Genomic DNA, 55057 nt, shown 5'->3' with positions numbered 1-55057 from the left:
ACGGCCGCGTGCACCACCCTCCGGAGCCGGTGGCGCCCATCGCAGCGCAGCGCCAGCTCGACGACCAGCGGGTGCTGAAGGAGTCCATCAGCGACGAATTCGACGCCTCCACGCTGCTGGAGGTGGACGAGGCCATGAGCTTCCGCCGGCCCGGCATCGGCATCGATGTCGCCCGCAAGCTGCGCCGCGGCGAGTGGAGCATCCAGTCGGAGATCGACCTGCACGGCCTGCGCACGGACGACGCGCGCGAGGCCCTGGCGAGCTTCCTGCGCGAAGCCGTGCGCGGGGGCCTGCGCTGCGTGCGCGTGGTGCACGGCAAAGGGCTGGGCTCACCGGGCAAGACGCCGGTGCTCAAGGGCAAGGTGCACAGCTGGCTGGTGCAGAAGAACGAGGTGCTCGCCTTCGTGCAGGCGCGGGGGGACGAAGGCGGGGCGGGGGCGGTGGTGGTGCTGCTGAAGCCAGCCTCGTAGCCTGGAGGCGACCGACGGGAACCCCGGCGTCAGCCGGCCGTGTTTCTCATCCAGTCGGCGGTCTGGAAGAAGGACTCCCGCAGCCGCGCCCGCAGGGTCTCGTCCACCCCCACGTCACCCATCGCTTCGTCCATGCACGCCAGCCACTCGTCCCGCTCCTGGATGCCGATCCTGAACGGTAGGTGCCGCGCCCGCAGGCGCGGGTGGCCGAAGCGGTCGGTGTAGTGCTGCGGCCCGCCGAGCCAGCCGCACAGGAACCAGAACAGGTTCTGGCGCGCGCGCTCCAGGTCGACGCCATGGGTGGCGCGCACGGCGCCATAGCCCGTCTCCAGTTCCATCAGGTCGTAGAAGCGTTCGACCAGGGCCTTCACTTTCTCTTCGCCGCCGATCCACTCGAAAGGGGTCTCGAAGGGCGGCTTGTCTTGGATCTCCATCCGCCGATTGTCCCAAGAACCCTATTCGGCCGCCTTGCGCAAGGTTTCCACCACCGGGCGGTTCAGCACTTCGCGCAGCCCCCACCAGCCCGCCGCCAGCGCCAGCAGGGCGCCCGCCACCGAGCCGGCCACGGGCACCAGCGGCGAGGCGGTCCACGTGAAATCGAAGGCGTACTTCGCCAGCGCCCAGCCGACGATCGACGCCACCACGCTGGCCAGGAAGCCCGCGAGCAGCCCGATGCCCGCCAGCTCCGCCCGCTGCACCTGCCTCAGCAGCGCCCCGCGCGCGCCGACCGCGCGCATGATCGCGAACTCGCGCGCCCGCTCCTCGCGCGTGGCGGTGACTGCGGCGAACAGCACCACCACGCCGGCGGCGAGCGTGAACCCGAACAGGAACTCCACCGCGCGGATCACCTTGTCCAGGACGCCCTGCACCTGGTTCAGGGTGGCCGTCATGTCGACGTCCGTGATGTTCGGGAATTCGCGCACCAGCGCGTTGTCGAAGCCCTTGCGCTCGGGCGCGCGGAACGCGCCCATGTAGGTGACCGGCATGCCGGGCAGCGTGCTCACCGGATACATCACGAAGAAGTTGGCGCGCATCGACTGCCAGTCCAGCTTGCGCAGCGACGTGATGCGGGCCTCGCTCGTGACGCCGGCCACGTCGAACCGCAGCGTGTCGCCCAGGCGCAGCCCCAGCGTCGCGGCCAGGCCCTGCTCCACGCTCACGGCGCCCTGCTCCCCCGGCGTCCAGCGGCCGGCGACGACCTGGTTGTGCGGCGGCTGCTGCGCCGAGAACGAGAGGTTGAATTCGCGATCGAGCAGGCGGCGCGCGCGGTCCTCGCTGAAATCGTCGGGCGCGACGGTGCGCCCGTTCACCGCCACCAGCCGGCCGCGGAACATCGGATACCAGTCCAGGCGCTGCACGCCCGCGCCCCGCAGCCGCGCGAGGAAGGCCTCCGACTGCTCCGGCATCACGTTGATCACGAAGCGGTTGGGCGCATCGGCCGGGGTGGCCTGGCGCCAGCTCGCGATCAGGTCGGTGCGCAGCAGCACCAGCAGCATCAGCGCGAGCAGGCCCACCGCCAGCGCGCTGCTCTGGACCACCGCGTAGGCCGGACGCGCGCCGATCTGCCGCGTGGCGAGCACCAGCCAGCGCGGCGCGGTGGCCTCGTGCACGACCCGCCGCAGCAGCTGCACGGCAAGCCAGCTGAGCCCCGCGAACACCAGGACCGCGCCGGCGAAGCCGCCGACCGCGATCGCCCCGAGCCAGAGGTCGCTGCTGGCGGCCAGCAGCAACGCCGCGAAGCCGGCGACGCCGATGCCCAGCACCAGCAGGGAAGCAGGCCGGAGGTTGCCGACGTCGCGCCGGATCACGCGCAGCGCCGGCACCTGCGCCAGCTGCAGCACCGGCGGCAGCCCGAAGGCGAACAGCAGGGTGAGGCCCATGCCCAGGCCGAACACCACCGGCCAGGGGCCGGGCGGGGGCAGGCTCGCTTCGACCAGCCCGCCCAGCATGGCGACGAACACGAAGTGCACGGCGAAGCCCAGCGCCACGCCCGTGACGCTGGCGAACAAGCCCACCATGCCGAATTCGAAGGCATAGCTGCCGGCGATGGTGCGCTGGCTCTGCCCCAGCACGCGCAACATGGCGCAGTCGTCCAGGTGCCGGGTGGCGAAGCCGCGCGCGGCCAGCGCCACGGCCACGGCGCTCAGGAGCGCGGCGAGCAGCGCCACCAGGTTGAGGAACTTCTCGGCCCGATCGAGCGTCTGCCGCATCTCCGGCCGGCCCCCTTCGAGCGACTCGACGCGCACGCCGCGGACCTCCGGCTTCTTCGCCTCGGCCACCGCCCAGTCGGAGAAGCGGGCGACTGCGGCGTCCTCGCCGGCCACCGCGAAGCGGTACCCGATCCGGCTCGCCGGCTGCACCAGCCGCGTGGCCGGGAGTTCGTCCACGTGGATCATGACGCGCGGCGCGAAGCTCAGGAAGCCGGCGCCGCGATCGGGCTCCAGCGTGATCACGCGCGTGATGCGCAGCTGCGAGTCCCCCAGCAGCAGCGGGTCGCCGACCTGCACGCCCAGCGCCTCGAGCAGCGCGGGATCGACCCAGGCTTCGCCGCGACCGGGCACTCCGCTGGCAGGACGCCCCGGCCCCTCCGCGTCTTGCGCCACCTGCAGCCGGCCGCGCAGGGGGTAGCCGTCGGCGACGGCCTTGAGCGCCACCAGCCGGCTCGTGCCGCCCCGCGCCTCGGGCGCGCGCGCCATGGAGGGGAACAGCAGGGTGGTCACGCTGCGCAGCCCGAGGCTGCGCGCCTGCCGATCGAACTGCGGGGGCGTGGGCTGGTCGCTCACCACCACCGCGTCGCCGCCCAGGAGCTGGCGCGCGTCGCGTTCCAGCCCGGACTGGAGGCGGTCGGCGAAGAAGCCCACCGCGGTGAGCGCCGCCACCGCCAGGGTGACGGCCACGATCAGGAGGCGCAGCTCGCCGCCGCGCAGGTCGCGCCACAGGGTGCGCCAGCCGAGCGCCCCGGCTCGAATCATCGTCATGCCGGACTTCCTGCGCGGGAGCGGCTCAGGGTCGCGTCGAAGGCGGGATCGCGTCGAGCCGCGACTCCAGCGCCTTCAGCAGCGGCCTGATGCCTTCGCCCACGCTGATCTGGGGATTGGAGAAACCATCGGCCTTGCCGGCCTCCTCCTCGCGCTGGCGGATCACCGGCACGGCGGAGGCGAAGGCCTGCTCGAAGGAGTGGGTGCGGCGCAGCTGCTCGTCGAAGACGGCGCGGCCGAAGTAGGTCAGGTCGGACAGGCGCCCGCAGCCATAGGAGGTGTGGTCGGCGTCGGCGGCGGTCATCACCAGGGTCGTGTCGCTCGCCAGCGGGCCGACCCAGCCGCCGGAATAGCAGGCGGAGATCGCGATCACGCGGTTGCGGATGCCGGCCTCGTCCAGCGCCACGCGCAGCTCGCCCGGGCTCACCGACTCCACGGTGAGCGGCGGATGCGCGGCCGCGAGCTGGAAGTCGCGCGCGGCATGCGAGGTCAGGTAGATCACGAGCACGTCGTGGTCGCGGTCCATGCGCTCCGCGACCGCGTCGATGGCACGCTTCAGGTTCAGCGGCGTGGCCCAGGGCAGCGACTCCACCGTGTCGACGTGGTTCACCAGCTGCAGCACGCGGCCCTTGGCATCGAAGCGCTGCGCCAGCACCTCGGCCACCATCGTGCTTTCCTTCAGGAACACGTCTTCGGCGGCGAAGGGCGCGAAGACGATCCCGTACACGTCGGGCACGCCGGGGCGCTCGGGCGCCAGCTCCGAGCGGGCGCGCTCGAACAGCGCCTGCTGCGTCTCGAAGTTCTCCTGCGTGAGGACCAGCGACGCGGCCTCTTCGGGGGCGGCGGCGGTCGGCGACTCCCAGGCCCGCTCCGGGAACTGCCATGCGGTGAGCCCGAAGATCAGGACCAGGCCGGCCGCCAGGGCCGCGAGCCGCCGCCGCCGCAGGCCGAAGGCGCGCCCCAGCGCCACCGCGATGGCGATGCTCCAGATCCACAGCAGCAGGTAGCTGCCCCAGGCGAACGAGGCCGATTCGGACAGCTGCGGCGGCAGCATGCCGCGCGCATGCGCGATGCCCAGGAGCTGCGACACGACGCCGGGCGGCAGCGCCGCGACCAGCCACAGCGCGATCCAGTTCGCCGCGCCGGGGCGAGGGACGTCGCCCTCCGCGGCGCCGGCCCCGAGCAGCGTCCAGAGCAGCACCAGGATGGCGCCCAGCGACCACCACGGTGCCAGCCAGGCGCGCAGGACGAAGTCGGCGGGGCCGTCGATCTCCAGCCGGCCGAGCGCGATCTCCACCAGGATCGCAACGAGGGCCAGTTGCAGCAGTTCTCGCGGCCGCACCCGGGCGTTGCCGATGCGCGGCGGCCGCAGGAAGGCGGCCCGCAGCCCTTCGCGCAGCCAGGCGCGCGTGCCCAGCGCGGCCGGCGGTGCGCCGGCGCCCGGGCCGGCGGCGGTCTCGTTCATCATCGCATCATGCCAAAGGGAGCGCCGGAGATCACGCGCCGGCGCGCAGACGGTTGCCTGCCAGCTCCGGCTGCAGCGCGAGGCGCCCGGGCGCGGTGTAGCAGAGGAAGTGCCGGTTGGTCGCACGGCCGATGGTGCACAGGCCGATGCGCTCGGCGATCTCGTATCCCATCTGCGTGGTCCCGCTGCGCGACACGACGATGGCCACGCCCATCTGGGCGGACTTGATCACCATCTCGCTGGTCAGCCGGCCCGTGGTGTAGAAGACCAGCGGCTGCTCGCGCGTGGGCGCCAGCGGCGCCTCCAGCTCGCGCAGCCACATCCAGCCGGCGATGGTGTCGATCGCGTTGTGACGGCCCACGTCTTCCACGAAGAGCAGCATCTCCTCGCCCCGGAACAGTGCGCAGCCGTGCACCGAGCCGGCGGACTTGTACGTGGTCTCCTGCAACCGGATCGCATTGACGATTCCGTAGAGCTGCTTCTGTGTGATGCGCGCTTCGGGCAGCGGCGAGGCGTCGATCTCCTCCATCATGTGCCCGAACACGCTGCCCTGCCCGCAGCCCGTGGTGACCACGCGGTGGGCGGTGCGCTCCTCGATGCGATCGATGCCGTCACGGGTCTTCACCGCGGCGGCGTTGACCTCCCAGTCGACCGTGACCGACTCGATGGCGGCGGGCGAGTCGACCAGGCGCTGGTTGCGCAGGTAGCCGAGCACCAGCCATTCCGGATGCGCGCCCAGGGTCATGAGGGTCACCAACTCGCGCCTGTCCACATAGAGCGTCAGGTCGCGCTCGGCCGGGATGGAGATGGTTTCCGTCTCGCCGAATTCGTTGAGGATCTCCACGCTGCGCGTGAGGGGCGCGCGGGCATCGGTGAGCACGGGGCGGGTCATTGGCGAGAGGCTACCGCAAATGAAAAGGCCAGCCCGAGGGGCTGGCCTTCGCCGGCGTGGGGGCGCTTACTGCTTGGGCGCCTGGCCGGTCTTGCCGGAGGTCATGGTGCCCGACTCGGCGCGCACGCTGGGCGGGCTGGTCGCGTTGGCCGCGGGCGAATGGGCGCCCGACGCTTCCAGCGGCTTCTGCTCCGGCGGGGCGTAGGCGAACGGGCCCGGATCGGCGCAGGGCGGGTTGGTCACCGCGCCCGGGGCGGCGACCACGGCCACGGGGGTGCTGCCGCCCTGGGACGCCGTCGCGGACGTCGGGGTCGGCGGCTTGGCGGCTGCGGCCGCGGGCGTCGCAGTTGCCGCAGCCGGGGCGGCAGCAGCGGCCGGCGTCGGGGTTGCCGCAGCGGGGGCGGCGGCAGCGGCGGGCGCGGGGCTTGCCGCAGCCGGAGCGCCCGACGCCGCGGCGGCCGGCGCCTTCGGCGGGTGGCTGGCCTTGTACTTCGCGGCCACGCGGTCCTGCACCTGGCACAGCTTGAAGGCGTCCACCTTGCCCTGCCAGGCCGTCTTCGCGGCTGCTTCCGCGGCCTTGGCCTTGGCGGCCTCGTCCGGCGGCGGGAGCTTGGCCACGGCGGTCCCCGCCACGGCCAGCGCGAGGGCGGTCATCGTCAGACGGATCATCGTCGTTCTCTCCTTAGACGGTGTGCACGGCCTGCGTGCCGCCTGCCACCTCGGCCGGCTTGCTCCGCTGGGCCGGAACCTTGCCGGCCCTGATGTCCTCGTACCAGTAGGCGTGGTGTTCCTTCGCCCACGGCTCGTTGACGTAGCCGTGCCGCATCCCCGTATAGGCGCCGCGGAAGCCGACGGTGCCGACGTAGATGTGCAGGAACATGATCGCCAGCATCAGGGCCGCGGCCGTCGCGTGGATCATGTTGGTGACCTGCATGGTCTGGCGGTCGTAGAGCAGGCTGGGGATCAGCTTGTCCATCACCAGGCCGGAACCGACCACGATCACGCCCAGCAGCAGGGTGCCGACCCAGAAGATCACCTTCTCCATGGCGTTGAAGCGATGCGAGGGCATTTCGTTGCCGCCCAGCATGCCGCCCAGGCGCAGCAGCCACCGCAGGTCGCCCTTCTGCGGGAAGTTGTCGCGGATGAAGGCGACGATCACGATCACCAGCGACACGGCGAACAGGGGCCCGAAGAAGTTGTGCAGGTTCTTCAGCAGGTAGGTGAAGTAGCCGAACAGCGTCAGGCCCATCACCGGCAGCAGGAAGAACTTGCCGAAGGCCATGACGATGCCGGAGAGGCCCAGCACGACGAAGGCGATCGCATTGACCCAATGGGCGGCGCGTTCGAAGGGCGTGAAGCGCTCGATGCGCATCGGGCCGCTGTCGACGGTCGCATGGCCCAGGGGACCCTTGACGAAGTAGAAGATCCCGAGCCCCAGCACCGCGATCAGCAGCAGCGCGCCGCCGTAGGGGATGATCCAGTTGTTGCGCACCTCGCGCCAGGCCTGGCCGGCTGTGGTCATGCGCGAACCGGGGTACTGCACCGGTTCCTGGATCAGGACGCCGGCCTCCGGCGCCTGCGACTTGGGCAGGCTGCTGTAGCCTTCGCGCCCCGCCTGCACCCCGCGCCACATCGGCGCGTTGTTGCCCGGCTGGACCGCGTTGCGCTGGCCGTTGTTCTGCTGCAGGTAGCCCGGCTCGGACGAGGCATCGCGCTTCACCTCCGGCTTGACCTCGAAGATGTTCTGGCCCTGGATGCCCGGCACGCCCTGCTGCTGGCCGGGGGGCAGGTCCTCGGGCGCCAGCTTCGCGCCGGGTGCGGCGCCCGTGGGCGTGGCGGTGGAGCCGCCGCCCGCGGGCGTGGAGCTTTGCGACTGCGCGAGCGCGCTGCCGGCCAGGGTCGCCGCCAGCACGCCCGCGGCGAGGAGATCAAGGAACCTTGACATAGTCGTTCTGCCCGTTGACCGTGCGGGTTTTCAGCTGCTGTTCCCAGTTGGCGCGGTCGCCGGGCTTCCAGCCCACCGCCGTGTAGGGCGGCTGCTTGTTGGTGCCGTTGAACGGGGCGGCGTCGCTCTTGATGCCGCTGGCGGTCTGCTCGCGTTCGGCGCAGGCCGCCAGGGCCAGGGCCGCGAGCGCAAGGACGAGGACGGTTCTCACGACTTGGCACCTCCCGGTTGGCCGGCCTGCTTGGAGCCGTAGGCGGTGCCCCAGCCCCACACTTCCGCGCCCTTGCCGCGCTTGAGCACGCGGTTGCGGAAGATGTCGGCGATGACATCGCCGTCGCCGCCCAGCAGCGCCTTGGTCGAGCACATCTCGGCGCAGGCGGGCAGCTTGCCCTCGGCCAGGCGGTTGCGGCCGTACTTCTCGAACTCGGCCTGCGAGCCGTTGGCCTCGGGGCCGCCGGCGCAGAAGGTGCACTTGTCCATCTTGCCGCGCACCCCGAAGGTGCCGGCGGCGGGGAACTGCGGCGCGCCGAACGGGCAGGCATAGCTGCAGTAGCCGCAGCCGATGCAGGTGTCCTTGTCGTGCAGCACCACGCCCTCTTCGGTGCGGTAGAAGCAGTTGACCGGGCACACCGCCATGCACGGCGCGTCGGAGCAGTGCATGCAGGCGACCGAGACCGAGCGCTCGCCCGGCACGCCGTCGTTCAGGGTCACCACGCGGCGGCGGTTCACGCCCCAAGGGACCTCGTGCTCGTTCTTGCAGGCCGTGACGCAACTGTTGCATTCGATGCAACGCTCGGAGTCACAGATGAATTTCATTCTTGCCATCGTGGTCTCCTCACGCGCGCTCGATATTGCAGATCGTCGTCTTGGTCTCTTGCATCATGGTGACGCTGTCGTAGCCGTAGGTCGTGGCGGTGTTGACCGCCTCGCCGCGGACCACGGGCGCTGCCCCGTTCGGGTAGTACGCCAGCATGTCGTTGCCCTGCCAGCGGCCCGAGAAGTGGAACGGCATCCAGCACGTGTCGGGGCCGACGCGCTCCGTCACCAGCGCCTGCACGTTCAGCTGCGCGCCGGTCGGCGTGCGCAGCCAGACGCGGTCGCCCTGCTTGATGCCCTTGGCGGCGGCCGTCTGCGGATTGATCTCGACGAACGCTTCCTGCTGCAGTTCGGCCAGCCACGGGTTGGACCGGGTCTCCTCGCCACCGCCTTCGTACTCCGTCAGGCGGCCCGAGGTCAGGATCAGCGGGAACTTCTCGGCGACCTTGTCCGTCAGGTTCTTCTGCTGCAGCGTCTTGTAGAGCGTCGGCGTGCGCCAGAAAGCCTTCTTGTCGTCGTGCGTCGGGTACTTGGCGACCAGGTCCGGACGCGTGCTGTAGATCGGTTCGCGGTGCTGCGGGATCGGGTCGGGGAAGTTCCAGACCACCGCGCGCGCCTTGGCGTTGCCGAAGCAGTGCACGCCGTGGTTCTTCATCGCCACGCGGATCAGGCCGCCGGACAGGTCGGTCTTCCAGTTCTTGCCTTCGGCCGCGGAGCGTTCCTCCGGCGTGAGCTCTTCCCACCAGCCCAGCTTCTTGACCAGGACGTGGTCGACCTCGGGGTAGCCGGTCTGGATCTCGCAGCCCACCGGGAAGGAGCCGTCCTCGGCCAGCAGGTTGACGCCGTCCTTCTCCACGCCGAAGTTGGCGCGGAAGCAGCCGCCGCCATCCATCACGTGCTTGGTCGTGTCGTACAGGTTCGGCGAGCCCGGATGCTTCAGTTCGGGCGTGCCGTAGCAGGGCCACGGCAGGCCGAAGTAGTCTCCGGTCAGGTCGTAGCCGGTGTCCTTGTCCTTGACGTTGCCCTTGCACTTGAGCGTCTTGACGTCGAAGGCCGCCATGTTCTTCATGTGGGCCTTCAGGCGCTCGGGGCTCTGGCCCGTGTAGCCGATCGTCCAGTTGGACTTGTTGATTTCACGCAGGATGTCCTCGGGCACGGGTTCGTCCATGCCCTTGACCTTCTGCATCTTGTAGTTCTTGGTCAGTTCGGCGCCGAAGCCGAGCTTCTGCGCCAGTTGGTACATGATCATGTGGTCGCTGCGGCTTTCCCACAGCGGCTCGATCACCTTCTCGCGCCACTGCAGCGAGCGGTTGGACGCCGTGCAGGAGCCGCTGGTCTCGAACTGGGTGGCCGCCGGCAGCAGGTACACCGCGCGGTTCGGGTTGAGGTCGCCCTCCTGCCCGGGCATGGCCGCCATCGCGGCGGTGGCGGACGGATACGGGTCGACGACGACCAGCAGGTCCAGCTTGTCCATCGCGCGCTTCATCTCGAGGCCGCGGGTCTGGGAGTTCGGCGCGTGGCCCCAGTAGAAGACGCCGCGCAGGTTCGGGTCCTGGTCGAGGAGCTCGTTCTTCTCCAGCACGCCGTCGATCCAGCGCGAGACCGTCATGCCCGGCTTGGTCATCATCGTGGCGTTCTGGAAGCGGCCCTTGATCCAGTCGTAGTCGACGTTCCAGACCTTGGCGTAGTGGCGCCATGCGCCTTCGGCGATGCCGTAGTAGCCGGGCAGCGAGTCGGGGTTGGGGCCGACGTCGGTGGCGCCCTGCACGTTGTCGTGGCCGCGGAAGATGTTGGCGCCGCCGCCGGCGACGCCGATGTTGCCCAGCGCCAGTTGCAGGATGCAGGACGCACGCACCATCGCGTTGCCGATCGAGTGCTGCGTCTGGCCCATGCACCACACGATGGTGGAGGGCCGGTTCATCGCCATCGTCTGGGCGACCTTGAACACTTCCGCCTCGGGCACGCCGCAGGCCTCCTGCACCTTGTCGGGGGTCCACTTGGCCAGCACGTCCTCGCGGACCTTGTCCATGCCGTACACGCGGTCATTGAGGTACTTCTTGTCTTCCCAGCCGTTCTTGAAGACGTGGTACAGCACGCCGAACAGGAAGGGGATGTCGGAGCCGGAGCGGAAGCGGATGTACTGGTCCGCCTTTGCTGCCGTGCGCGTGAAGCGCGGGTCCGCCACCATCAGCTTGGTGCCGTTCTCCTTGGCGTGCAGCATGTGCAGCATGGAGACCGGGTGCGCCTCCGCGGCGTTGGAGCCGATGTACAACGCCGCCTTGCTGTTCTGCAGGTCGTTGTACGAGTTGGTCATCGCGCCGTAGCCCCAGGTGTTGGCCACGCCGGCCACCGTGGTGGAGTGGCAGATGCGCGCCTGGTGGTCGCAGTTGTTGCTGCCCCAGAGGCTCACGAACTTGCGCATCAGGTACGACTGCTCGTTCGAGTGCTTGGACGAACCGATCCAGAACACCGATTCCGGGCCGCTGGCCTTGCGCAGGTCCTGCAGCCTGGCGGTGATTTCATCGAGCGCCTGGTCCCAGGAGATGCGCTGGTACTTGCCGTTCACCAGCTTCATGGGATAGCGCAGGCGGAACTCGCCGTGGCCGTGCTCGCGGATCGCGGCGCCCTTGCAGCAGTGCGCGCCGAGGTTGATCGGCGAATCGAACACCGGCTCCTGGCGCACCCACAGTCCGTTCTCCACCACCGCGTCGATGGCGCAGCCCACCGAGCAGTGCGTGCAGACGGTGCGCTTGACTTCGACGCGGCCGTCTCCGACCGCGGGGCCCTTGCCATCCGCCGCCTTTGCCTTCTTCACCAGCGTCAACGACGAGGCGGCGATGCCCACGCCCACCCCGAGGCCGGACCGGCGCAGGAATGCGCGGCGGTCCATGGTGGGCAGAGCCGCGGCCAACCCGCGCTGCAGGCTGTGCACGAACGGCGAGCGCGCGGCAACCTGGGTGCCACCCGTCTTCTTGGTCAGCAACATGGAACTCTCCAGCGAGTTAGACGAGCGTGCTCTTGTAGTAACGCTTCACGTGTTCGGTCACGCGGTAGCCGCCGCCGTTCTCGGGCTTGGGCGGCGTTTCTTCCGAGACGGTTGTCTCGGGCGCGGGTGACTTGGGCAGCGTGACGACGGCGGCAGTGGCCGCGCCCGCGACGGCGGCACCGAGCATGAAGCCCCGGCGCGATGGCTTGGCCTGCGAATCGGACATGGACGTCTCCTTCAAGCTCTTATGAACTTCTGCACATAACTGTAGTGGAGCAAGTAAACCGCGGCAATTCGAAATCAAGCTCGATGCTCAGGGAAAACGCGAACGCACGGAGTCCCGACAGGAGCCCGACAGGTTCCGGCGCGCGCGAGCGACGCGCAGAGCGGCGTTCCATCCGACCAGTGGATGGAACAAACGGGACTCCGAGGGAAAGCCCTTAGGCCAAGAGCGTTACGCGAGCATGTCGAAGCCTTGCGCTTCGATGTTCACGAAAGCTCGCGTGAAGTCAGCCAGCACCGCATAGAAGCGCGCCTTCGGATGCGAACTTATTGCATCGCACAAGGAATGAATCCAGGGCTGCAGGTGCTCCGCGAAGAACTCGCGCTGCCGCGTGAGGTTGGCCACGGCCATATCGTCGCCGGCGATGAGGTAGCGCATCACCTCGAGCTCGTAGGCCACGTGGTCCTCCGTTTCCGGCATCGCTTCGTCGCGCGACAGGCCCAGCGCGGCGAGCGTGTTGCGCAGGCGCACGAGCGGCTTCTCGTTCAGATAGCCGCTGATGTAGTGGGAGCCGAAGAGGTAGACCTCGGGCTTGCCCACTCCGCCGAAGAGGGCGTCGTACTCCTCGCCGATCTCCGCGCCGTCCTGCGCGCGCGCGGCGCCGACCAGCGCGCGCCAGGGCTCCTCCAGGAACGCCCCCTGGGCCGGCGCCTCGGTGGGTGCGACCCGCAGGGCCTCCAGCAGGGGCGCGGCCGGCGGCGCGTAGAACAGCTGGGAGAGCAGGCCGTAGATCTCGGCGCGCGCGGTCTCCTCGTCGAGCGCGCTGGTGGTGGGCAGGGGCTCGCTCATAGATCCGAAACTCATAGATCCGAAATGCGGTCTTCGTCGCTGGCGGAATAGATGTCGATCACGCGGCAGTCGCTGCACATCTTCAGGCGGTCCAGCGCGGCGCCCTGGAACATCGAATGGCCGGCCAGCTTGCCGATCATGGATTCGATACCGCGCAGGGTGCCGAAGGCCTTGCCGCAGCGGATGCAGGCATAGGGCTGCGCCTCGTTGAGCACGCGCGGCTGCTTGCGCTCGGGCGCGAGCGACAGCCGGGGCTGCAGCGTGATCGCCTTCTCCGGGCAGGTCTTCGCGCAGAGCCCGCACTGCACGCAGTTGCTTTCGACCATGCGCAGTTGCGGCGCCTGCGGGTTGTCCTGCAGCGCGCTGGCGGGGCAGGCTCCGACGCAACTCATGCACATCGTGCATTTGTCCTTGTCGACGACGATGGCCCCGAAGGGCGCGCCGGGCGGCAGGGCGATGGCTTCCGGCTTCGCGGGCGCGTGCTCGATGAGATGGTCCAGCGCGAGCTCCAGCGTCGTGCGCTTCTCGGCGGCGACGGCGAAGCGGGCGCGCGCCTTCGGCGTGGCGCCGCGGCGCTGGGCGAGCAACTGCAGGTCCTGGTCGAGATCGCCGGCGCCGCGGCTGCGCAGCAGGCTGAAGTGGCGACCCTGGTAGCCGAGGCCTTCGACGATGGCCTGCGCGACCTGCATCTGCTGCTCGAGCGCGTCCAGGTACTGCGGCGCTTCTTCGTGGGTCGCGAGCAGCGCGACGTGCGCCGCGCCCTGCGCCACCGCGGTCAGCCACAGGTCGATGCCGGTGCTGGCCACGTGCCAGAGCGCCAGCGGGATCACGTTGGCCGGCACGCCCGCGGCGGCGCCGACGCGGGCCGCGCGACCGAGCTCCTCGACCAGCGCCTGGCCGCGCTCCTGGCTGTGCAGCAGCAGGATGGGCGCGACGCCGCCGGCCCGCTCGTACGTCGACAGCAAGGTGCGGATCTTCGTGCCCTGCTCGCCGGCGCGCGGGTAGACGTAGCTCAGCGCGCCGGTCGGACAGACGGTGGTGCACGCGCCGCAGCCGACGCACAGGTTGGCATCGACCTTGATCTGCTGGCGGGACTTCTCGCTGGAGATCGCCTCCGCCGAGCAGATGTCCACGCAGGCATTGCAGCCGACCTTCTCGTTGCGGCTGTGGGCGCACAGTTTCTGCCGGTAGGCGAAGAACTTCGGCTTCTCGAATTCGCCGACCAGTTCGCGCAGCTTGAGCGCGACGTCCAGCGCCTTCGGACCGTTCGCCTCGCCCGCGGGCAGGTGGAAATAGCCTTGCGGCGGCGCGTGCTGGAGGAACGCGGGCTGCTGCCGCAGGTCCAGCACCAGGTCGTAGGTGTCTTCGTGCGCCACCGGCGCGCGCGTGAAGTCGATGGCGCCGGCGACCTCGCAGGCCTTCACGCAGTCACGGTGGCTCTTGCAGGCCCCCAGGTCGACCTGGTAGTCGAGCCCGATGGCCTGCTCGGGGCAGGCCGCCACGCAGGCGTTGCAGCGGGTGCACAGGTCGAGGTCGATCGGGTTGTCCTGCGACCAGGACAGCCGGAACGCGCCGAGCCAGCCGGTGAGGCGGTCGATGCGGCCGGCCACGACGGGGAAGCGGCGCTCCTGCGCGCCGCTTCCGCCGCGCGAGAAGAGGGTCACGTCCAGCGTGTCGCCCAGGAGGGCGGCGAAGCGCTCGGCCTGCTCCAGCGGGCCGATCACGAGCAGCCGGCCTTCGCTCTTGTAGGTGACGGTGGGCACCGGCTCCGGTTCGGGCAGCTTCGCCGCGGCGAGCAGCGCGGCCAGCTTGGGGCCCGCGCTCTTCGCGTCGCGGCTCCAGCCGCCAGTCTCTCGGATGTTGACGAAGCGGACCGGGGAGACCGCGCCCTCGGTTTGCTGCCCCAGTTCGCCGAACAGGCGCCTTTCCTGGGTGCACGCCACCACCACCTCGGAGCCGCTCTTCACGGCCTGCTGGAACGCGCCGGCTTCGCGGCGGCACAGCGTGGAATGCAGCGTCAGGTTTTCATCCAGCGCCCGCCCCAGGGCCTGTGCGTCCAGGGGCATCGTCTTGTTGCAGTCGCAGATCAGGGTCGGCATGGTCGTCGGCCGGGGGTAATGCTGGTCCGGTCGGGGTGCCCGACTGTGCCACGTTTTCGGGCACCGGGTCCTGCGCGCTTTCCCTCGTCGGCGCCTCGGCCGCGGCGGCATCCTTCTCCTCCTCCTCGTCGTCGAAGAGCTTGAGGAACTTCGCGCTGGAGAGCTTCCTGAGCATCTCGGGCGGCAGGGGATCGGGCTTGGAGTAGTCGTCGATGTAGACGTCGAGCCCGTCCATCACGTTGAAGTGCGGGTCGGCGAAGAGCTTCTTGAGGGCGGCGGTCCGGACCTCGGGGGCGACGTCGGGTTTGGTGAAGCGGGTGAAGTCGGAGTCCTTGGTGAGGGACTGCGCGTCTTCCAACGTGGGGGGTGGCTCGGCGGCGGCCGTCCCCTCACCCCCGCCCTCTCCCGGCTGGGGAGAGGGAATCACTTCTCCGGTCCCGCCTGCGGGGGCGGGTTGGGGTGCAGGTTGCGGTACTGGGACCTTCAGCTCCGCTTCCGCCGCAACCTCCTCCCCCTTGCGCACGGCGTCCTTCCTTCGCGACCACCGGCCCAGGAACCCGTCGCCCACTTCAGTTCTCCCGCCCGTACTTCTTGTGCGTGCTGACCGAGGCCGGCTGCCCGAAGCGGTCTTCCAGGCGGCGGAAGCTCTCCGGGCGCTTGCGCCGGCGCGGCTCGGGCACGTAGTGCTCCTCGGCGAAGACGCGCATCCACTCGATCACGTCCGGCGGCGCGGGCACCTGCTCCACCGTCTCCTGCGCGTCCAGCCAGCGGCCGGCGTCGTGGTAGCTCAGGCTCACGATCACCGGCCGGGCGATCGGTTCGTCGGCCAGCGTCGGCTCTTCGTCCATGCGCCACAGCACGAAGAAGCAGGGCGCGGGCGAGCTCAGGTTCAGGTAGTAGCCTTCGGCGTCGTCGCGGTACAGCTCCACGCGGAAGGCGGGGTGCAGCCAGCGTTCGCCATCGGGGTCGCTGTGCAGCAGCCGGGGCTCCGTCCCGAACGCCTCCTCGTTCTCGACGACGTCGTCGAGCTCCCACTTCCATTCCTGCCAGCGGCTGTGCGTGCGCACCTTGCGCATGATCACCGCGACATCGGTGGCGGGGCGCACGATCACGGCCGTGTCCTCAGGTGTTCTTCGACACCGTGATGGTGGGGAACTTCGAGGAGAAGTCCTTGCCCCTGGCGGCGATCTTGATCGCCACCTGGCGCGCCACGCTCTTGTAGATGCCGGCGGCCTCGCCGTCGGGGTCGGCCACGACCGTGGGCTTGCCGCTGTCGGCCTGCTCGCGGATCTGCATCGACAGCGGCAGCGCGCCCAGGAAGTCGATGCCCTTCTCCTGCGCGTAGCGCTTGCCGCCGCCATCGCCGAAGATGTGCTCGGCGTGGCCGCAGTTGCTGCAGACGTGCACCGCCATGTTCTCCACCACGCCGAGGATCGGCACGCCGACCTTGTCGAACATGGTGACGGCCTTGCGGGCGTCGATCAGGGCGATGTCCTGCGGAGTGGTCACGATCACGGCGCCAGTCATGGGCACGCGCTGCGACAGCGTGAGCTGGATGTCGCCGGTGCCGGGGGGCATGTCGACGATCAGGTAGTCGAGGTCCTTCCAGTTGGTCTGGCGCAGCAGCTGCTCCAGCGCCTGGGTGGCCATGGGGCCGCGCCAGATCATGGCCTCGTCCTGGTTGACCAGGAAGCCGATCGACATGACCTGCACGCCGTGGTTCTCCAGCGGCTCCATGGTCTGGCCGTCCTCGCTCTCGGGACGGCGCGAGATGCCCAGCATCATGGGCTGGCTGGGGCCGTAGATGTCGGCGTCCAGCACGCCGACGCTGGCGCCCTCGGCCGCCAGGGCCAGCGCCAGGTTGGCCGCCGTGGTGCTCTTGCCCACGCCTCCCTTGCCGGAGGCCACGGCGATGATGTTCTTCACGTTGGGCATCAGCTGCACGCCGCGCTGGACGGCATGCGGGACCACCCTGGTCGCGATGTTGACGGAGACGTTGGCGACACCGGGCACGCCCTTGGCGGCCGCGACCAGCGCCTTGCGCAGCGCGGGCACCTGGCTCCTGGCGGGATACCCGAGTTCCACGTCGAAGGAGACGTCGCCGCCCTCGATGTGCACGTTCTTCAGCGCCTTGGTGCTGACGAAATCCTTGCCCGTATTCGGGTCCTTCACGCCCGCGAGGGCGGCAAGCAGCTGTTCCTGGGTGGCCATAAACCTTGGTTCCGGGTAATTCCGCCAGTGTAGCGGTCGCGAATAAAATCCCCGGTTCCCCAGGAAAACCCCCATGCCCCAGCGCAAGCTCTTCGTCACCACCGCCCTGCCCTACGCCAACGGCAAGTTCCACATCGGCCACATCATGGAGTACATCCAGGCCGACATCTGGGTGCGGCACCAGCGCATGCAGGGCAGCATGGTGCATTTCGTCGGTGCCGACGACGCGCACGGCGCGCCGATCATGATCGCGGCCGAAAAGGCCGGGAAGACCCCGGAGCAGTTCGTCGCCGAGATCGCGGCGGGCCGCAAGCAGTACCTGGACGGCTTCCACATCCGCTTCGACAACTGGCACTCCACGCACAGCCCGGAAAACACCCAGCTGGCGCAGGAGATCTACCGGCACCTGAAGGCCAGCGGCCTCATCACGAGCCGCACGATCGAGCAGTTCTACGACCCGGTGAAGGGCATGTTCCTGCCCGACCGCTACATCAAGGGCGAGTGCCCGACCTGCCACGCGAAGGACCAGTACGGCGATTCCTGCGAGGTGTGCAGCAGCGTCTACTCGCCCACGCAATTGATCGAGCCCTATTCGACGCTCACCGGCGCCAGGCCGGAGCTGCGCACGTCCGAGCACTATTTCTTCCAGCTCTCCAGGCCGGAGGTGGTCGAGTTCCTGAAGGCGTGGACCCAGGACGGCAAGCTCCAGTCCGAAGTGGCCAAGAAGGCCGGCGAATGGTTCGAGGCCGGGATGGCCGACTGGGACATCAGCCGCGACGCGCCCTACTTCGGCATCGAGGTCCCGGACGCGCCCGGCAAGTACTTCTACGTCTGGCTGGACGCGCCGATCGGCTACCTCGCAAGCCTGAAGAACCACTTCGACAAGGGCCAGGCGAAGAACCACTGGCACCCCGCGTCGCGCACGGATGCGAGCTTCGAGCAGTACGTGGCCGATCCGGCGGTGGAGCAGGTCCACTTCATCGGCAAGGACATCGTGTATTTCCACACCCTGTTCTGGCCGGCGATGCTGAAGTTCAGCGACCGCAAGACGCCGGACCAGGTGAACGTGCACGGCTTCATCACGGTCAGCGGCGAGAAGATGTCCAAGAGCCGCGGCACGGGGATCGATCCGCTGAAGTACCTGTCGCTGGGCATGAATCCCGAGTGGCTGCGCTACTACATCGCCGCCAAGCTGAATTCGCGCGTCGAGGACGTGGACTTCAACCCCGACGACTTCGTCGCGCGCGTGAACGCCGACCTGATCGGCAAGTACGTGAACATCGCCAGCCGCGCGGTGAAGTTCGTGCCGGGGGGCAAGCTGGTGGCCGGCGACGCCTCGGCGCTGAACCACGCGGGGCTGGTTGCGACGGTGAAGGAACTGTACGAGACGCGCGAGTTCGGCAAGGCGCTGCGCGAGGTGATGGCCTTCGCCGACCAGGTCAACACGCGCTTCGACACCGCCGCGCCCTGGAAGCTGCTGAAGGAAGGCAAGGGGGAGGAAGCGGCCAGGGTCTGCTCGGAGTGCCTGGAGGCCTTCAAGGTGATGACGGCCTGCCTGAAGCCGGTGCTGCCGGAGCTGGCGCTGGAGGCGGAGAAGTTCCTGAACTGCGGGACGCTGGACTGGGACAACGCGGTGAAGGCCCTGGGCGCGGGGCACCAGGTGGGCGAGTACAAGCATCTCATGCAGCGCGTGGACATGAAGCAGGTCGATGCACTGTTCGAGCCTCCCGCGGAAGCCGGCGCAGGCGCGCCGCCACCCCAGCCCGCCCCCAGCGGGGGGGCGAGCGGACAGCCGCCCGGGGGCGAGGAGATCGCGCCGGAAATCACCATCGACGATTTCACGAAGGTCGACCTGCGGATCGCGAAGATCGTCAACTGCGAGTCCGTCGAAGGCGCCAAGAAGCTGCTGCGGCTGACGCTCGATATCGGCGAGGGCAAGACGCGCAACGTCTTCGCGGGGATCGCCTCCGCCTACAAGCCGGAGGAACTGGTCGGAAAGCTGACGGTGATGGTGGCCAACCTGGCGCCACGCAAGATGAAGTTCGGCGTGAGCGAGGGCATGGTGCTGGCCGCCAGCAACGCGGACGACAAGGCCGGCGGGATCTACGTGCTCAACCCGTGGCCGGGCGCGGAGCCGGGGATGCGGGTTCGCTGATGCGCGGGCGCAACGCGGACTGCGCCCAGATGCAAAAGGTGTTGCGCTCCCGGCCGCGAAAGCTTGCGCATCCACGTAAAGCAGCGGCCTGGCCGATGGAGCTCGGTTAAGCTGGCGCGCATGCAGTATTTCGCTCGCGCAGCCCTCGTCGGCCTCGTGGCTTTCAGCCTCTCCGGCTGCACCGTCATCACGGTCGCCGGCACGGCCGCCGGCCTGGCCGTCACCGCCGGTTCGCTGGCGGTCGATGCCGCGGTGGGCACCGTCACGCTCACGGGCAAGGCGGTCGGCGCGGTGGCCGGCGCGGTCCTGCCCGGCGGCGACGAGGGGAAGTAGGCCGGCGCCGGCGAAGGCGTAAACTTTCGGCCATGTCCACCCCGCTCCTGCCGCTCTCCCGCCGCAGGCGCTTCATCACCCGGCTGCACCACTGCGGCCCTCCGGCAGCGAACTGAACCCGCCCGTTCCGTTCGATTTCCGGAGTCCCCCTTGATTTCCTTCGCCTTTCGTCCCCGCCTGCTGGACGCGCTGCGCGCTTACGACCGCCCGCGTTTCGTCCACGACCTGGGCGCCGGCCTCACGGTCGGCATCGTCGCCCTGCCGCTGGCGATGGCATTCGCCATCGCCTCCGGCCTCAAGCCCGAAGCCGGCCTCTGGACCGCCATCATCGCCGGCCTGCTGATCTCGCTCTTCGGGGGATCGAGCGTGCAGATCGGCGGCCCCGCCGGCGCCTTCATCGTCATCGTCTACGGCATCCTCGAGCGCTACGGGCTGCCGAACCTGCTGATCGCGACCGCCTGCGCCGGCGTGCTGCTGTTCGTCATGGGCCTGCTGCGGCTCGGGCGGCTGGTGCGCTACGTGCCGGTCAGCATCGTCATCGGCTTCACCAACGGGATCGCGGTGCTGATCGCGGCCTCGCAGCTCAAGGACTGGATGGGGCTGTCGGTGGCGAAGATGCCCGCCGACTTCTTCGCCCAACTGGGCACCATCGCCGCCCATCTCGACTCATTCAACCCCTACGCCTTCGGGCTGGGCAGCTTCTGCCTGATCGGCCTGTTCGTCTGGCCGCGCGTCTGGCATGCGCAGTCGCCCGTGAAGAAGCTGGCGCAACAGGTGCCCGGCATGCACCAGGCGAGCGAAGTCGGCGCGCGCGTCCCCGGCCCCGTCGTGGCCCTGGTCTCGCTCACGCTGCTGGCCTGGTACTTCCGGCTGCCGGTGGAAACCATCGGCAGCCGCTTCGGCAACATCCCCACGGGGCTGCCCACGTTCGCGCTGCCGGACTTCAGCTGGGCGACGGTGAAGCTGCTGGTGACGCCCACGCTCACCATCGCGCTGCTGGGGGCCATCGAGTCGCTGCTGTGCGCGCGCGTGGCCGACCAGGTGTCCAACCTGCCGCGGCACGACCCCAACCAGGAACTCATGGCGCAGGGCATCGCCAACTTCGTGGTGCCCTTCTTCGGCGGCATGCCCGCCACCGGCACCATCGCCCGCACGGTGACCAACGTCCGCTCGGGAGCGACCTCGCCGATCGCCGGCGTGGTCCACGCCCTGACGCTGGCGGCGGTGGTGTTGCTGGCCGGGCCGCTGGCGCTGCTGGTGCCGCTGTCGGTGCTGGCGGGCATCCTGTTCTACGTGGCCTGGAACATGGGCGAGTGGCGCGAGTTCGCGCACCTGCCCAGGTACAGCCTCCACTACCGCCTGCTGATGACGGGCACCTTCGCGCTGACGGTGATCTTCGACCTCACCGTGGCGGTGCAGGTGGGCCTGGTCGCCGCCTGCGTGCTGTTCATCCGCACCATGAGCTCCTTGTTCCGCGTGGAGCTGGTGCCGACCGAGGACGGCCGCCTGCGCTACGAGCTGTACGGCTCGCTGTTCTTCGGCGCCACCGCCAAGATCGATCCCATCGTACAGGCGGTGGAAAGCCTGCCGCCCGGATCGGACGTCGTGCTGGACGCCCTGCACCTGGTCCACCTGGACACCTCCGGGCTGGACGCCCTGCGGCAGCTGCACAAGGTCGTGCTGCTGCGGCAGGGGTCGCTGGCGATCGAGAACCTGCACGAGCAGCCGCGCGGGGTGATCGAGCGCAGCGGCTTCCTGGGCGAACTGGAGCGCCACCAGGCCTCGGACGAAGTGGCGGCCTGAGCGTCCCCTGCCGCCGGTCAAAAGGGCCGGCCGGACCCCACGAGTAAAATCCCCCCATGGCCAGCCTCTTCCTCCGCATCTTCCGCCGCCCGGACTACAACTCCGACGTGACCGAGTTCATTTCGCAGCTCAAGACGGAGAAGCCCGACCTGGAGGCGCAGCAGCGCGCCGGCCGGGCGATCTGGTGGGACAAGCACCTGGACCGCGAGCAGATCGACGACTGGAAGCAGGCGCGCGTCCCCGCCAAGCCCTACGCCTACGGCGACGACCCGCGCCAGCGCCGCTGACGGCGCGGTCCGATGGACAGCAGCGAAACCAGCCTGCCGGAACTGCCGGTCCGGCCGACTGCCGCCGAAGAGATCGGCCTGCCGGAGGTGGTGGACCAGGTCGCGCTCGCGCGCCTGTACGGCGAGCCCCTGTTCGCCCTGCCGCAGGACCTGTACATCCCGCCGGATGCGCTCGAGATCTTCCTCGAAGCCTTCGAGGGCCCGCTGGACCTGCTGCTGTACCTGATCCGCAAGCAGAACTTCAACATCCTCGACATCCCGATGGCGGCGGTGACCCGCCAGTACCTGCAGTACGTCGAAGAGATCCGCGAGCGCAACCTCGAACTGGCCGCCGAATACCTGCTGATGGCCGCCATGCTCATCGAGATCAAGTCGCGCATGCTGCTGCCGCCCAAGAAGACGGCCGAAGGCGAGGAAGCCGAGGACCCACGCGCGGAACTGGTGCGGCGCCTGCTCGAATACGAGCAGATGAAGGCCGCCGCCTTCCGCCTCAACGAGATGCCGCAGGTGGGCCGCGACGTGCTGCGGGCGCAGGTCTACATCGAGCAGTCGCTGCAGCCCCGCTTCCCCGACGTCCACATCCTGGACCTGCAGGAAGCCTGGCGCGACATCCTGCGCCGAGCGAAGCTGGTGCAGCACCACAAGATCACGCGCGAGGAACTGTCGGTGCGCGAGCACATGAGCCTGGTGCTCAAGAAGCTGCAGGGCCGCAAGTTCGTCGAGTTCGAGCAGCTGTTCGATCCCACCCGCGGCGTGCCGGTGCTGATCGTGACCTTCATCGCCACCCTCGAACTGGCCAAGGAAACCCTGATCGAGCTGACGCAGGCCGAAGCCTACGCGCCGATCTACGTCCGGCTCGCCTACCAGCCGGCCTGAGCAGCACCACAACGATTTTCCGGGAGACATCGTGAGCCAAGCCATTCCTCGCGATTTCGACGTCCTGATCGTCGGCAGCGGCCTCGCGGGCCTGTCCGCGGCGCTCCACCTCGCGCCCACGCACCGGGTCGCGATCCTCACCAAGCGCGCGATGTCCGACGGCTCCAGCGGCTGGGCGCAGGGCGGCATCGCCGCCGTGATGGACGCGAGCGACAGCTTCGACAGCCACGTCGACGACACCCTGGTCGCCGGCGCCGGCCTGTCCGACCCCGAGGCCACGCGCTTCGTGGTGGAGCACGCGCCCGAGAGCGTGGCCTGGCTGCGCCAGCTGGGCGTGCCCTTCTCCGAGGAGGATGGCCAGCTGCACCTCACGCGCGAGGGCGGCCACAGCGCCCGCCGCATCGTGCACGTGACCGACGCCACCGGCGCCGCGGTGCAGCGGACGCTGATCGAACGCGTGAAGCGCACGTCGAACATCACGATCCTGGAACACCACATGCTGGTGGACCTGATCTACGCCGCCAAGCTCGGCCAGCAGCCGAACCGCTGCCTGGGCCTGTACGCGCTGGACGAGGACACCGACGAAGTGCTCACCTTCCGCGCGCCGCACACCATCCTGGCGACCGGGGGCGCGGGCAAGGTCTACCTGTACACGACCAACCCGGACACGGCGACCGGCGACGGCATCGCCGCGGCCTGGCGCGCGGGCTGCCGCGCGACGAACATGGAGTTCATCCAGTTCCACCCGACCTGCCTGTACCACCCCCACGTCAAGAACTTCCTGATCTCCGAAGCGGTGCGCGGCGAAGGCGGCCGGCTGATGCTGCCGGATGGCACGCGCTTCATGCCGAACCACGACCCGCGGCTGGAACTGGCCCCGCGCGACGTGGTGGCGCGCGCGATCGACTTCGAGATGAAGAAGCACGGCCTCGACTGCGTGCTGCTGGACATCTCGCACCAGCCGCCGGAGTTCGTGCGGGAGCACTTCCCGAACATCCACGCCCGCTGCCTGGAGCTGGGCATCGACATCACGAAGCAGCCGATCCCGGTCGTGCCGGCCGCCCACTACACCTGCGGCGGCGTGCACACGGACCTGTCCGGCCGCACCGACCTGGCCGGCCTGCACGCGATCGGCGAGACCGCCTACACCGGCCTGCACGGGGCCAACCGGCTGGCCAGCAACTCGCTGGTGGAGTGCATGGTGTTCGCCCGCTCCGCCGCCAACGACATCCTGGCCACGCCGCTGCCGGCGCCGCCGGCGGTGCCCGCCTGGGACGACAGCCGCGTGACCGACGCCGACGAAGCCGTCGTGATCTCGCACAATTGGGACGAGCTGCGCCGCTTCATGTGGGACTACGTGGGCATCGTCCGCACCAACAAGCGCCTGGACCGCGCCGCGCACCGCATCGGGCTGCTGCAGGGCGAGATCCAGGAGTTCTACAGCGCCTTCCACGTCACGCGCGACCTGCTGGAGCTGCGCAACCTGGTGACGGTCGCCGACCTGATCGTGCGCTCGGCGCAGTCGCGGCACGAAAGCCGTGGCCTGCACTTCAGCCGCGACTACCCGCAGCTGGCGCCGGTGGCGCTGCCCACGACGCTGAGTCCCGGCGGCTGATCCCCTGGCGGCGCGTGCGAGCGCTTGCTATAACGCGGCGTCCATGTCGCGCCGCCGCCTCGTCCTGGCTGCCTGCCTGCTGCCGCTGCTCGCGGCGCCGGCGCGCGCCATGGAATTCCACCGGGTGGACGACGTGCTGGTCATGTCCGGCCCGGTCACCGGCAACGAACTGGTGGAGCTGCGCAACGCGCTGGCGCGCGGACCGCTGCGGCTGGTGCTGCTGCACGAAAGCCCCGGCGGCGACCTCTGGAACGGCTACCACGTCGGCCACCGCATCCGCTCCGAAGGCCTCCCCACTTCCGTCTCCGGCAGGTGCGAGTCGGCCTGCGGGCTGATCTTCCTGGGCGGCGCGGAACGGACGTTCTCCGATGGCCGGCCCATCGCAGTGACCATGGTCGGCCTGCACGGGGCGCACACGACGGACACGAAGCAGCCGCTGTCGCAGCTGTCGCCGCGCATGGCCTACGTGATCCGCAGCCTCACGGGCGACAAGTACCCGCCGGAACTGCTGCAGCGGACGGTCTATCCGCGCAACGCCGAGGACATCGTCTACGCCTTCCACCCGAGCCGCTTCCGGCAGGACGGCACTCCCCGGGGCGTGTTCGAGTGCCTCAAGCAGCCGGACATCGGCTTCAGGTGCGCCATGGTCGACGGGCTCGACGCACTGGCGATCGGCGTGATCACCCGGCCGGAGGTGCTGGAGCTGCCGCCAGCCGTGAAGCAGGTGCTGCAGGCGTTGCCGCCCCTTCCCGAAACGAACTGATCCGGGGCTCGGCAGCGGTCCCGGGAGCGCCTCGGAGCGCGCCGTTGCGGGCCTGGAGTCGGTGAGCGCCGACAACGCTCAGCTGGCGCACGGCTCGGTCGCCTCCGCGCACGAGGTGAAGACGCGGGCCGAGCAGCTAGGCGCGGCCGTGTCGCGCTTCCGCCTGCCCGCGGACGCGGCACCGGCCGCACCGATTCGTCCTACCATGGAGGCCCAGCGAGGAGAGCTTCCTTGTACGGCCTGATCTCGAAAATGAAGACGCTGCCCGGCCAGCGCGACACCCTGGTGGGCATCCTGGTCCAGGGCAGCAAGGCCATGCCCGGGTGCATCCACTACATCATCGCCAAGGACATCCACGACGAGCACACGCTGTGGGTGGTGGAGACCTGGGAAAGCGCGCAGGCGCACCAGTCCTCGCTGTCGCTACCCACCGTGGTGGAGGCGATGGCCCGGGGTCAGCCCCTCGTCGCGGAGGTCGAGCGCCGCATCGAGACGCTGCCGGTGAGCATCGCCAGCTGCAACTGAGCGTCAGGCGGCGCCGATGTCCGGCACCAGCGCGCCGGCGGGCTGCCCCGCCTTCAGCGCCGCCGTGAAGGCCAGCATGCGGTCGATCGGCACCCGCGCCCGCTCGACGATCGCGGGGTCCACGAACACTTCGTTGGCGCCCGTCTCCAGCACGTGGGCCAGGCCCGCCAGGCCGTTCATGGCCATCCAGGGGCAGTGCGCGCAGCTCTTGCAGGTGGCGCTGTTGCCCGCGGTGGGGGCCTCGATGAACACCTTGTCCGGGTTCAGCGTGCGCAGCTTGTGCATCATGCCGTTGTCGGTGGCCACGATGAACTCGCGGGCGTCGAACTCGCGCGCCGCCTTCAGGATCCCCGAGGTCGAGCCGACCGCATCGGCCAGCGCCACCACATCGGCGGGCGACTCGGGGTGCACCAGCACCTTGGCGTTCGGGTATTGCTTCTTCAGGTCCGCCAGCTCGAAGGCCTTGAACTCGTCGTGCACGATGCACGAGCCGTTCCAGAACACCATGTCGGCACCGGTCTCGCGCTGGATGTAGCCGCCCAGGTGCTTGTCGGGCGCCCACAGGATCCGGTGGCCCTTGGCCTTGAGCGCGCGCACGATGTCGAGCGCGCAGCTGGAGGTCACCAGCCAGTCCGAGCGCGCCTTCACGGCGGCGCTGGTGTTGGCGTAGACCACCACGGTGCGGTCCGGATGCTGGCGGCAGAACGCGTCGAATTCGTCCTCCGGGCAGCCCAGGTCCAGCGAGCAGGTGGCGTCCAGGTCGGGCATCAGCACGCGCTTTTCCGGCGACAGGATCTTCGCCGTCTCGCCCATGAACTTCACGCCGGACACCACCAGCGCCTGCGCCGGGTGGTCGCGGCCGAAGCGCGCCATCTCCAGCGAGTCGCTGACGATGCCGCCGGTCTCTTCCGCCAGGTCCTGCAGGTCCGGGTGCACGTAGTAGTGCGACACCATGACCGCGTTGCGCTCCTTCAGCAGGCGCTTGATCCTGTCCTTCAGCGCCGCGCGCTCGGCCGGCGACGGCTCGAGGGGCACGCGCGCCCAGGCGTGCTTGGTGTCGCAGGTGTTGCCGGGCAGCGGGTGCTCGTACTCTACGTCCTTGATCGGGATGACAACGCTCATTCGATTTCTTTCAGCCGCATGGAGAAGTCCGTGGCCTTCACGTCCTTCGTCAGGGTGCCGATGGAGATGCGGTCGACGCCCGTCTCCGCCAGCTCGCGCAGGCGCTCCAGCGTGACGCCGCCGGAGATCTCCAGGATCGCGCGGCCGGCATTGAGGCGGACCGCCTCGCGCAGCGTCGGCAGGTCCATGTTGTCCAGCAGGACCATCTTCGCCCCGGCCTCCAGCGCCTCGCGCAGCTGCTCCAGCGTCTCCACCTCGATCTCGATGAAGCTCGCGTGGCCGGCGACGCGCTGGGCCGCCTGCAGGACCGGCACCACGCCGCCGGCCGCTGCGATGTGGTTCTCCTTGATCAGCACGGCGTCGTAGAGGCCGATGCGGTGGTTGAGGCCGCCGCCGGTGCGCACCGCGTACTTCTGCGCCAGCCGCAGGCCGGGCAGCGTCTTGCGGGTGTCGACGATGCGCGCGCGCGTGCCGCGCACGGCCTCGACGTAGGTGGCCGTCTTCGTCGCGACGGCGCTCAGGAGCTGCAGGAAGTTCAGCGCGGTGCGTTCCGCCGTGAGCAGGGAGCGCGCGGCGCCCTCGACCTGCAGCACGACCTGGTCGGCGGCGCAGCGCTCGCCTTCGCCGACGAGCCACTGCACCTGCAGCCCGGGGTCGACCTGGCGCAGCGCGGCCTCGGCCCAGGGCGCGCCGCAGATCACGGCGCTTTCGCGCGCCAGCACGCGCGCCCGGGCGCGGCGGCCGGCGGGCACGAGCGAAGCGGTCAGGTCGCCTGCGCCCAGGTCCTCGGCGAGGGCGCGCGCGGCATCGCTGCGCGCGAGTTCCGCGACCGCGGAAAGGGAGAAATCGAACACGGGACTCATGGGGCAAGCATAACCGCCGGCGTATCCCCCCGCTGGCAGCGCCACTGCCGCAGGCGCTACAGTCCCCGTCCACGGAGGTTCCCATGAACGTCGGCGAGATCCAGCAGCTGTTCGAACCGCTCTTCCCCGGCCTGATGGGCGTGAAGCTCACCGAGGCGACGCCGGAACGCGTCGTCGCCACGATGCTCGTGCGCCCGGACCTCTGCACGGCGGGCGGGATCCTGCACGGCGGCGCGCACATGGCGTTCGCCGACACGCTCGGCGCCGTGGGCACGCTGCTGAACCTGCCGCCCGGCAAGCGCACGACCACCACGGATTCCAGCACCAAGTTCATCGGCGGCGCGGCCGTGAACACCACCGTGACCGCCGAGAGCGTCGCGCTGCACCGGGGCCGGACCACGATGGTCTGGCAGACCACCGTGCGCAACGAGCAGGGCCGGCTGTGCTCGGTGGTCACGCAGACGCAGCTGGTCCTCGACTAGCGCCGGCGTTCCCACAGCTTCTGGCGGGAGGCGCTGACTGCGCGCGGCGCCGGCGGTCCGACAATCGCCCCATGAACCCGACTTATGCCCCGACCGAGCCGCCGCGTGCGGAGGTGGACGCGTACAGCGGCCCCACGGTGCTGGACTTCGGCACGAACTGGTGCGGCTGGTGCAGCAATGCCCAGCCGATGATCGCCGCCGCGCTCGAGGCGCACCCCGGGCTGCGCTACCTGAAGGTGGAGGACGGCCCCGGGCGGCCGCTGGGCCGCAGCTTCCGCGTGAAGCTGTGGCCCACCCTGGTCTTCCTGAAGGACGGCCGGGAAGTAGCCCGCGTCGTGCGGCCCTCCCGGGTGGAGGAACTGCACGAGGCGCTGGCGAAGATCACCGACGCCGTGCGGGCCTAGCCAGCGCCTTCAGTTGGCGGCGAAGCAGTACAGCCGGCCGTCGCCGCCGGTCGCCTTCAGCGCGTCCAGCCCGCAGCCGCGCGATCCGTGCGAGGAGTTCCAGGACTTCGCCGGCGGCTCCTCGTTGAGGCCGGTGCGGTCGTGGTGGCCGACGATCGCGGAGCCTTCCCCGCTCTTGGTCCAGTTGCCGCAGGTGGTGTCGCCGGTGGCCGTGGAGGCCCGGCCGTCCGGCGTCGAGCCGGTCAGCACGTCGTGCATGTTCACCGCGTCGCCGCGCCCCGCCACGACCTCGCCGCGCTCGGTCAGGGCCGTCTGCTTGGTGAGCCGGTTCGTCCCGTGCAGTTCGTCGACACTGCCGGCGATCGTCTCGCCCTTGGCGTTCATCCAGGGGCCGCGCCCGATGCGGTCGCGGGCATTGACGGATCCCGCGCCGGTGGTGCTCAGGTAGGCGCGCCAGGTCTTGCCGCCGGCGCCCGCCGCGCTCGCCAGCGACTGGCAGTACTGGTCGGCACCCGCCAACCCGCCGAAGTCCGCGCCCTTGCCCGGATTCTTGCTGGTGACGAAGAAGCTCATCGGGCTGGCGGAGGCGCTGCTCGAACTCGAGAACGGATTGGACATGCTTGAGCACGCCGCCACGAGAGCGGCGGATGTGGCAAGGGCCAGGACAAGGGCGGACCGGCGCATGGGAATTCCTTCTTCGTTGGGGACCCGCAGGCTAGTGCACCGCCGCGCCCGGTGGGGGCGGGAAGCTCCCTAGGTAACCGAAGGAATAAAAAGCCGATCAGCCGCGCTCGGCGGCCGGATCGCGCCCCATTAGGGCTGCGACCGCATCGTGGGGAGAAGTTCGCCCGTCGAGCAGGTCCACCACCCCCGCCGCGATCGGCATCTCGATGCCGAGGCGGCGCGCCCGCTCGAGCACGGTCCGGGCACTGTAGACCCCTTCCGCCACGTGGCCGAGCGAATCCACCGCCTGCTGCAGCGAGCGCCCCTGGGCGAGCAGGAGCCCCACGCGCCGGTTGCGGCTCAGGTCGCCGGTCGCCGTGAGGACCAGGTCCCCGAGGCCGGAGAGACCCATGAAGGTCTCCGGCCGGGCCCCGAGGGCAGCGCCCAGGCGCGTCATCTCGGCGAGGCCCCGGGTGATCAGGGCCGCGCGCGCGTTCAGCCCCAGCGCCAGCCCGTCGCAGAGGCCGGTCGCGATCGCCAGCACGTTCTTGACCGCGCCGCCCACCTCCACGCCCGCGAGGTCCTCGTTGACGTACACCCGCATGGCGGGGCCGTGGAAGGCCGCGACCAGGGCGTCGCGCACCGGCGCGGAATCGCTGGCGGCGACCAGCGCCGTCGGCTGGCCGCCGGCCACCTCCTGCGCGAAGCTGGGGCCGCTGAGGGCGCCGGCCGCGAGCTGCGGCGCGACTTCTGCGCGCACCTCGTGGCCGAGGAGTCCGTAGGGATGCGACACCGGCGCCTCGAAGCCCTTGCAGAGCCAGGCGACGGGCCGGCCGCAGCCGGCGACCTCCACCAGCATCTGGCGCAGGGCCGCCATGGGCGTCGCGACGATCACCAGGTCGTGCCGCTGCGCGAGCGCGCGCGGCTCACCCTCCGCGCGCGACGCGACGCGGACGCCGGCAGGCAGCCGGTGGCCTGGGAGGTAATGGGCGTTCTCGCCCTGGGCGGCCATGGCCGCGGCCTGCGCCGCGTCGCGCGCCCAGAGGGTCACCCGCTGGCGTTGCCCGGCGCTGATGGCCAGCGCCGTGCCCCAGGCGCCGGCGCCGAGGACGAGGATGTCCATGCCCCGCGCGCCGGAAGCCGCCTCAGGCGGAGGTGATGATGGGCGAAGCGCCTTGCTGGCCTTGCTGGGCCTGCTGCGCCTGCTGCTGCTCGTACATGGCCTGGAAGTTGATTTCGGCCAGGTGCACGGGCGGGAAGCCGGCGCGCGTGATCATGTCGGCCACGTTGGCGCGCAGGTACGGGTAGACGATCTGCGGGCAGGCGCTGCCCATGATGGACTGCATCTGTTCGGCCGGCACGTTGCGGATCTCGAAGATGCCGGCCTGCTTGACCTCCGCCAGGAACACGGTGCGGTCCTTGATCTTGGTCGTGACGGTGGCGGACACGGCCACTTCGTACACGCCCTCGGCGGCCTGCTGCGCCTCGACGCCCAACTGGATGTCGACGGTGGGCTGCTCCTGGTCCAGCAGGATGGCCGGGCTGTTGGGCTGCTCCAGCGAAGCCTCCTTCATGTAGACGCGCTGGATCTGGAACACGGGATCGTTGTTGTCGGCCATCTCTGGTGCCTCGGGTTGCGAATGAAAAAGCCCGCCGGAACGCTCCTGGCGGGCGCAATACTGCGTCAGCCGGCCATTATCTCAGGCCGGCGGGCGATCCCGAAAAAATCAGGCCGCCACGCCCTTGAGCAAGGGCACGAGGCCGCCCCGCCCGTCGAGCGCGATCAGGTCGTCGCATCCCCCGACGTGGGTTTCGCCGATGAAGATCTGCGGCACGGTGCGGCGGCCGGTGATCTCCATCATCCTGCTGCGCTCGTCCGGCTTCATGTCGATGCGGATCTCCTCGATCTGCTCGACGCCCCTGGACTTCAGGATCTGCTTGGCGCGAATGCAGTAGGGGCAAACGGCCGTGGTGTACATCTTGACAGGCTGCATCTTTGTTACTTGGGGATGGGTCAGGCTTTTTCCAGCGGAAGGTTAGCGTCCCTCCAGGCCTTCAGCCCGCCGCCCAGCACGACAGCCTTGTCGTAGCCCAGGGTTTTCGCCGTGCCGAGGGCGCGCTTGGACCGGGCGCCGCTGGGGCAGACCAGGATCAGCGGCACGGTCTTGTTCTTCGCCACCTCGGGCAGGCGGGTTTCCAGCTCGTTCACGGGCACGTTGCGCGCGCCCTTGATGTGCCCGGAGGCGAATTCGTCGGCCTCGCTGACGTCGACGACGATCGCCTTCTCGCGGTTTATCAGCTGCACCGCGCTGTCGGGGGTGATGCCCCCGGCGGCGGTGGCGGCAAGCCCGGGCCACAGCAGCAGCGTGCCCGAGACGATGGCGATCAGCACGAGCGCCCAGTTGTGGGTGAAAAACGGCAGGACGTCCATTCGCAGCTCTTTCCTTGTTCTGCGCCGGGCGATTCCCGGCCAACCCGGGATTCTAGAATGTCGGGTTTCCCCCAACCTCCGACCGCCCTTGCCATGCACAAGCTCGTCCTGATCCGCCACGGCGAATCCACCTGGAACCTGGAAAACCGATTCACCGGCTGGACCGACGTCGACCTGACGCCGCTGGGCCTGGAGCAGGCCGTGCAGGCCGGCCGCCTGCTGAAGGCCGAGGGCTACGACTTCGACCTGTGCTACACGAGCGTCCTGAAGCGCGCCACCCGTACGCTGTGGCACGTCCTGGACGAAATGGACCGCACCTGGCTGCCCGTCGCCCATTCCTGGCGCCTCAACGAGCGCCACTATGGTGCATTGCAGGGCCTGAACAAGGCAGAGACGGCGAAGAAGTTCGGCGACGAGCAGGTGCTGGTCTGGCGCCGCAGCTACGACACGCCGCCGCCGGCGCTGGGTGACGACGATCCGCGCTGGGAGCGGGCCGACCGTCGCTACGAGAAGGTGAAGAGCGAGGATTTCCCCCGCACGGAATGCCTCAAGGACACGGTGGCGCGCGTGCTGCCGTTCTGGAACGAGTCCATGGCGCCCGCGATCCGCGCGGGCAAGCGCGTGCTGGTGGCCGCCCACGGCAATTCCATGCGCGCCCTGGTCAAGTACCTGGACGACATTTCCGATAACGAGATCGTGGGTCTCAACATCCCGAACGGGATTCCCCTTGTTTACGAGTTGGACACGCACCTGAAGCCCATCCGCCACTACTATCTGGGAGACGCCGAGGCGGCCGCGAAGGCTGCCGCGGCCGTGGCCGCCCAGGGCCGCGCCGCCTGAGCCTGCTTTTTGCGAGCCGGCACGGGTCTTGAATGGGCCTGTAGGACGCTCCTGCCCCAATGCTCGTTTTTTTCACACGACGCGGAGGCCCTGCGGGAACCCCTGATAGAGGGTGCGCATCTGAGAGGTTTCTCAGGTGTATATTGAAGTCGAGAGGACTGAAGACCGACCCATGAGCCACAAACTCAAGACCGCCGGCTGGATCACCGCAGGCGCCCTCGCCGGAGCGCTCACCACGGTCTCGCTGCAGACCGTTGCCCGTGGCTCACTCGCGCCGCTGCCGCTGGAGGAACTGCAACAGCTTGCTGCAGTCTTCAGCATGATCAAGACGGACTACGTCGAGCCCGTCGACGAGAAGAAGCTGATCACCGATGCCATTTCCGGCATGGTGTCCAGCCTCGACCCGCATTCGCAGTACTTCGACAAGAAGTCCTTCAAGGAATTCCGGGAAGGCACGTCCGGCCGCTTCGTCGGCGTGGGCATCGAGATCTCGCAGGAAGACGGCCTGGTGAAGGTGGTCTCCCCGATCGAGGGCTCGCCCGCCTTCCGCGCCGGCCTGAAGACCGGCGACCTGATCACCAAGATCGACGACACCGCCGTCAAGGGCCTGTCGCTGGCCGAGGCCGTCAAGCGCATGCGCGGCGAGCCGAACACCAAGGTGATGCTCACGATCTACCGCAAGGACGAGAATCGCACCTTCCCGGTGACGATCACCCGCGAGGAGATCAAGACCCAGTCCGTGAAGGGCAAGATCGTCGAGCCGGGCTACGGCTGGATCCGCCTGTCCCAGTTCCAGGAGCGCACCGTCGACGACTTCGTGCGCAAGGTGGAAGAGCTGTACAAGGCCGAGCCCAACCTCAAGGGCATGGTGCTGGACCTGCGCAACGACCCGGGCGGCCTGCTCGATTCCGCGGTCGCGATCTCGGCGGCCTTCCTGCCCGAGAACGTGACGGTGGTGTCCACCAACGGCCAGCTGGCCGAGAGCAAGTTCGTCTACAAGGCCGCGCCGGAGTTCTACCAGCGCCGCGCCGGTGCGGACCCGCTGCGCCGCGTGCCGCAGCAGCTCAAGAGCGTGCCGCTGGTGGTGCTGGTGAACGAAGGCTCCGCCTCCGCCTCCGAGATCGTCGCCGGCGCCCTCCAGGACCACCACCGCGGTGCCATCCTGGGCAGCCAGACCTTCGGCAAGGGTTCCGTGCAGACGGTGCGTCCGCTGGGTCCCGACACGGGCCTGAAGCTGACCACCGCGCGCTACTACACGCCGAGCGGCCGTTCGATCCAGGCCAAGGGCATCGTCCCGGACGTCATGGTGGACGAGACCGAAGAGGGCAACATCTTCTCCGTGCTGCGCACGCGGGAAGCCGATCTCGACAAGCACCTGAATTCCGGCCAGGGCGCCGAAAACAAGGATCCGCAGCGCGAGAAGGTCCGCGAGGAAGCCCGCAAGCGCGCCGAGGAAGAGGCCAAGAAGGGTCCCGCCGACCGCAAGACGGCGCCGGAATTCGGCAGCGACAAGGACTTCCAGCTCGTGCAGGCCCTCAACCAGCTGAAGGGCCGGCCGGTGGTGGTCTCCAAGACGCAGGTCGTGGAGAACAAGGAAGAGAAGAAGGAGAACTGATCCTTCTTCGGCTCTGACTGCAGAAAGCCAGCCTTCGGGCTGGCTTTTTCTTTGGCAGGTCCGAAACGGATCGGCCGGGGGATGGGACCATCGTCCAATACCGATCCAGGCCGCCGACGCCCGACAGTCGCGCCATGAGACGCCTGAACCTCCTTCTCGCGGCGCTGTGCCTGGCGCCCTCCCTCACCTTCGCCCAGGGCGGCACGCCGCCGCTGGAGGGCCGCCTGAAGAAGATCCAGGCGACCCGCACGATCGCGGTGGCCTACCGGCCCGATGCCCTCCCGTTCTCCTTCGAGGACGCCGAAAAGAAGCCGGCCGGCTACACGGTGGACCTGTGCCGCGCCGTCATCGCCAGCATCGAGAAGCAGTTGGGCGTGGGGCCGCTGAAGGTGCAGTGGGTGCCCGTGACAGTGCAGACGCGCTTCACCGCGATCGCCAGCGGCCAGGCGGACATGGAATGCGGCGCGAGCACCGTGACGCTCGGGCGCAAGAAGGAGGTCGGCTTTTCCTCCCTGATCTTCGTGGACGGCACCGGCCTGCTGGTGCTCACGACCACGCCCGGGTATTCGCTGATCGCGCTCATGGGCAAGAAGATCGGGGTCCTGCGCGGCACCACCAACGAAGCCGCGCTGGCCGAGGCCCTGAAGGGCATGTCCGTCTCGGCGACGACGGTGCCGCTGCAGTCGCGGGAGGAAGGCCTGGCGCAGCTGGAGTCCGGCGCCATCGACGCCCTCGCCAGCGACCGCGTGCTGCTGCTGGGCCTGGTGGCCAGGGCGAAGGACCCCAGCAAGACGGCCTTGCTGGCCGATGCGCTCTCCTACGAACCCTATGCCATCGCCCTGCCGCGCGGCGACTGGGCGATGCAGCAGGCCGTCGACACCGGCCTGGCGCAGGTCTTCGCCAGCCCCGCGCTGCCCGAGATCTACATGCGCTGGTTCGCCGGGCTGGGGGAGCCGAGCCCGGTCATGAAGGTGATCTATTCGCTGGGACGGCTGCCGCAGTAAGGAGGAAGGCGCCCGCCGGCCGCGCCGGCCGGAAAGTGGCGCCCGCGGTGTGGGCACAATGCGCGCATGACCGACGACCAGCTCCTGCGCTACTCCCGCCACATCCTCCTCGATGAAGTGGGCGTGGAAGGCCAGGAGCGCTTCCTCGCGTCGCATGCGCTCGTCGTCGGCGCGGGGGGCCTCGGCTCGCCCGTGGCCCTGTATCTCGGCACCGCCGGTGTCGGCACGATCACGGTCGTCGACCACGACGCGGTGGACCTCACCAACCTGCAGCGGCAGATCGCGCACAACCTGGAGCGCATCGGCCGGCCCAAGGCCGAATCGATCCGCGAGGCCATCGCCGCGATCAACCCGGAGGTGCTCGTGCGCCCGCTCGTGATGAAGGCCGACGCCCAGGCCCTGGCCGAACTGGTACCCCAGGCCGACGTCGTGATCGACTGCTGCGACAACTTCGCGACCCGCCAGGCGATCAACCGCGCCTGCGTCGAGCACGGCAAGCCTCTGGTGTCGGGCGCGGCGATCCGCATGGACGGCCAGGTGAGCGTGTTCGATCCGCGCCGGCCCGACAGCCCCTGCTACGCCTGCGTGTTCCCGCCCGACCAGGAGTTCGAGGAGACGCGCTGCGCCACCATGGGCGTGTTCGCGCCGCTGGTGGGCATCATCGGCGCGATGCAGGCCTCCGAAGCCCTGCGCCTGCTGGCCGGCGTCGGCACGTCGCTCGCGGGGCGCCTGCAGATGCTGGACGGCCGCAGCATGGAATGGACGGAAATGCGCTTGCGGCGGGACGCCGCCTGCCGCGTGTGCGGCACGCGGCGCGCCGCCTGAGCCTCACTCTTCGAGGCCGAGCAGGGCGACGACGGTCGCGGAGGAGCCCTGGGACGCCATCTCCACTTCGGCGTTGCCAGGCGCACCCAGCGCCACGAGCGCTGCAGCGAGCAGCGTGCCGAAGAAGACGATCGCGGATTGGAGGAACAGCTTCATGGAAAGCATAGTGTTCCAGGCCCGCGCCAGCGCGTCAGTCGGCCTGCTGCCGCGCACCGCGTCATCCCGGCTGCATCCGGCGCCGTAGGAGGCCTCCTACCCTCGCGCCCCGGGCCCGCTGGCACAATCCGCCCCTTCTTCGCAGAAGGAAACGGGCCCCCTCCCGGGGCCTGTTGCAGCGCGAATAGTGGAACTCGGAACGTACATCGTCGAAGACAACGCGACCATCCGCGCCAACCTCGTCGAGGCGCTGCAGGAACTGGCTGGGGTGAGGACGCTCGGTTGGGCGGAAACCGAGAACGAGGCGAAAGCCTGGCTCTCGGCACACCGCGGCGGCTGGCACCTGCTGATCGTGGACCTGTTCCTCAAGCAAGGCAGCGGCCTCGGCGTGCTCGAGGCCTGCCACCAGCGCGACCGCGACCAGAGGGTCGTGGTTCTGAGCAACTACGCGACGTCCGACGTGCGCAGGCGCTGCGCGCAACTGGGCGCCGACGCGGTGTTCGACAAGTCGAACGAGATCGATGCGCTGGTGGAGTTCTGCCTCGCCATGGGCGGGCAGGCCCCGGGCTGAGGCGCCGCGCGCTTCAGTCGATCAGCTTGTTCTTCAGCGCGTAGTAGGTCAGGTCGCTGTTGGAGGAGAGGTTCATCTTCTCCATCAGGCGCGTGCGGTAGGTGCTGACCGTCTTCACCGAAAGCGACAGGGCCTTGGCGATGTCCCCGGCCGTCTCTCCCTTCGCGAGCTTGAGGAAGACCTGGAATTCGCGCTCGGAGAGCTGCTCGTGCGGTGCGCCGCCTTCCTTCCGATTGAGCTGCTGCGCCAGCAGTTCCGCCACCGCCGGGGAGATGTAGCGCCGGCCGAGCGCGATGGTGCGGATCGCGTTGACGATCTCCATCGGCTCGCATTCCTTGTTCAGGTAGCCGCTCGCGCCCTGGCGAATCAGGTTCATCGCGTAGTGCTCTTCGGGGTAACCCGAGAGGATCAGGATGCCGACGTCGGGTGCTTTCGCACGGATCATTCCGAGCGCATCGATTCCGCTTTGCCCCGGCATGGACAGGTCCATGACGAGGACGTCCATTTCGGTCGTGCGCACGAGGTCGATGGCCTCGCGCCCGCTTGCGGCTTCACCAACGACGCGCAGGTCAACCTGTTCGGAGAAGAACTGTTTGAGGCCCGACCGCACGATGGCATGGTCGTCCACAATGCCCACTTTGATCATGCTTCACCTTCCACGTCAAGCGCGATTCATTGTGCCCCACTTCCGGATGGAAATGGCCTACCCTTGAGTCATGACGTGCGCGGATTTTATGCACATCGCTGAGTCTTTAGGGTGAAACTGCTCGCATCTTTCCGCCTCAGCCGCGGCGCCATCAGTCTGGTGCTCGCCGTGCTCGCCGCGCTGGTGCTCATCGGTATCAACGAGGCGGGCTACAGCGAGTCCACCGATGCACTCGATCGCATCGAGCAGTACACGCGCACGCGCAACGCCGTGAACCGCCTGCTGCAGCACATGCTCGACGCCGAGACCGGCTCGCGCGGCTACCTGCTGACCGGCGACCCGCGCTATCTCGAGCCGTACAACGCCGCCGTCGCGGAGATCGGCCAGCAACTGGACCGGCTGCGCAACGTCTATCTCCCCAACACGCCGGAAGCGGGCACGCTCAACGCGATGACGCTGAACGTGCAGCGCAAGCTGGCCGAGATGGACCTGTCGGTGCGCATGCGCAAGCAGGGCAACGAGGACGCCTGGAAATCCGTGCTGCTGACGGACGTCGGCAAGGAGCACATGGATGCCATCCGCGCCCAGGCGGCGCGCCTGATCGAAAGCGCGAGCGCCGGCATGGCCGCCGCCCAGGACCGCGTGGAACAGAGCCTGCGTTTCGCGCGCGCCGGCATTGCCATCGGCTCCACGGCCGCCCTCCTGGCCTTCGCCCTGTACCTGCGGCAGACCACGCGCCTGAAGCTCGCGGGCGAACAGCAGCAGGCCGCCCTGCAGCAGGAGCGCGACCTGCTGGAGTCGCAGGTGCGCGAGCGCACCGCCTCGCTGGCGCAGCTGGCCACGCACCTGCAGCAGGTGCGCGAGGAAGAGCGCGGCCACCTCGCGCGCGAACTGCACGACGAACTCGGCGCCCTGCTCACGGCCGCCAAGCTGGACGTCGCCCGGCTCAAGTCCAAGATCGGAGCGCAGTCCCCGGAGCTGAACCAGCGGCTGCAGCACCTCACCGAAACGCTCAACAGCGGCATCGCCCTCAAGCGCCGGATCATCGAAGACCTGCGTCCCTCGTCGCTGGCGAACCTGGGGCTCACCGCGGCGCTGGAAATCCTGGCGCGCGAGTTCTCCGAGCGTTCGGGGATCGAGATCGCCTGCAACCTGGAGCCCGTGCAGCTCGACGAGGCCGTGCAGCTCACCGTCTATCGCATCGTGCAGGAATCGCTGACGAATGTCGGCAAGTACGCGGAGGCGGCGCAAGTCGAGATCGGCGTGCGCGAGTACAGCAGCCACATCGAGGTCGAGATCCGCGACGACGGCAAGGGCTTCGACGTGCGCAGCACCAAGCCGTCCACGCACGGCCTGGCCGGCATGCGCCACCGCGTCGAGGCCGCCGGCGGACGGCTCACGGTGAGCTCGCAACCGGGCCAGGGCACGCGCATCCTCGCCAGCCTGCCCAAGGCGACCGCGGCGGCCCCCGCGCCCCTGGCCGAAGCCGCCTGAGCGCTGCGCAGTGGCCGTCAGCCCGCTCCTACAGATGCACCGACGCGCCGATGACACCCGGAAACGGCCCCCCCTGAACTCGGCATCGGCGGGTATCCTTAAGCTAGCCGCAGGCACGAATCGCCTGCGTGCCATGTGTTGAAGGCTTGCTTGGAGTTATCCAGTGTTGCACTACGCCGTCGTCTTCCTGGTCATCGCGCTGATCGCAGCGGTGCTGGGTTTTGGCGGCATCGCGGCGGGAGCCGCCAGCATCGCGAAGCTGCTGTTCCTCGTCTTCGTGGTCCTCGCGCTCGCCGCCTTCATCGCCAGCCTGAAGCGCAAGCCCTAGTCAGGCACCCCCACCATCACAAGAGAGGACCACATGAACGATATGCATGCCACGCTCGACAGCACCCGCAAGATGGCGGCCGACGCCCTCGACCGGGCCAGCGCCACGATGAAGGACCTGCGTTCCGGCATGTCCGATCGCGCCGCCATGGCGCGCGGGTACATGGGGGACTACGCCCGCAGGGGCTCGGGCTACGTCACCGAGCATCCGCTGAAGTCGGCGCTGATCGCCGCCGCGGTGGGTGCCGCCATCGCCGGCGTGATCATCGCGCTGCGCCACCGCGAAGAGCGGGACAGCTGGTTCTGAGGCTGCGCGTACCGTCCATGGTGCATCCCATCTTCTCGGTGCTGATCACCAAGCCGGAGCTGGTGATGGAGCACGTCGCGGGCTACGCCTCGCTCCTGCGCGAGGAAACGTCCTCCGTTGGCAAGGAAGTCGCGAGACGCGCGGTCGCCTGGGGCGTCACGCTGTTCGCCTTCCTCGTGTTCCTGATCCTCGCCGGGGTCGCGGTGATGCTGGGCTCGGTCCACGCCGCCTTCCACTGGACCCTGATCGTGGTGCCGGGCATCGCCCTGGCCCTCGCGGTCGGCGGTTTCATGGTGGCGCGCAAGCCCCTGCCCGAGAAGGCCTTCACGGAGCTGAAGGCACAACTCGACGCGGACGCGCAGGCCCTGCGCGCGATCAGCGCCAGGTCATGAGCGACGCATCCGACAGGTTGGCACGCAACCGCCAGGCGATCCTCGAACACATCGCGAAGCGGCAGCGCCGCCACGATCCGCGCGAGGAACCGGCGGAACACTACGACGACCCGTACGCGACGTTCGCGGCGTACGGGGAGCCGGACGACCTCGGCAGCGGCTGGTTCGGCCGGCTGCAGCACGCGGTGCGCACCTGGTGGCGCTACCACCCGGCCAGCATGGCCGTGGACCTGGCGTCGCCCATGATGCGCAGTTACGCGCGCCGCAAGCCGCTGCAGCTGCTGGCGATCTCCGCGGCCGCGGGCGCGGCGCTCACGCTGGCGCGCCCATGGCGACTGATCTCGCTGACCACGCTGGTCGTGGCCTTGCTGAAGTCCTCGCAGCTGTCACACCTGCTCATGGCGGCAGTGTCTGCGGCGGACTACCGCAAGGACAACGAACGGCCTGGATGAAGACATGAATCCGCCGCGGGGGAGACGGTGCGGCCTCCCGCGGCCTTCGGCAATCACCGCACCACACAAGATCCTCAATGCAGGAAGGGAGTTCAATATGAATCAGACCCGCACCATCGCCCTCGCGATCCTCACCGGGCTCACGCTCGTCACCAGCGGCTGCGCCATCACGCGCGGCCAGACCGACACCGCGACCTACATCGACGATCGCGCGATTTCGACCGCCGTGAAGACCAAGCTGATCGAAGACAAGACCACCGGCGGCCTGTCGATCAACGTCGACACGCTCAATGGCGAAGTCGCGCTGTCCGGTTTCGCCAAGTCGCAGGCCGAGAAGGACCAGGCCGCCCGCATCGCCGCCAACACCAAGGGCGTGCGCGCGGTGCGCAACAACCTCGTCGTGCGTCCTTGACCACGCCTTGCGGCGGACGGCGCTGCGCCGTCCGCGGCCAGGGCAGGCCGCCGCCTGGCGGGCCTGCCCTTTTTGTCTGCGCCACCGCGGAGGACTCGCGATGAAGACGTTCCACTGCCAGTTCTGCGGCCACCCGATCTTCTTCGAGAACGTGCAGTGCCTGCAGTGCGGCAGCGCGCTCGCCTTCCTGCCCGATCGCCTGAACATGAGCGCCATCGAGGAAGTGCCCGATGGCGGCGAAGGCCTGTGGCGGCCGCGCATGCGCGGCAGGAAGGTCTCGGGCGCGCGCTACCGCCTCTGCCACAACCACACCACGCAGAACGCCTGCAACTTCGCCGTGCCGGCGAGGGACCCGAACGAGCTGTGCGTGTCCTGCCGGCTCACGCGCGTGCTGCCGGACCTCTCCGTTCCCGAAAACCCGCTGCGCTGGTACCGCCTCGAGGCCGCCAAGCGCCGCATGTTCTACACGCTCGCGAAGCTGGGGCTGGTCTCGACCGATCCGCCCGCCGGCAGCGCGGACGGACCGATCTTCGAATTCCTGGCCGACCTGCCGGGGCAGCCGGTGATGACCGGCCATGCGCAGGGCGTCATCACGCTCAACGTCGCGGAGGCCGACGACGCCGAACGCGTGCGGCGCCGCGAGGAGATGCACGAACCCTATCGCACGCTGCTCGGCCACCTGCGCCACGAGTCGGGCCACTTCTACTGGGACCGGCTGGTCGACGAGGGCGGCCGCGTCGAGAGCTTCCGCCAGGTGTTCGGCGACGAGCGCCTGGATTACCAGAAGGCCCTGCAGGACCACTACGCCCGCGGCGGCACCGTGCCCGACTGGCAGGACAGCTTCGTGAGCCAGTATGCGACGGCCCACCCCTGGGAGGACTGGGCCGAGACCTGGGCCCACTACCTGCACATGGTGGACCTGCTGGAGACGGCCGCCTCGTACAACACGCGCCTGCGCATCCCGGGGCAGGAACAGGAGGTCGAGGAGGTGGTCAATCCGCTGGAGACGGGCCGGCCCGACTTCGACACGCTGGTCGACCAGTGGGTCCCCCTCACGCTGCTCGTGAACAGCCTCAACCGCAGCCTGGGCCAGGAGGATGCGTATCCGTTCGCGCTGTCCGCCGGCGCGCTGGACAAGCTGCGCTACGTGCACGACGTGATCGGCGAGACGTATTCGCGCGTGCCGGCGAAGGACGCGCAGGCACAGAAGAACAAGGACGGCAGCGAAGCGGAGGCGGTCGGACGATGAAGAAGGGCCGCGCTGCGCGGCCCTCCGCCCGAGAAGTGCCTGGGAGCCTGGGCTCCGGGCGCGGGCCCGTTCCCTGCCCCCAAGGCGCCTAGACCCCGGCGTCGGACTCCATCTCCTGCAGGATGCGCTCGAGGCGCGCGGCCAGCGTCTCGGTCGTCAGCTTCTCCCGGAAGCGCTCCACCATCAGCGGCAGGCTCAGCGGACTGGGGTGCCGCAGCGGCGCGAACTCCACCCGCTTGCCGCGCATGCGCTCCAGGGTCGCAGCCAGCCGCGAGAGCTCCAGCTCCTGGCCGAGCACCTCCTTCTCCGCCTGGTTCAGCAGCAGGTTGCCGGCGTCGTACTTGCGGAACACCTCGTAGAACAGGGCGCTGGAGGCCTGCAGCTGGCGCGTACTTTTCGGCTGCCCCGGATACCCGGTGGAGACCAGCCCCGCGATGCGCGCGATCTCCCGGAACCGGCGCTGCGCCAGCTCGCCCGAATTGAGTGAGGCCAGCACGTCGTGCAGCAGCTCGGTGCCCGAGAAGATCGCCTGGCTGGTCACCGGAGCGACGTCGAAGGGCGCGGCGCTCACCAGCTCCAGCCCATAGTCGTTGATCGACAGGCTGAAGGTGTTGGGCTGCTCGCGGGCCAGCCGCCACGCCAGCAGGCTGGCGAGCCCCAGGTGCACGTTGCGGCCGGCGAAGGGATAGACGTACAGGTGCTGCCCTTCGCGGGACCGGTAGGCCTCCACCAGCAGCGTGTCCGGCGTGGGGATCTTCGACAGGCGCTGCTGCGTGAGCAGCATGGGGCGCGCCGCCTCCAGCTCCGGCCCGGTGAACCGGCCCTGCGCCGCCTCGTGCAGCATCTCCAGCACCGCGTCGCTCAGTTCCGTGGACAGGGCCATCTTGCTGCCCATCCAGGTCGGCACCGTGCCCTTGTTGCGCGTGGCCTTGCGCACGTAGGCCACCATGTCGCGCACCCGCTCGAACTGCAGCAGCCTGCCGGCGAAGAAGAAGCAGTCGCCCTTGCGCAGCCGCGCGATGAAGCCCTCCTCCATGGTGCCGAGCAGCGCCCCGGTCAGGTACTTCACCTGCATCGCCGCATCGCTCACGATGGTGCCGATGCCCAGGCGGTGCCGCTTGGCCACCCCGGCATCCGGCACGCGGTAGATGCCTTCCGCGTCGCGCACGATGCGGTGGTATTCCGGGTAGGCGCCCAGGCTCTCGCCGCCGCGCTCGCAGAAGGCCACGACCCAGTCGAACTCGGCCCGCGAAAGGTCGCGGTAGGACCAGGCCGTCTTCACTTCCCCGAACAGCTCGTCGGCGCGGAAGCCGCCGCCCAGGGCGATGGTGACGATGTGCTGGACCAGGACGTCCAGCGGCTTGTCGGGGGCGACGCGCTTCTCCACGCGCCCGTCCTGCGCCGCCCGCCGCGCCGCCGCGGCCTCGACGATCTCCATCGTGTGCGTGGGCACCAGGGTGACGCGGCTCGGGCGGCCCGGCGCGTGGCCGCTTCGGCCCGCGCGCTGCAGCATGCGGGCCACGCCCTTGGCGGAGCCGACCTGCAGCACGCGCTCCACCGGCAGGAAGTCGACGCCGAGGTCGAGCGAGGACGTCGCGACGACCGCGCGCAGCGTGCCGTCCTTGAGCCCCTGCTCCACCCATTCGCGCGTGGCGCGGTCCAGCGAGCCGTGGTGCAGCGCGATGTGGCCCGCCCATTGCGGCCGCGCCTCCAGCAGCAGCTGGTACCAGGTCTCGGCCTGCGAGCGCACGTTGGTGAACACCAGCGTGGTGCCGGAGCGCTCGATCTCCTCCACCACCGGCACTTGCATGCCGGCGCCGAGGTGGCCTGCCCAGGTGTACTTGCCCGGGTTGGGCGGCAGCAGCGTGTCGATCACCAGGGTCTTCTCGATCCTACCGCGCACCAGGCGGGGCGACGGCCGCTCGCCTTCGCCGCACAGCACCCCCATCGCCTCCTCGAGATTGCCGAGCGTGGCGCTCAGCCCCCAGGTGACCAGCCCGGGATGGAAGCGCCGCAGCCGCGCCAGCGCGAGCTGTGCCTGCACGCCGCGCTTGCTTCCGATCAGCTCGTGCCATTCGTCGACCACCACGAACGCGACGCCGCCGAGGACCTCGCGTGCGTTCTCGCGCGTGAGCATCAGCGTGAGCGACTCCGGCGTGGTCACCAGCACGGTGGGCATGCGGCGGTCCTGCTTCGCGCGTTCGGCGCTCGGCGTGTCGCCGGTGCGCAGGCCGAGGGTCCAGTTGGGCGCGAGCTCGGCCAGCGGCTGCGCCAGCGCCTTGGCCGTGTCGGACGCCAGCGCGCGCATCGGCGTGAGCCACACTGCGCGCAGCGGCTCGGCCGCACGTCCGGGCGGATGAAGCCGCAGCAGCGCATCCAGCATGCCGAGCCACACCGCATAGGTCTTGCCGGCCCCGGTGGTGGCGTGCAGCAGCCCGCCGCGGCCTTCGGCCACGGCCTCCCAGACCTCGCGCTGGAACGGAAAGGGTTGCCAGCCGCGGCCCGCCATCCAGGCCGCGGCCCGGGTTCCGGGCGGCTGCTCGACTTCGCCCATCGCTCAGCCCCGCGAGATGCGGGCCGCGACCCGGCGGCCGAGCTTGCAAGGCAGCAATTCGTCCAGGCCGGAAGGAGGGACGGGGCGTGCGCTCATCGGGTTTCCGCGCAGGAGGATGGATTTGATCAATCGATTGTGACCGCACTACATTGGCGGCGGCGCCGAATCCCTGGCGGCAAGGAACCCCGATGAAGAGACGAGACACGCTGCTCGCGGCGCTGCTGGCCCCGGCCGCCGGCATCCTGCGCGCGCAGGGCGAATCGCCCCTGCGCATCGTGACCGGATTCGCGCCCGGCGGCGCGACCGACCGCGTCGCCCGCATCGTCGCCGAGAAGCTGCAGGCGAAGCTGGGCATGCCCGTGATCGTGGAGAACCGCACCGGCGCGGGCGGGCGACTCGCCGCGCAGCAGGTCAAGGGCACGCCCGCGGGCCAGAACGTGCTGATGCTCGCGAACCCCGCGGTGATGGTCGTGGCTCCGCTGGTGTTCAAGGACAACGGCTACGACCCCGACCGCGATTTCGTGCCGGTCTCGCACGTCAACGACTACGAGTTCGCGTTGAGCGTCGGCACGGCGGTCCCGGTGCGCGAGCTGTCGCACCTGCTCGCCTGGTTGCGCGCGAATCCCGACCAGGCCAACTTCGGCGTGCCGGCCACCGGCAGCCTGCCGCACTTCTTCGCCCTGATGGTGGCGCAGAAGGCCGGCGTGAAGGCGCAGGTGGTGGGCTACCGCGGCTCGGCGCCGCTGATCACGGACCTGATCGGCGGCCAGGTGCCGGTCTCGATCGACACCCTCGATACCGTCCTGCCGCAGCACGAGGCCGGCAAGCTGCGCATCCTCGCGACCTCCGGAACGAAGGGTTCGGCCATCGCGCCCAAGCTGCCGACCTTCCGCGAAGCGGGCCTCGACCTCGCCGGGACGGGCTGGAACGCCTTCTTCGCGCCGTCGTCCATGCCGAAGGCCGGCGTGCAGCGCCTTGCCACGGCCATCCGCGAGGTGATGGCCGATCCGGACACGCAGCGCCGCTTCAGCTCCGCGCAGATGACGCCCGTCGTCGCCACGCAGGCGCAGACCGAAGCCATGCTCGCGGCCTTTCGCGTCCAATGGGCGCCGGTGGTGCAGCAATCGGGCTACCAGCCCTGAAGGAAGGACGATGAAACGACTGCTTGTCGCGACCCTGCTCGCCGCCGCCCTCGCACCCGTCGCCGCGCAGACCGCGTGGCCCACGAAGCCGGTACGGTTCATCAACAACTTCCCGCCGGGCGGCCCCTCCGACCTGATCGCGCGCTCGATCGCCGACGTGCTGGCCAACCAGTTCAGGCAGACCTTCATCGTGGAGAACAAGCCAGGCGCCAGCGGCAACATCGGCGCGGACGCCGCGGCCAAGGCGGCCGCCGACGGCAGCACGGTCCTGTTCGGCATCGACAGCACCTTCACGGTCAATCCGCACATCTACAAGGGCATGCCGTTCAGGACGACGGACCTGCGGCCCGTCCTGATCATGGCCTCCTCCGGGCTGCTGGTGGGGGCGCATCCCGCCAGCGGCTTCAGGACCCTGCAGGATCTGGTCGCGGCCGCCAAGGCGAAGCCGGTGACCTTCAGCTCCGCCGGCAGCGGCAGCCCCGGGCACCTCGCCGCGGAAGTGATGACCGAAGCCACCGGCGCGAAGATCACGCACGTGCCCTACAAGGGCAACACGCCGGCCGTCACCGCGGTGCTCGCCGGCGAAGTGACCGCCGGCGTGCTGGCCACGCCGGGCATGCTGCCGCACGTCAAGGCCGGCAAGATCACCCCACTGGCCGTGACCAGCCGCAAGCGCTCGGCGCTGGCGCCGGAGGTCCCCACGGTGGCCGAGGCCGGCCTGCCGCAACTCGAACAGGAAGTGCTGTACCTCGCGATGGTTCCCGCCGCCACGCCCGAGCCGGTGGTGCAGGCGATGCAGAAGGCGATGGCGGACGCGCTCGCCCGTCCCGAGTTGCGCGCGCGGCTGGAAGGGCTGGACCTGCACTACGAAGGCATCGCCGGCGCGGCGGCGGGCAGGCGCCTGGCCGACCTGTCCGAGCGCTATGGCAAGGTGATCCGGGTGACCGGCATGAAGGTGGAATGATGGCGCGACGCCCCAACGTGATCTTCATCGTGGCCGACGACCTCGGCTTCGCGGACCTGGGCTGCTATGGCGGCCGCGAGGCGGACTTCGGCGCGGTGTCGCCGCAGCTGGATGCGCTGGCGGCCAACGGCCTGCGCTTCACGCAGGGCTATTCCAATTCCCCCGTCTGCTCGCCCACCCGCTTCGCGCTGATGACGGCGCGCTACCAGTACCGCCTGCGCGGCGCCGCCGAGGAACCGATCAACAGCCGCAGCCGCGGCAGCAGCACGCTGGGCCTGCCGCCGGAACATCCCACGGTCCCCTCGCTGCTGCGGCAGGCCGGCTACCGCACGGCGCTGGTCGGCAAGTGGCACCTCGGCTACCCGCCGCATTTCGGCCCGCTGCGTTCCGGCTACGAGGAGTTCTTCGGCCCGATGTCGGGCGGCGTCGACTACTTCACCCACTGCAGTTCCAACGGCCAGCACGACCTCTGGTCCGGCGAGCAGGAACGCGCCGAGGAAGGCTACCTCACCGACCTGATCTCGCGCCGTGCCGTGGACTACGTCGAGCGCATGGCGCAGGAACCGCAGCGGCCCTTCTTCCTCAGCCTGCACTACACCGCGCCGCACTGGCCCTGGGAAACGCGCGAGGACGCGTTGCTGGCCCGGGAGGTGAAGGACAACCTGTTCCACCTGCACGGCGGCAACATCCACACCTACCGCCGCATGATCCACCACATGGACGAAGGCATCGGCTGGGTGATGCAGGCCTTGCGCCGCCACGGCCTGGAGCGCGACACGCTCGTGATCGTCACCAGCGACAACGGCGGCGAGCGCTTCTCCGACAACTGGCCCCTCGTGGGCGGCAAGATGGACCTCACCGAAGGCGGCATCCGCGTGCCCTGGATCGCGCACTGGCCGGCGGCGATCCGCCCCGGCGGGCTCGCCGCGCAGCACTGCATGACCATGGACTGGTCCGCCACCGTGCTGGAGCTGGGTGGCGCGCAGGCCGATCCGGCCTACCCGCTGGATGGCGTGTCGCTCGCCCCGGTGCTGCGCGATCCGGAGCGCGGCTTCGCCCGCCCCCTGCACTGGCGCATGAACCACCGCAGCCAGCGTGCGCTGCGCGACGGCGACTGGAAGTACCTGCGCGTGGACGGCCACGACTACCTGTTCGACCTCTCCGCCGACGAACGCGAGCGCGCCAACTTCGCGGGCCGCGACCCGCGGCGGCTGGCCGACATGCGCGATGCCTGGGAGGCCTGGAACGAGACCATGCCCCCGATCCCCGAGGACGCGACGGTGAGCCTGGGCTACTCGGTGAAGGACATGCCCCAGCGGTGAGCCATACTGCGGCCGATGTCCCCGCTGTCCCGTTGGTTTCCCTTCCTGAGCTGGCCCCGCCCCGACGCCCAACTGCTGCGCGGGGAGGCCGTCGCCGCGCTCACCGTCGCCGTCGTGATGATCCCGCAGTCGGTCGCGTATGCCGGTCTCGCCGGCATGCCGCTCGTGACCGGCCTCTACGCCACCTTCCTGCCCGCGCTGCTGTCGGTCCTCTTCAGCGCCTCGACGCGCCTGTCGGTCGGCCCCTCCGCCCTCAGCAGCGTGCTGGTGGGCGCCTCCCTGGCCGGCATGGCGCAGCAGGGCAGCGCGGGCTGGGTCTCGCTCGCGGTGTGGCTCGCATTGCTCGCGGGCGCGCTGCAATTCGCCGTCGGCGCCACGCGCTCCGCCTGGGTGCTCAACCTGGTGAGTTCGCCCGTGCTGGCGGGCTTCAGCCAGGCGGCGGCCCTGCTGATCATCGCCTCGCAACTGCCCGCGCTGCTCGGGCTGGAAGGCTCCCTGGACCAGCTCCTGCATTCGCCGCGCATCGACCTGCAGGCCCTCGCCTATGGCACGGTGAGCCTGGCCGTGTTCGTGCTGGCGCGCCGCTTCGCTCCGCGCTTCCCGATCATGGTGGTGGTGCTGGCCGCCGCCGGCGCGCTGGCCTTCGCCACCGGCTATTCGCAGCACGGCGCCGTAGTCGGCCCTCTGCCGCAGGGACTGCCCTCGCCCTACCTGCCGCACTGGCCGGGCTGGGAGCAGTTCTCCACGCTGCTGGCGCCGGCCCTCGTGCTCGCCCTGGTCAGCTCGCTGGAGATGGCCTCCAGCGCCAAGATCGAGAACCAGCGGGACGGCCGGCGCTGGGACGCCAACCAGGACCTCGTCGGCCAGGGCGTGGGCAAGCTGGCCTCCGCCTTCTCGGGCGCCTTCGCCACCAGCACCTCCTTCTCCCGTTCGGCGCTCACCCTCTACGCCGGCGCGCGCACGGGCTGGGCCACGGTGTTCGCCTCGGGCTTCGTGCTGCTGGTGCTGCTGTTCCTGACGCCGGCGCTGTCGCACGTGCCCAAGGCGGTGCTCGCCGCCGTGGTCGTCGCCGCCGTGTCCAGCCTGTTCAAGCCGCGCGTCTTCGCGGAGCTGTGGGGCATCGACCGGGTCGAGGCGGCGACGGCCGCCGCCACGTTCGCCGTCACGCTGCTGTCGGCGCCGCGCATCTACTGGGGCGTGCTGACGGGCGTGCTGCTCGGACTCGCCTACTTCCTCTACCTGCGGCTGCATCCGCGCATCATCGAGACGGGCCTGCATCCGGACGGCAGCCTGCGCGACCGTCACCTGTGGAAGCTGCCGCCGCTGGCGCCACAGCTGTTCGCGCTGCGCATGGACGCGGAGCTGGACTTCGCGTCCTCCAGCGACATGGAGCGGGCGATCGTGGAGCATCTCGCCGCCCATCCCGACGTGCGCCACGTGTGCCTGTTCGCGCAGCCGATCAACCGCATCGACGCCACCGGCGTGGAGATGTTCCGGCAGCTGCGCAAGACGCTGAAGGAGCGCGGCGTCACCCTGCACATCAGCGGCATCAAGCTCCCGGTGGAGCGCGTGCTGCAGCGCGCCGGCGTGCTGCAGCCCGACCCGCTGCTGAAGATGTACCGCACGGACAACGAGGCGCTGCACGCCTTCGGCACCCTGCGCGAAGACGAGGTGCTGCCGGAGCCTACTTCGGCCGAGGACGCGCCAGATTCCGCCCCGGCGCGCTGAGCCGGCCCTGCCGCAGCTCTCCCACTGCCTGCGCCAGCGCCCGCGCCGCATTGCGCACTTCCTCCTGCACCGCCTCGTCGCGGTCGAGCGCCTGGTGGCTGGTCGCATAGGGCTCGTAGTAGCCGATGTAGCGGTCGAGGCGGCTGCTGGCGCCGGCGTCGACGAAGCCCATCCAGTCCAGCCAGTCGCACAGGATGCGGCGCGCGCCGTCGATGCCGGCCACGTCGCCGTGCACGACGACTCCGTAGGTGCGGCCCGCGAGGTGCTGCGGGTACGACCAGCCCTTCAGCTCCAGCGCCTTCGCCCGGGCCGCGTCCTTGCCGCCCGTGGTGGTGGGGTCGGGATTGCCGCCGTCGGCGCAGACCAGGCGGTCCATCATCAGCTTCAGCGGGCTCGACATCGCGTACCAGTGCGTCGGCGAGAGCAGCAGGATGCCGTGCGCCGCCGTCCAGCGCTCGTAGATCTCCGCCATCCAGTCGTTGACCTGGTTCGTCGCGTGGTTCGGGTAGCAGCTGCAGGGCCAGTGGCACAGGGGCATCGCGGTGGACACGCAGCCCTTGCAGGGATGGATGTGGCGGTCGAAATCGGAGGTGAGCTGGCTCAGGTCCAGCAGGTCGGTCTCGAGGCCCTCCGACCCGAGGGTCTCGCGGGCGATCCGCGCCAGCCGGAAGGTCTTGGACATCTCGCCGGGGCAGCTGCCGTCGTTGCGGGCCGCGCCGGAGATCACCAGCACGCGCGAAGGCGTCGCCGGGTCGGCCCAGCGCGCCTGCGCGGCCCGCAGCCGCCGGCGCGTCTCGTACCACTCCACCGAGAGATCGTAGTCCGGGTCCTGGAATTCGCTGCCAGCCTTGCGGGTGACCGGCGCCTTGCGCCCCTGGGAATAGGCCTCCCAGGCGATCGCTTCCAGCCGCGAGATCGCCTGGTCTTCCGCCCGGTAGGCAGGGTCGAGGAAGCGGGCGCGGAAGCGTTCGCGGAATTCATCGCGCGAGTGCAGGCCTCCCCACTCCCCCTTGCGGACATCGGGCGGCTGACTGGCCATGGCGGCTCCTGGGATGCGAACCCTGCCGAGCCTAGCGGAAGCGATGCCGCCGGGCTTGCCAGACAACAGCGGCATACACGGCAAGATTGAAGACTACGAGACCGGTCCCCAGGGCCCACTGCAGTCCGCGCGTGAGGTCGGCCGGATAGAGCACCGGCAGCAGGTAGTGCTCGACGAAGCCGCCTTCGTAGCCGGCCTCGCCGCCGGCCGCGCGCAAGGCGTTCTCCAGCGGCGTGAGCGGGCAGGTGCGGCCGCTGAATTCGACGAAGGCGGCCCAGGCGAGGGCCGGCAGGTGCAATAGCGCAACCCAGCGCCAGCGCAGCGCCAGCAGGCCGCCCGCCACCGCGAAGACGACGAAGGCCAGGTGCAGCAGCACCACCGCGTCCGCCAGCACCCGCCAGCTCATCCCGCGCTCACGATCCAGCCCTCCAGCGGATCGAGCTCCTCCGGCAGGCCGTAGCGCGGCGCGCCCTGCCGCGCGGCCCACGCCGCCTGCACCAGGCACAGCACCGCGTCGAGGCTGTCGCCGCTGGCGTCCTCGGCCAGCGCGTCGCGCTGCGCGTGGGTGAGCTTCAGGCGCAGCCCGAGGCGCGAGCGGCCCTGCTCCAGCGCGGTGATGAGGTCCTTGCGCGCGATCAGGCGGTCCGGCGTCTGCTTCGCCTTCTCGTCGCTCTTGTAGCTGCGCCGCGCGATCAGCTCGCGCGCCAGCAGCCCCGGGTAGGCCTCCAGCGCCACGCGCCGCGGGTCGCCCGCGTGCAGGCCGGGGATGTCGACGTCCGCCGCCAGCAGCAGCGGCACGGCGGCGTGCAGCATGTAGGCCACCGGCGGGTTCACCCACTTCATCGAGGGGCTGGAACCGGCCAGCTTGTCGAAGCGGCGGTGCGCGAACTTGGAGCCCGCCGGGCGCGCGGCGCAGTAGGCCGCGAAGGTCTCGCGGATCTGGGGCCGCGTCAGCCCCGCGTAGTGCCGCATGCATTCGCGCCATGCGGTCGGCCAGCCGAGGTGCTCCACCAGCGCGCGCGGCAGGCCGAAGGGAAAGTCGAAGCCGCCGATCCACTCCCGGGGCTCGCGCAGCCAGTCGCCGAAGGCTGCCAGGGACTCGAAGCGCTCGATGCGCGCGAGCTGCACCCGTCCGCCGGCCTCCTCGCCGAGCGCCAGCAGGATCGGCTTGCGCCGGGTGGGCGTGCTGGAGAAGTCGCAGCCGAGGAGCATCCCGCTAGCCTAACGCGAGCGCCATCACGCCGGCGGCGATGCAGGCGGCGCCCGCGACGCGCACGGCGCGGTCGCCTTCGCCCAGCAACTGCCCACCGATCAGCGCCGCGAACAGCATCGACACCTCGCGCGCCGGCGCCACGTGGGACAGCGGCGCGACCTTCACCGCGTACAGCACCAGCACGTAGGAGACGGGGCTCACGACGCCCACGAACAGCGCGTGCTTCCACTGCAGCCGCCAGAGCGCGCGGGCCGCCGGCGGGTCGCGCAGCACCGAAGGCCCGACGACGAAGATCCGCAGCACCGCGCCGACGTAGTCGACGAGGATGGGCGACAGCAGCATCACCTTGACCGCGTAGCCGTCGACCACCGTGTAGCTGGCGATGAAGACGCCGCTCGCGACGCCGTAGAACATGCCCTTGTGCAGGCGCCTGCGGGCCTCGGGATCGTGGCTGCGGCGCCAGAGGGCCGGGCCGCCGGCGATCAGGAACACCCCGCCCACCACGCCGGCGATGCCGGCCGCGCCGAGCGCGGAGAGCGTTTCGCCGAGCAGCCAGAGGGCCGCGAGCGAGGACAGCAGCGGTCCCGCGCCGCGCGCCAGGGGATACACGACGGTCAGGTCGGCCTTGCGGTAGCCGCGCAGCAGGAGCAGGTAGTAGCCGGAGTGCAGCAGCGCGCTGAGGGCCAGCAGCGCCCATTCGCGCCCGCCCCACTGCGGCAGCGCGCGCCAGCCGATCCAGACGCCCAGGGGCGCCCAGGTGAGGATGTTGACGACGGTGGTGAAGGCGGCGAAGCGCACGTCGCCGCCAGCGCGTTTCGCGACGATGTTCCAGCTGGCGTGGATCACGCCCGCGAGCAGCACCAGCGCCAGCGCACCGACGGGCATCGGGCGGCGCGGCGCTCAGCTGCGGCCGCAGATCGCGGCGGTGGCCGCGAGGTCCTTCAGCAGCGCGAGCGAGACCTTGCCCGCAACCGAATACGGGTCGAGTTCGGTCTTCTCCGAGTACTTCAGCAGGGTGGAGTGGTTCAGCTTGGAGATGTTGACCTGCCCCATGCTCCAGGCGCCGAAGCAGCGCTCGGAGATCTCTTCGTAGTGCAGCAGGGCCACGTCCTTGTGGCGCGGATCCCTCTGGATGGTCGCGAACAGCTCGCTGACCTGCATGCGGCCGCCTTCGATGCACTGCAGGAACACGCCGTCCCCGTAGCACAGGATGCCCGTGATGCCGCAGGACGGGTTGTGCTCGCGCCCTTCGCGCAGGATCGCCTCCACGGCGTCCCCGCTGGCGTTCACCGCCCGGCTGCAATAGAGGAGTCGCACCAGCATGTCAGCCTCCGCCGAGCCGCCTCAAGGAGGCTGAAGCCCCCTCGGGGGGCAGCGACCCACACGAAGTGGGGAAGCGTGGGGGCAACATCTTCTTCAGTCCTTCTGCGGGATCAGCGCGAGGAATTCGCGGCGCAGGGTGGGGTCCTTCAGGAAGGCGCCACGCATCACCGAATTGATCATCTTGCTGTCCAGGTCCTTCACGCCGCGCCAGGCCATGCAGTAGTGGCGGGCTTCCATCACCAGCGCCAGCCCGTCGGGCTGGGTCTTTTCCATGATCAGGTCGGCCAGCTGCACCACGGCTTCTTCCTGGATCTGGGGCCGGCCCATGATCCACTCGGCCAGCCGCGCGTACTTGGACAGGCCGATCACATTGGTGTGCTCGTTGGGCATCACGCCGATCCACAGCTTGCCGACCACCGGGCACAGGTGGTGGCTGCAGGCGGAGCGCACCGTGATCGGGCCGACGATCATCAGCTCGTTGAGGTGCTCGGCGTTCGGGAATTGGGTGATGGTCGGCGGATTGACGTAGCGGCCCTTGAACACCTCGGTGAGGTACATCTTGGCCACGCGCCGGGCCGTGTCGCCGGTGTTGTGGTCGTTGCTGGTGTCGATCACCATGCTGTCCAGCACGGCCTGCATCTTCTCTTCGACCTCGTCGAGGAGCCTCTCCATCTCGCCGGGCTGGATGAACTCGGCGATGTTGTCGTTGGAGTGGAATCGCTTGCGCGCCGCCAGGACGCGCTCGCGGATCTTGACCGAGACCGGCGTCCCCTCGTCGGGGTCGACCTGGCTCAGTTGGCTGGACGGATCGGCTTTCATCAACATGGCGACTGTAACACCGGGGATTTTCGACCCTGGATAGATGCTACGAAGCCAGCAGCCGTTCCAGGTCTTGCAGGGTGTTCGCCTCGTGCAGCGGCTTGTCGTGGCGGATGCGCAGCATGCGCGGGAAGCGCACCGCGATCCCGCTGCGGTGCCGGCCGCTGCGCTGGATGCCCTCGAAGCCCAGCTCGAACACGAGGCTCGGGCGGACGCTGCGCACCGGGCCGAACTTCTCGATCGTGGTCTTGCGGATGATCGCGTCGACCTGGCGGAACTCCTCGTCGGTGAGGCCCGAATAGGCCTTGGCGAAAGGCACCAGCTGCAGCTCGCCGGGCTGGGGCGGCTCCTTGCGGGCCATCCTGGCGAGGACCGCGTCCACCTCCGCCCGGTCCGCCGGCGGACGGTTCCAGACACCGAAGGTGTAGTCGGTATGCACCGAGGATCGGCGCCCGTGCCCCGGCTGCGCGTAGACCAGCACGCAGTCGACGCTCATGGGGTCGATCTTCCACTTCCACCACAGGCCCTCGGCCTTGGTGCGGCCGGTGCCGTAGGCGGCATCGAGCCGCTTGAGCATGAAACCCTCGACGCCGCGTTCGCGCGATTGCGCGCGCTTGCGGGCGAATTCCAGCCAGGAGGCTTCCCGCTCCACGGGCGAGAGCCGGAACTCCGTGCCGGCCAGCAATGCTTCCAGCCGCGCACGCCGATCCCGCTGCGGCAGGGCGCGGACGTCCTGGCCGTCCTGCTCCAGCAGGTCGTAGGCCATGAAGCCGACCGGCGCTTCCGCCAGGATCTTCTTCGTCAGGTTCTTGCGGCCGATGCGCTGCTGCAACAGGGCGAAGGGTGCGGGCCGGCCGGCGATCTCGCCGGTCTCCGGGTCGGCCTCGTCCTTCCAGACCAGGATCTCGCCATCGAGCACCGTGCCATCGGGCAGCGCCCGCGCCAGCGCCTCGATCTCGGGGAAGCGCTCGGTCACCAGTTCCTCGCCGCGGGACCAGATCCAGACCTGGCCGGCCCGCCGGATCACCTGGCCGCGGATGCCGTCGTACTTCCACTCCACCATCCAGTCCGTCACCGGACCGAGGCGGGCCGTGAACAGCTCCGGCGGGAGGTCGAGCTGGTGGGCCAGGAAGAAGGGATAGGGCTGGCCCGCGTCGGCTGGCTCGGCCACGCCCTCCTCCGCCTTCGCGACCAGCGCCTCGTAGCGCTCCGGCGAGGGCATGACCTTGCCGTCCGTGTAGCCCATCATGCGCTGGGCGACCCGCCTGGCGTCGATGCCCGCATGGGTGGCGAGCGCGCGCTGCACCAGCAGCTTGCTCACCCCGACGCGGAAGCCGCCGCCCACCAGCTTGGTCAGGAGGAAGCGCCCGAGCGTGTCGAGCTCCCACCAGTAGCCGCCGACCCGCT

Annotated in this window: 59 protein-coding genes (2 of these 59 cut by a window edge); 27 read left to right on the top strand and 32 right to left on the bottom strand. The window is 69.7% G+C overall.

What is annotated here, in order from left to right; all coding sequences use genetic code 11:
* On the top strand, window positions 1-470 hold the 3' portion of the coding sequence (locus JJ685_RS24190; RefSeq protein ID WP_201676917.1) for a Smr/MutS family protein. It extends 169 nt beyond the left edge of the window; only the last 470 of its 639 coding nucleotides appear in the window; its start codon lies beyond the left edge, outside the window; its stop codon occupies window positions 468-470.
* Window positions 471-499: 29 nt separating this feature from the next.
* On the opposite strand, the gene JJ685_RS24185 is transcribed toward JJ685_RS24190, so the two are convergent.
* The 15 genes from JJ685_RS24185 to apbC form a co-directional block, all read right to left on the bottom strand.
* Window positions 500-904, bottom strand: coding sequence for a group II truncated hemoglobin (locus JJ685_RS24185; RefSeq protein WP_201676916.1), 405 nt, complete (start codon window positions 902-904; stop codon window positions 500-502).
* 21 nt (window positions 905-925) lie between these two features.
* Window positions 926-3442, bottom strand: a complete 2517-nt coding sequence (locus JJ685_RS24180; protein WP_408015494.1) for an ABC transporter permease — start codon at window positions 3440-3442, stop codon at window positions 926-928.
* 31 nt (window positions 3443-3473) lie between these two features.
* Window positions 3474-4913, bottom strand: a complete 1440-nt coding sequence (locus tag JJ685_RS24175) for a C13 family peptidase (protein ID WP_201676914.1) — start codon at window positions 4911-4913, stop codon at window positions 3474-3476.
* A gap of 31 nt (window positions 4914-4944) precedes the next feature.
* On the bottom strand, window positions 4945-5805 hold the full coding sequence (locus tag JJ685_RS24170; protein WP_201676913.1) for a formate dehydrogenase accessory sulfurtransferase FdhD: 861 nt from the start codon (window positions 5803-5805) through the stop codon (window positions 4945-4947).
* Window positions 5806-5871: 66 nt separating this feature from the next.
* The gene (locus tag JJ685_RS24165; RefSeq protein WP_201676912.1) at window positions 5872-6474 is read right to left on the bottom strand and encodes a superantigen-like protein SSL4; all 603 of its coding nucleotides are present in this window, start codon (window positions 6472-6474) and stop codon (window positions 5872-5874) included.
* A 13-nt stretch (window positions 6475-6487) separates the two neighbouring features.
* Entirely contained in the window at window positions 6488-7750 is a 1263-nt protein-coding gene (locus tag JJ685_RS24160) for a formate dehydrogenase subunit gamma (protein ID WP_201676911.1), read from the bottom strand.
* Window positions 7734-7961: a hypothetical protein gene (locus JJ685_RS24155; protein ID WP_201676910.1), complete on the bottom strand. Its 228-nt coding sequence runs from the start codon at window positions 7959-7961 to the stop codon at window positions 7734-7736. Before JJ685_RS24155 ends, JJ685_RS24160 begins: the two co-directional genes overlap by 17 nt.
* Entirely contained in the window at window positions 7958-8575 is a 618-nt protein-coding gene (gene fdh3B, locus JJ685_RS24150) for a formate dehydrogenase FDH3 subunit beta (RefSeq protein ID WP_201676909.1), read from the bottom strand. Before fdh3B ends, JJ685_RS24155 begins: the two co-directional genes overlap by 4 nt.
* A 10-nt stretch (window positions 8576-8585) precedes the next feature.
* A complete protein-coding gene (locus tag JJ685_RS24145) occupies window positions 8586-11552 on the bottom strand; it encodes a formate dehydrogenase subunit alpha (RefSeq protein WP_201676908.1) in 2967 nt (988 codons plus the stop codon).
* Between the two features lie 16 nt (window positions 11553-11568).
* Complete coding sequence (locus tag JJ685_RS24140) at window positions 11569-11778, bottom strand: twin-arginine translocation signal domain-containing protein (protein WP_201676907.1); 210 nt, start codon at window positions 11776-11778, stop codon at window positions 11569-11571.
* A 228-nt stretch (window positions 11779-12006) separates the two neighbouring features.
* On the bottom strand, window positions 12007-12624 hold the full coding sequence (locus JJ685_RS24135) for a TorD/DmsD family molecular chaperone (RefSeq protein WP_201676906.1): 618 nt from the start codon (window positions 12622-12624) through the stop codon (window positions 12007-12009).
* 11 nt (window positions 12625-12635) lie between these two features.
* Window positions 12636-14723, bottom strand: coding sequence for a 4Fe-4S binding protein (locus JJ685_RS24130; protein ID WP_201676905.1), 2088 nt, complete (start codon window positions 14721-14723; stop codon window positions 12636-12638).
* Window positions 14650-15291, bottom strand: a complete 642-nt coding sequence (locus JJ685_RS24125) for a DUF3306 domain-containing protein (RefSeq protein ID WP_201676904.1) — start codon at window positions 15289-15291, stop codon at window positions 14650-14652. Before JJ685_RS24125 ends, JJ685_RS24130 begins: the two co-directional genes overlap by 74 nt.
* A gap of 1 nt (window position 15292) precedes the next feature.
* Entirely contained in the window at window positions 15293-15799 is a 507-nt protein-coding gene (locus JJ685_RS24120) for a DUF3305 domain-containing protein (protein WP_201676960.1), read from the bottom strand.
* A 46-nt stretch (window positions 15800-15845) separates the two neighbouring features.
* The gene (gene apbC, locus JJ685_RS24115) at window positions 15846-16934 is read right to left on the bottom strand and encodes an iron-sulfur cluster carrier protein ApbC (RefSeq protein ID WP_201676903.1); all 1089 of its coding nucleotides are present in this window, start codon (window positions 16932-16934) and stop codon (window positions 15846-15848) included.
* A 73-nt stretch (window positions 16935-17007) separates the two neighbouring features.
* Here apbC and metG point away from each other — a divergent pair, with 73 nt between their 5' ends.
* The 8 genes from metG (at window position 17008) to JJ685_RS24075 (ending at window position 25291) form a co-directional block, all read left to right on the top strand.
* Window positions 17008-19089 (top strand): methionine--tRNA ligase, encoded by a 2082-nt coding sequence (metG, locus tag JJ685_RS24110; protein WP_201676902.1) that lies wholly within the window; start codon window positions 17008-17010, stop codon window positions 19087-19089.
* Window positions 19090-19209: 120 nt separating this feature from the next.
* Complete coding sequence (locus tag JJ685_RS24105; protein WP_201676901.1) at window positions 19210-19422, top strand: hypothetical protein; 213 nt, start codon at window positions 19210-19212, stop codon at window positions 19420-19422.
* Between the two features lie 150 nt (window positions 19423-19572).
* Entirely contained in the window at window positions 19573-21225 is a 1653-nt protein-coding gene (locus tag JJ685_RS24100) for a SulP family inorganic anion transporter (protein WP_201676900.1), read from the top strand.
* Window positions 21226-21281: 56 nt separating this feature from the next.
* Window positions 21282-21512 (top strand): DUF3460 family protein, encoded by a 231-nt coding sequence (locus tag JJ685_RS24095; protein ID WP_201676899.1) that lies wholly within the window; start codon window positions 21282-21284, stop codon window positions 21510-21512.
* A gap of 12 nt (window positions 21513-21524) precedes the next feature.
* Window positions 21525-22388, top strand: a complete 864-nt coding sequence (locus tag JJ685_RS24090) for a segregation and condensation protein A (protein WP_201676898.1) — start codon at window positions 21525-21527, stop codon at window positions 22386-22388.
* A 31-nt stretch (window positions 22389-22419) separates the two neighbouring features.
* A complete protein-coding gene (gene nadB / locus JJ685_RS24085) occupies window positions 22420-24003 on the top strand; it encodes an L-aspartate oxidase (RefSeq protein WP_330901833.1) in 1584 nt (527 codons plus the stop codon).
* Between the two features lie 43 nt (window positions 24004-24046).
* Window positions 24047-24766: a hypothetical protein gene (locus tag JJ685_RS24080; protein WP_201676897.1), complete on the top strand. Its 720-nt coding sequence runs from the start codon at window positions 24047-24049 to the stop codon at window positions 24764-24766.
* Between the two features lie 231 nt (window positions 24767-24997).
* On the top strand, window positions 24998-25291 hold the full coding sequence (locus JJ685_RS24075; protein WP_201676896.1) for a putative quinol monooxygenase: 294 nt from the start codon (window positions 24998-25000) through the stop codon (window positions 25289-25291).
* Between the two features lie 3 nt (window positions 25292-25294).
* Here JJ685_RS24075 and nadA read toward each other — a convergent pair whose 3' ends face one another.
* Window positions 25295-26413, bottom strand: a complete 1119-nt coding sequence (gene nadA / locus JJ685_RS24070) for a quinolinate synthase NadA (protein ID WP_201676895.1) — start codon at window positions 26411-26413, stop codon at window positions 25295-25297.
* Window positions 26410-27276: a carboxylating nicotinate-nucleotide diphosphorylase gene (nadC, locus tag JJ685_RS24065; RefSeq protein ID WP_201676894.1), complete on the bottom strand. Its 867-nt coding sequence runs from the start codon at window positions 27274-27276 to the stop codon at window positions 26410-26412. The genes nadA and nadC overlap by 4 nt, the downstream gene beginning before the upstream one ends.
* An 83-nt stretch (window positions 27277-27359) precedes the next feature.
* On the opposite strand from nadC, the gene JJ685_RS24060 reads away from it, so the two are divergent.
* On the top strand, window positions 27360-27758 hold the full coding sequence (locus tag JJ685_RS24060) for a PaaI family thioesterase (RefSeq protein ID WP_201676893.1): 399 nt from the start codon (window positions 27360-27362) through the stop codon (window positions 27756-27758).
* Window positions 27759-27829: 71 nt separating this feature from the next.
* Window positions 27830-28162, top strand: a complete 333-nt coding sequence (locus JJ685_RS24055) for a thioredoxin family protein (RefSeq protein ID WP_201676892.1) — start codon at window positions 27830-27832, stop codon at window positions 28160-28162.
* A 9-nt stretch (window positions 28163-28171) separates the two neighbouring features.
* On the opposite strand, the gene JJ685_RS24050 is transcribed toward JJ685_RS24055, so the two are convergent.
* The 5 genes from JJ685_RS24050 to JJ685_RS24030 all read right to left on the bottom strand — a co-directional run bounded on the left by JJ685_RS24050 (window position 28172) and on the right by JJ685_RS24030 (window position 31247).
* Complete coding sequence (locus JJ685_RS24050) at window positions 28172-28846, bottom strand: hypothetical protein (RefSeq protein ID WP_201676891.1); 675 nt, start codon at window positions 28844-28846, stop codon at window positions 28172-28174.
* A gap of 97 nt (window positions 28847-28943) precedes the next feature.
* Window positions 28944-29948 carry an NAD(P)H-dependent glycerol-3-phosphate dehydrogenase gene (locus JJ685_RS24045; protein ID WP_201676890.1) on the bottom strand — a complete coding sequence of 335 codons (1005 nt, stop codon included), beginning with the start codon at window positions 29946-29948 and terminating at the stop codon, window positions 28944-28946.
* A 22-nt stretch (window positions 29949-29970) separates the two neighbouring features.
* Window positions 29971-30444 (bottom strand): protein-export chaperone SecB, encoded by a 474-nt coding sequence (gene secB, locus JJ685_RS24040; RefSeq protein WP_201676889.1) that lies wholly within the window; start codon window positions 30442-30444, stop codon window positions 29971-29973.
* Window positions 30445-30552: 108 nt separating this feature from the next.
* Complete coding sequence (gene grxC, locus JJ685_RS24035) at window positions 30553-30819, bottom strand: glutaredoxin 3 (RefSeq protein WP_201676888.1); 267 nt, start codon at window positions 30817-30819, stop codon at window positions 30553-30555.
* Window positions 30820-30839: 20 nt separating this feature from the next.
* Window positions 30840-31247 (bottom strand): rhodanese-like domain-containing protein, encoded by a 408-nt coding sequence (locus JJ685_RS24030; protein ID WP_408015493.1) that lies wholly within the window; start codon window positions 31245-31247, stop codon window positions 30840-30842.
* A gap of 102 nt (window positions 31248-31349) precedes the next feature.
* Here JJ685_RS24030 and gpmA point away from each other — a divergent pair, with 102 nt between their 5' ends.
* From gpmA to JJ685_RS24010, 4 genes are all read left to right on the top strand, one after another.
* Window positions 31350-32096, top strand: coding sequence for a 2,3-diphosphoglycerate-dependent phosphoglycerate mutase (gpmA, locus tag JJ685_RS24025; RefSeq protein ID WP_201676886.1), 747 nt, complete (start codon window positions 31350-31352; stop codon window positions 32094-32096).
* 172 nt (window positions 32097-32268) lie between these two features.
* Complete coding sequence (locus JJ685_RS24020) at window positions 32269-33711, top strand: S41 family peptidase (protein ID WP_201676885.1); 1443 nt, start codon at window positions 32269-32271, stop codon at window positions 33709-33711.
* Window positions 33712-33845: 134 nt separating this feature from the next.
* Window positions 33846-34715: an amino acid ABC transporter substrate-binding protein gene (locus JJ685_RS24015; RefSeq protein WP_201676884.1), complete on the top strand. Its 870-nt coding sequence runs from the start codon at window positions 33846-33848 to the stop codon at window positions 34713-34715.
* Between the two features lie 66 nt (window positions 34716-34781).
* Window positions 34782-35540: a HesA/MoeB/ThiF family protein gene (locus JJ685_RS24010; protein ID WP_201676883.1), complete on the top strand. Its 759-nt coding sequence runs from the start codon at window positions 34782-34784 to the stop codon at window positions 35538-35540.
* A 3-nt stretch (window positions 35541-35543) separates the two neighbouring features.
* Here the strand turns inward: JJ685_RS24010 and JJ685_RS24005 are convergent, their stop codons facing one another.
* Window positions 35544-35696 (bottom strand): hypothetical protein, encoded by a 153-nt coding sequence (locus JJ685_RS24005; protein ID WP_201676882.1) that lies wholly within the window; start codon window positions 35694-35696, stop codon window positions 35544-35546.
* Between the two features lie 187 nt (window positions 35697-35883).
* Here JJ685_RS24005 and JJ685_RS24000 point away from each other — a divergent pair, with 187 nt between their 5' ends.
* Window positions 35884-36267 (top strand): response regulator, encoded by a 384-nt coding sequence (locus tag JJ685_RS24000; protein WP_201676881.1) that lies wholly within the window; start codon window positions 35884-35886, stop codon window positions 36265-36267.
* Window positions 36268-36280: 13 nt separating this feature from the next.
* On the opposite strand, the gene JJ685_RS23995 is transcribed toward JJ685_RS24000, so the two are convergent.
* Complete coding sequence (locus JJ685_RS23995) at window positions 36281-36913, bottom strand: response regulator (protein WP_169418000.1); 633 nt, start codon at window positions 36911-36913, stop codon at window positions 36281-36283.
* A gap of 111 nt (window positions 36914-37024) precedes the next feature.
* Between JJ685_RS23995 and JJ685_RS23990 the strand changes: the two genes are divergently transcribed.
* The 7 genes from JJ685_RS23990 (at window position 37025) to JJ685_RS23960 (ending at window position 41546) form a co-directional block, all read left to right on the top strand.
* Complete coding sequence (locus JJ685_RS23990; RefSeq protein ID WP_330901832.1) at window positions 37025-38407, top strand: CHASE3 domain-containing protein; 1383 nt, start codon at window positions 37025-37027, stop codon at window positions 38405-38407.
* A 163-nt stretch (window positions 38408-38570) separates the two neighbouring features.
* Entirely contained in the window at window positions 38571-38735 is a 165-nt protein-coding gene (locus JJ685_RS23985) for a DUF1328 domain-containing protein (RefSeq protein ID WP_201676880.1), read from the top strand.
* 33 nt (window positions 38736-38768) lie between these two features.
* Window positions 38769-39041 (top strand): hypothetical protein, encoded by a 273-nt coding sequence (locus tag JJ685_RS23980; protein WP_201676879.1) that lies wholly within the window; start codon window positions 38769-38771, stop codon window positions 39039-39041.
* A gap of 17 nt (window positions 39042-39058) precedes the next feature.
* On the top strand, window positions 39059-39433 hold the full coding sequence (locus tag JJ685_RS23975; RefSeq protein WP_201676878.1) for a phage holin family protein: 375 nt from the start codon (window positions 39059-39061) through the stop codon (window positions 39431-39433).
* Window positions 39430-39885: a hypothetical protein gene (locus JJ685_RS23970; RefSeq protein ID WP_201676877.1), complete on the top strand. Its 456-nt coding sequence runs from the start codon at window positions 39430-39432 to the stop codon at window positions 39883-39885. Before JJ685_RS23975 ends, JJ685_RS23970 begins: the two co-directional genes overlap by 4 nt.
* 97 nt (window positions 39886-39982) lie before the next feature.
* On the top strand, window positions 39983-40297 hold the full coding sequence (locus tag JJ685_RS23965; RefSeq protein ID WP_201676876.1) for a BON domain-containing protein: 315 nt from the start codon (window positions 39983-39985) through the stop codon (window positions 40295-40297).
* Between the two features lie 100 nt (window positions 40298-40397).
* Window positions 40398-41546, top strand: coding sequence for a zinc-binding metallopeptidase family protein (locus JJ685_RS23960; protein WP_201676875.1), 1149 nt, complete (start codon window positions 40398-40400; stop codon window positions 41544-41546).
* A gap of 88 nt (window positions 41547-41634) precedes the next feature.
* Here the strand turns inward: JJ685_RS23960 and JJ685_RS23955 are convergent, their stop codons facing one another.
* Window positions 41635-44100, bottom strand: a complete 2466-nt coding sequence (locus tag JJ685_RS23955) for a ligase-associated DNA damage response DEXH box helicase (RefSeq protein ID WP_201676874.1) — start codon at window positions 44098-44100, stop codon at window positions 41635-41637.
* Window positions 44101-44288: 188 nt separating this feature from the next.
* On the opposite strand from JJ685_RS23955, the gene JJ685_RS23950 reads away from it, so the two are divergent.
* Genes JJ685_RS23950 through JJ685_RS23935 form a run of 4 tightly spaced genes read left to right on the top strand, consistent with a single transcriptional unit; the run spans window position 44289 to window position 49256 of the window.
* Window positions 44289-45242 carry a Bug family tripartite tricarboxylate transporter substrate binding protein gene (locus JJ685_RS23950; RefSeq protein WP_201676873.1) on the top strand — a complete coding sequence of 318 codons (954 nt, stop codon included), beginning with the start codon at window positions 44289-44291 and terminating at the stop codon, window positions 45240-45242.
* A gap of 10 nt (window positions 45243-45252) precedes the next feature.
* A complete protein-coding gene (locus tag JJ685_RS23945) occupies window positions 45253-46206 on the top strand; it encodes a Bug family tripartite tricarboxylate transporter substrate binding protein (RefSeq protein WP_201676872.1) in 954 nt (317 codons plus the stop codon).
* Window positions 46206-47528, top strand: a complete 1323-nt coding sequence (locus JJ685_RS23940; RefSeq protein WP_201676957.1) for a sulfatase family protein — start codon at window positions 46206-46208, stop codon at window positions 47526-47528. Before JJ685_RS23945 ends, JJ685_RS23940 begins: the two co-directional genes overlap by 1 nt.
* A gap of 15 nt (window positions 47529-47543) precedes the next feature.
* Entirely contained in the window at window positions 47544-49256 is a 1713-nt protein-coding gene (locus tag JJ685_RS23935; protein WP_201676871.1) for a SulP family inorganic anion transporter, read from the top strand.
* Here JJ685_RS23935 and JJ685_RS23930 read toward each other — a convergent pair.
* The 7 genes from JJ685_RS23930 to JJ685_RS23900 all read right to left on the bottom strand — a co-directional run.
* Window positions 49213-50295 carry a flavodoxin family protein gene (locus tag JJ685_RS23930; protein ID WP_201676870.1) on the bottom strand — a complete coding sequence of 361 codons (1083 nt, stop codon included), beginning with the start codon at window positions 50293-50295 and terminating at the stop codon, window positions 49213-49215. The genes JJ685_RS23935 and JJ685_RS23930 overlap by 44 nt on opposite strands.
* A gap of 31 nt (window positions 50296-50326) precedes the next feature.
* Entirely contained in the window at window positions 50327-50701 is a 375-nt protein-coding gene (locus tag JJ685_RS23925) for a DUF2784 domain-containing protein (RefSeq protein ID WP_201676869.1), read from the bottom strand.
* Window positions 50698-51507 (bottom strand): DUF429 domain-containing protein, encoded by an 810-nt coding sequence (locus JJ685_RS23920; RefSeq protein WP_201676868.1) that lies wholly within the window; start codon window positions 51505-51507, stop codon window positions 50698-50700. The genes JJ685_RS23925 and JJ685_RS23920 overlap by 4 nt, the downstream gene beginning before the upstream one ends.
* A 4-nt stretch (window positions 51508-51511) precedes the next feature.
* Window positions 51512-52393 (bottom strand): DMT family transporter, encoded by an 882-nt coding sequence (locus tag JJ685_RS23915; RefSeq protein WP_201676867.1) that lies wholly within the window; start codon window positions 52391-52393, stop codon window positions 51512-51514.
* Between the two features lie 15 nt (window positions 52394-52408).
* Window positions 52409-52831: a BLUF domain-containing protein gene (locus JJ685_RS23910; protein ID WP_201676866.1), complete on the bottom strand. Its 423-nt coding sequence runs from the start codon at window positions 52829-52831 to the stop codon at window positions 52409-52411.
* A gap of 93 nt (window positions 52832-52924) precedes the next feature.
* Window positions 52925-53656 (bottom strand): GTP cyclohydrolase I, encoded by a 732-nt coding sequence (gene folE, locus JJ685_RS23905; RefSeq protein WP_201676865.1) that lies wholly within the window; start codon window positions 53654-53656, stop codon window positions 52925-52927.
* Between the two features lie 40 nt (window positions 53657-53696).
* On the bottom strand, window positions 53697-55057 hold the 3' portion of the coding sequence (locus JJ685_RS23900) for an ATP-dependent DNA ligase (protein WP_201676864.1). Its footprint extends 364 nt past the window's final position; only the last 1361 of its 1725 coding nucleotides appear in the window; the start codon falls outside the window, past its right edge; its stop codon occupies window positions 53697-53699.

It is taken from the genome of Ramlibacter monticola, assembly GCF_016722785.1.
In the GTDB taxonomy this organism is placed as follows: domain Bacteria; phylum Pseudomonadota; class Gammaproteobacteria; order Burkholderiales; family Burkholderiaceae_C; genus Ramlibacter; species Ramlibacter monticola.
The sequence above is the reverse complement of the archived record's forward strand: the minus strand, read 5'-3'. Positions and strand labels throughout refer to the sequence as shown.

Coding starts and splice junctions, on each gene's coding strand:
- JJ685_RS23995 (WP_169418000.1), bottom strand. CDS start 36,913: ATGATCAAAGTGGGCATTGTGGACGACCATGCCATCGTGCGGTCGGGC.
- JJ685_RS23980 (WP_201676879.1), top strand. CDS start 38,769: ATGAACGATATGCATGCCACGCTCGACAGCACCCGCAAGATGGCGGCC.
- JJ685_RS23915 (WP_201676867.1), bottom strand. CDS start 52,393: ATGCCCGTCGGTGCGCTGGCGCTGGTGCTGCTCGCGGGCGTGATCCAC.
- nadA (WP_201676895.1), bottom strand. CDS start 26,413: ATGAGCGTTGTCATCCCGATCAAGGACGTAGAGTACGAGCACCCGCTG.
- JJ685_RS24180 (WP_408015494.1), bottom strand. CDS start 3,442: ATGATTCGAGCCGGGGCGCTCGGCTGGCGCACCCTGTGGCGCGACCTG.
- JJ685_RS24135 (WP_201676906.1), bottom strand. CDS start 12,624: ATGAGCGAGCCCCTGCCCACCACCAGCGCGCTCGACGAGGAGACCGCG.
- JJ685_RS23960 (WP_201676875.1), top strand. CDS start 40,398: ATGAAGACGTTCCACTGCCAGTTCTGCGGCCACCCGATCTTCTTCGAG.
- JJ685_RS24170 (WP_201676913.1), bottom strand. CDS start 5,805: ATGACCCGCCCCGTGCTCACCGATGCCCGCGCGCCCCTCACGCGCAGC.
- JJ685_RS23970 (WP_201676877.1), top strand. CDS start 39,430: ATGAGCGACGCATCCGACAGGTTGGCACGCAACCGCCAGGCGATCCTC.
- JJ685_RS24055 (WP_201676892.1), top strand. CDS start 27,830: ATGAACCCGACTTATGCCCCGACCGAGCCGCCGCGTGCGGAGGTGGAC.
- JJ685_RS24080 (WP_201676897.1), top strand. CDS start 24,047: ATGTCGCGCCGCCGCCTCGTCCTGGCTGCCTGCCTGCTGCCGCTGCTC.
- JJ685_RS24160 (WP_201676911.1), bottom strand. CDS start 7,750: ATGTCAAGGTTCCTTGATCTCCTCGCCGCGGGCGTGCTGGCGGCGACC.
- JJ685_RS24140 (WP_201676907.1), bottom strand. CDS start 11,778: ATGTCCGATTCGCAGGCCAAGCCATCGCGCCGGGGCTTCATGCTCGGT.
- JJ685_RS24185 (WP_201676916.1), bottom strand. CDS start 904: ATGGAGATCCAAGACAAGCCGCCCTTCGAGACCCCTTTCGAGTGGATC.
- JJ685_RS24095 (WP_201676899.1), top strand. CDS start 21,282: ATGGCCAGCCTCTTCCTCCGCATCTTCCGCCGCCCGGACTACAACTCC.
- JJ685_RS24010 (WP_201676883.1), top strand. CDS start 34,782: ATGACCGACGACCAGCTCCTGCGCTACTCCCGCCACATCCTCCTCGAT.
- JJ685_RS24090 (WP_201676898.1), top strand. CDS start 21,525: ATGGACAGCAGCGAAACCAGCCTGCCGGAACTGCCGGTCCGGCCGACT.
- JJ685_RS23955 (WP_201676874.1), bottom strand. CDS start 44,100: ATGGGCGAAGTCGAGCAGCCGCCCGGAACCCGGGCCGCGGCCTGGATG.
- JJ685_RS24050 (WP_201676891.1), bottom strand. CDS start 28,846: ATGCGCCGGTCCGCCCTTGTCCTGGCCCTTGCCACATCCGCCGCTCTC.
- JJ685_RS23920 (WP_201676868.1), bottom strand. CDS start 51,507: ATGCTCCTCGGCTGCGACTTCTCCAGCACGCCCACCCGGCGCAAGCCG.
- JJ685_RS24175 (WP_201676914.1), bottom strand. CDS start 4,913: ATGAACGAGACCGCCGCCGGCCCGGGCGCCGGCGCACCGCCGGCCGCG.
- JJ685_RS24045 (WP_201676890.1), bottom strand. CDS start 29,948: ATGGACATCCTCGTCCTCGGCGCCGGCGCCTGGGGCACGGCGCTGGCC.
- JJ685_RS24130 (WP_201676905.1), bottom strand. CDS start 14,723: ATGCCGACCCTGATCTGCGACTGCAACAAGACGATGCCCCTGGACGCA.
- JJ685_RS23965 (WP_201676876.1), top strand. CDS start 39,983: ATGAATCAGACCCGCACCATCGCCCTCGCGATCCTCACCGGGCTCACG.
- folE (WP_201676865.1), bottom strand. CDS start 53,656: ATGTTGATGAAAGCCGATCCGTCCAGCCAACTGAGCCAGGTCGACCCC.
- JJ685_RS24015 (WP_201676884.1), top strand. CDS start 33,846: ATGAGACGCCTGAACCTCCTTCTCGCGGCGCTGTGCCTGGCGCCCTCC.
- JJ685_RS24105 (WP_201676901.1), top strand. CDS start 19,210: ATGCAGTATTTCGCTCGCGCAGCCCTCGTCGGCCTCGTGGCTTTCAGC.
- JJ685_RS23950 (WP_201676873.1), top strand. CDS start 44,289: ATGAAGAGACGAGACACGCTGCTCGCGGCGCTGCTGGCCCCGGCCGCC.
- JJ685_RS23975 (WP_201676878.1), top strand. CDS start 39,059: ATGGTGCATCCCATCTTCTCGGTGCTGATCACCAAGCCGGAGCTGGTG.
- JJ685_RS23935 (WP_201676871.1), top strand. CDS start 47,544: ATGTCCCCGCTGTCCCGTTGGTTTCCCTTCCTGAGCTGGCCCCGCCCC.
- JJ685_RS24060 (WP_201676893.1), top strand. CDS start 27,360: ATGAACGTCGGCGAGATCCAGCAGCTGTTCGAACCGCTCTTCCCCGGC.
- fdh3B (WP_201676909.1), bottom strand. CDS start 8,575: ATGGCAAGAATGAAATTCATCTGTGACTCCGAGCGTTGCATCGAATGC.
- JJ685_RS24120 (WP_201676960.1), bottom strand. CDS start 15,799: ATGCGCAAGGTGCGCACGCACAGCCGCTGGCAGGAATGGAAGTGGGAG.
- JJ685_RS24020 (WP_201676885.1), top strand. CDS start 32,269: ATGAGCCACAAACTCAAGACCGCCGGCTGGATCACCGCAGGCGCCCTC.
- apbC (WP_201676903.1), bottom strand. CDS start 16,934: ATGGCCACCCAGGAACAGCTGCTTGCCGCCCTCGCGGGCGTGAAGGAC.
- gpmA (WP_201676886.1), top strand. CDS start 31,350: ATGCACAAGCTCGTCCTGATCCGCCACGGCGAATCCACCTGGAACCTG.
- JJ685_RS23925 (WP_201676869.1), bottom strand. CDS start 50,701: ATGAGCTGGCGGGTGCTGGCGGACGCGGTGGTGCTGCTGCACCTGGCC.
- JJ685_RS23910 (WP_201676866.1), bottom strand. CDS start 52,831: ATGCTGGTGCGACTCCTCTATTGCAGCCGGGCGGTGAACGCCAGCGGG.
- JJ685_RS23930 (WP_201676870.1), bottom strand. CDS start 50,295: ATGGCCAGTCAGCCGCCCGATGTCCGCAAGGGGGAGTGGGGAGGCCTG.
- JJ685_RS24145 (WP_201676908.1), bottom strand. CDS start 11,552: ATGTTGCTGACCAAGAAGACGGGTGGCACCCAGGTTGCCGCGCGCTCG.
- secB (WP_201676889.1), bottom strand. CDS start 30,444: ATGGCCGACAACAACGATCCCGTGTTCCAGATCCAGCGCGTCTACATG.
- grxC (WP_201676888.1), bottom strand. CDS start 30,819: ATGCAGCCTGTCAAGATGTACACCACGGCCGTTTGCCCCTACTGCATT.
- JJ685_RS23940 (WP_201676957.1), top strand. CDS start 46,206: ATGGCGCGACGCCCCAACGTGATCTTCATCGTGGCCGACGACCTCGGC.
- metG (WP_201676902.1), top strand. CDS start 17,008: ATGCCCCAGCGCAAGCTCTTCGTCACCACCGCCCTGCCCTACGCCAAC.
- JJ685_RS24005 (WP_201676882.1), bottom strand. CDS start 35,696: ATGAAGCTGTTCCTCCAATCCGCGATCGTCTTCTTCGGCACGCTGCTC.
- JJ685_RS24165 (WP_201676912.1), bottom strand. CDS start 6,474: ATGATCCGTCTGACGATGACCGCCCTCGCGCTGGCCGTGGCGGGGACC.
- nadC (WP_201676894.1), bottom strand. CDS start 27,276: ATGAGTCCCGTGTTCGATTTCTCCCTTTCCGCGGTCGCGGAACTCGCG.
- JJ685_RS23945 (WP_201676872.1), top strand. CDS start 45,253: ATGAAACGACTGCTTGTCGCGACCCTGCTCGCCGCCGCCCTCGCACCC.